The sequence below is a fragment of the Candidatus Saccharimonadales bacterium genome (genome assembly GCA_035758565.1).
Classification (GTDB): domain Bacteria; phylum Patescibacteriota; class Saccharimonadia; order Saccharimonadales; family UBA10212; genus DASTXL01.
This window is the reverse complement of sequence record DASTXL010000002.1, coordinates 171380-226648: the sequence shown is the minus strand read 5'-3', so window position 1 is coordinate 226648 and position 55269 is coordinate 171380. Positions and strand designations below refer to the sequence as shown.

The following is a 55269-nucleotide window of genomic DNA, read 5'->3' as shown; positions in this document are numbered from 1 at the left end:
ACCTCGCCCCGGCTAGAGCACGACTCTTATATAGCCAACGTCATTTACGAAGTGAAGCTCAAAGACCTCAACTTTACGCCTTCGGATGAGTGCGTTGAGCTGCGCTACTTCAGCGTCGACGAGGCCGCCAAAGAAGATTTATTTCCAAACGTACGCGAGTTTTTAAACCGCTTTGACATAAATCTTCATTTGAAATAAAAAGGAAGTATATGAGCAGCAAGACAATTTCTGGTGGTGTAGTACACGCTCTGCCATCTGATCTAGCCAAAGCCCTAGAAGCTGACGCACTGGCGCTGGAGCGCTGGGAAGATATCACGCCGCTGGCCCGCAACGAGTGGATCTGCTGGACAATAACGGTCAAGCAACAGAAGACCCGGGATGAGCACGTTAAGCGCGTGGTCTCCGAACTCAAAGACGGAATGCGCCGGCCATGCTGCTGGATTGGTTGCATCCACCGCACCGATAAGCCAATCAGTCCGTCGGTAAAGTGGGCCCTTTCTAAACAATCTAAGTCCAAATAATAAATTTGTTAATCCTTTCCTTGACTAAGAACCAGGCCTGATATATCATTCAACCATATGGTTGAATATACATTTCAATTAGACTCGGTTTTTGGCGCCTTGGCTGACCCAACTCGGCGCGATATTTTACGGCGCGTGGCCACAAAAGAACTATCGGTTGGCGAAGTCGCCGGTAATTATGAACTGTCTTTTGCCGCCATATCCAAGCACCTAAAGGTTTTAGAAAAAGCCAAAATGATTGTTAAGCGCCGCCACGGCAAGCAGCAATTTGTTGCCCTATCACCTTCCGCGCTAAAAAGTGCCGACGATTATTTAGAGTGGTATCGCAAGCTTTGGGAAGACCGGCTTGACGCGCTCGATAAGTATTTAAAAGAAGCGAAAGGATAAGCTTATGCCAAAAATAACGCCCTCTTTATGGTTCGACGACCAAGCCGAAGAAGCGGCTGAATTTTATACTTCGGTTTTTAAGAATTCTAAGATTTTAAAAACAACAAAATATACCAATGACTCTCCGTCGCATAAACCCATCGGCAGCGTACTGACTGTTTATTTTCAGCTTGACGGCCAAGATTTTGCGGCTATAAACGGCGGCCCTGAATTTAAGTTCAACGAATCAATATCATTTATGGTGCCGTGCGAAAACCAGGAAGAAATTGATTACTATTGGGAAAAGTTGTCGGCTGTTCCCGAGTCTGAAATTTGCGGCTGGTGCAAAGATAAATTCGGCGTCAGTTGGCAGATCGTGCCAAAAAATATTGCCGAGTTTTCTGAAAATCCGAAGGCTATGGCCGCTATCTTAAAGATGAAGAAGCTTGATATTAATGAACTTGAGCAAGCAGCAACAAATTAGTTTAAGAAAGGAGCCGTGATGGGAGCAGCAAAAGAAGTAGTGTTTGAACGGACTTATGACGCACCGGTTGAAAAGGTCTGGCAGGCCTGGACAAATCCGGAAGAACTCAAAAAATGGTGGGGGCCGAACAATGTGACCATACCTGAATGCGAAATAGAGCTTGAGGTCGGCGGCCGGTTTTACATAGTTATGGAAGCCGACGAGAGCATGGGCGAATACGCCGGTACCCGCTGGCCAATGGAGGCCAAGTTTACGGTCGTTGAGCCCAACTCTAAGCTGGTTTACGCTGCGAAGGCATACACCGAAGGCGACAAAGAAGCTACATTAATTGACCAAATTCAAGAACTCAGCTTCAACGAAGAAAACGGCAAAACCAAAATGACTCTAAAAGTCACCGTTAAGTCTGTTGGGCCAAAGGCTGGCGCCGCCATCGAAGGCATGAAGTACGGCTTTGCTCAGCAGTTCGACAAGTTAGAAAAATACCTGGCCGGCTAGTTTAGACCTAGCCACAACCAGCAAAAAGCCGCCTCGGGATCCGGGGCGGCTAAGGTATTCTGGCCTACTTTGGCAAGCCTTACCTAAAGTGGGGTAGAACTAGCTGGCGCGTACCTCCCGCGACATAGCTACTTGAACCTGCCTGTAAGATTTAGGACTTTTACTCAAGATTACCCCCTTTCTGTTTTTAAATTACGATTTAATTATACACCCCGCACTATCTAATTTGACTAGTCCGAAATGCCACAAAGTTATGCGTAAAATTTTAGCTGCCATGTCGTAACTTGGCTGACGGCCTTGTTGGCCGAACTCCCCTATCATTGGTAACTGTTAAGCAATGATCTAGCTTTAGACATCGAATTTTATAGGGGGAATTATGGTTTACACATTAGAAAAAGGAGTAGACAAACAAATAGGTCCTCGAGCGATTCGAGACGGCTCTCTAACTTTGCCGGTATTGTCGGCCACGGTTCTGGCCGCAGCCCTTTTAACATTTAGTATCAACAGCGCCAATGGACGTAACCCGCACATTGCCGTAGCGATGGCAGCGGCTCCGAATGCCGCAACCCTAACGCTGGGATCTAGTGCCGGAACCGGTAACCACGGCAGCTCTTCGTCAAAAAATAATAAAAATTCTGATCAGAAAGGCCCTGCAGTCCTGGCCGCCAAAACAGCGGAACGCGGTTCGGCTAATGGAAGTTTCTCAACCCAAAAGCCTAGCACCGGTACCCCGACGGATTCATCAACTTCGACAGCCAACCTAGCAAAAACCCCACCGCCCGCTGCGCCTATTCTAAGTCCTCTGCCCACTGCCGCACCGGTGCCAAAGACCAGTCTTCCGTCAGTTCCTTCTACCCCGCTCGTTACCACCAGCTTACCTCCAGAAACCACCGTTTCTACTCCAGCAATCACCGCAAATACTCCTGTGGGTTCGACGACCGTTCCGCCCGTTTCCGCTAGCACCAATCCGCCAATCGCGAGCGTACCTTCAGCAGCCGTCAAAACTCCGGTTGCCGAGATAACCACTCCGTCGGTGAATCTCAGCCCTACCGCCGGCAGGAATCAGCCGGTAGCGGCTGTAGGATCAGGCACAATTTCTACGCCCACTGTCCAAGTTACTGCGCCATCGGTCGAAGTAATACCGCCGTCGTTTAGTGCTAGCAATCCAGGAGCAAGCAGTAACGGCAGCACCCCGACAACATCTGCCACCTCGACTCCGAACACAGGCCTACCTTTGCCTGCCCCCAGCGCACAGATTGGCGGCCAAACTGTTAATGTCGGTGGCGCACTAAACTTATAGTCTCAGCACCTAAAGCTGGTATCATCTAGATAGGATGAGTAAAGAGACAAAAGTTGTCTACTTCGTACGGCACGGCCAAAGCGAAGACAATGTCGCGCCCGTATTTCAGGGGCTGGATTCGCCCCTTAGTGCCGTTGGACAAGCCCAAGCAAAAAAGATAGCGGCACGGGCAGCAAACCTGAAATTCGAAGCTATGCTAGCAAGCCCGCTCCCCCGCGCTCGACAAACTGCCGAAGCCATAGCAAGAGCTACCGGCAAGAATCCTGAATTTTCTGACCTATTCGTAGAACGAATTAAGCCAACCAGCGTCAATGGCAAGCCGTACACCGATCAGAAAGCCAATGATACCTGGCGGCAATGGACGGAAAGTCTGTATACGCCTGGCATGCGGGTTGAAGACGGCGAAAACTTTGACGATATAGTCAAGCGCGCAGATAGGGTATTGCAATTGCTAAAGCAAAGACCGGAACAAAGAATCTTAGTAGTCACCCATGGGCTCTTTTTGCGAACTTTAGTGGCGCGTGTTTTGCTCGGAGAAATTCTAGATGGGTCAAGTCTTCGGCATTTTCATAACATGACGAGCATGGACAACACGGCTTTGAGCGCCCTGCGTTACGAACCCGAATTCGAACAAGATCATGCTTGGCGGCTATGGATTTATAACGATCACGCCCACCTGGCTTAAAAACTAAAGCCGGGCGCTTAGCTCGCGGAGTTCCGGCAGCCACAAGGCCACATCGACTGCCAGCCAAATAAGGCCAATTTTGACGTGGTTGGTAGAGTCCGCCAGCCACAAGAAATTTATAACTACTAGTAAAAGTCCCGCCGCTAAAATTCGTCGTCCCATTTTACGAACCTCCTTTAAGGTTATTTTCACTATATGCCTAGACGCGCACAATTATCAAGCAGCGTAATAAATTTCATAGTGAGCTTAGATAGTTTTAGTTATGGTTATAAATGTAAACGTTGGGAGGCAAACATGGCAGACGAGAGCACAATGAAAAAGGTTGACGAGATGATTGAAAAGCAAGGCATTAGTCCAGACGCCGTCAGCAAAGAAGATAAACTGAAGCTAGCAGAAGATATTGAGGCTTAAGTAGATAGCGACCTTCCTCTAAAAGTAAAGAGCGGCTAATTCGAAAGCCGCTCTTTTGATTGTTCTTAAAGTGCAAAAGTTCCGGGCGGCTGAGCACCGCCCGGAACCGCTAGTCCTCCTTCAACTGGATCTTCTTACCACCGCTCGGCGGCAGGTAATAGATCCGTTCCTCCTGCTCCTCGAAGTTGATGCCGGGGATCGCCTCGGCTTCCTGGCGGTTGGCCTCGAGACCGAGTGCCTCGAGGTTGAGCTCCGGCTCGACCCGAAGGTACTTGCCGGCGATCTCGGGGCCGGCCTGTGCGAGCCAGGCGATCGCGGCCTTCTCGTCCTGAACCACCGGCTTGTCCGGCTGGCTGCGGAAGCTGATCTCGCCACCCGAGGGAAGCTTGGCCGTCTTGGTCGTGCCCGGGATCAGCTGCCTTCTCAGCTTCCTGGCTGAGCGCAACATGGCCGAATCGAGCCGCTTGATCTTGGCCTCAATCCGGCCGGTGGCCCGGCTGTACCGGCGCTTGACCTTCTCGAGCGCCCGCTCGAACTCCGCGATCAACGGCGCATAGAGCGCGTCGTTCTCGGCTTCCTTGCGGACCTGCTCATCGCGCTGGCGCGCATAGGCGTCCAGCTCGCCAACGGTCTTGGCCATTCTCAGGCGGGTTGCCATGCGGGATTCCTCCAATCGAGTCGAAGTGCGAAGATAGAATCTAGTAGACAAATTATGTTATTAATTCACTCCGCTAGCAAGCATGAGCGATATGAGGTGATATAGTTCGCAGAAAGTTTATCAGCCCTCAACTATGATGTAAGTCAGCTAGGAGGAGCCATGATTAGAGAACTTATTGAGCACCGACGCGAGCGCCGCGAAATTCGCAAGATTCTAAGCGAAGACAGTAAGGACTTTTGGTAAGCCGCCCGTTAGATAATTCACTGCCCGATTTACGGGTTTTGGTTAACCTTAAACTAAGAATAAAACTGCTTTATAAAGGAGGCAGTCTATGATTTATACCGCTAGTCACGGGGTGGATAAACAAATGAAGGCCCGATTATTCCGCGGCACCACCATAAGCCTGCCTTTGCTCGCCTTGTTGTTTTTGGTGATCGCAATTTTCTCGTTTAGCAGTAGGTATGGTGCCGGGCAAAACCCTTACATCCAGGCCAAACCAAAAAACTTGAGCACATCACTCAATTCCCAAAACAAGTCTGAATCAAAACCTTCGGCTAGTAATTCGAGTTCGTCTACCCCGCCGGCACCTACTGCGGCTGCGCCCACAATGAGCATTAATAGCTTGGGCTCAAACTTACCGTCATCAGATTTGAATGCCTCCCTGCCCACGGTTGGCGGTCTGGGCGGCGGCGAGGCAACCACTCCTCAAGCGCCCGTAACCAGCAGCTCACCGTCAGGCACCGGAACCGGCGTTAATATTGGAACAAGCGGTACCACGGTTTCGACTTGCGTCGATGCCTTAGGCAAACAGATCCTTTGCGCTCAACTCGATCCTTAAGATTTGTTATCATACCCTAAGTGAACGAAGAGATTGTTTTAGTCAACGACGAGGGGAAACCGATCGGGACAGCCCCCAAACTAGCAGCCCATACTGCAAATACGCCTCTGCACCTCGCTTTTTCTTGCTACTTATTTAACAAAAAGGGACAATTTTTACTTACCCAAAGAGCCTTGTCTAAAAAAGTTTGGCCTGGAGTTTGGACCAACAGCGTATGCGGCCACCCGGCACCTAACGAGGATATCAAGGCCGCCATCAGGCGGCGCGCTCAATACGAGCTCGGTCTGCCAGATGTTAAAGACTTGCGCCCGATTCTAGAAAACTACAGATACAAGACGCCTCCTTATAATGGGATTATAGAGAACGAGATTTGTCCGGTCTTTGTTGGCGCGGTGGATAGTGAACCGGCACCTAACCCGGACGAGGTCGAAGCTTACAAATGGGCAAGCTGGGATGAAGTAGATAGTCTTATAGCCAAAGATCCGGAAGCTTATTCTTACTGGTTCAAGGACCAACTGAAGCAATTGCATGGCCTGCTCGACCCCATTTACAGCCGAGTCGGCCGTTAGATTTATCACGGCCCGCAACTTGCCAAACCGGTAGTCTTAGATTCATTATAGGCTTTAGAATATGACAGATTCCGAACGTGACAGCACGCCCTTTTTAATGTTGCTCGGGATACCTAGCTTTGGGCTGACCTTTGCGGTAACGATTTTGACCGCTTTCTTACCAACCGAATTAACCGAACTAACTAGCCCGCTATTTATCGGTCTTATTATCGGCGCCGAGGGATTCTTTGGACTTTTTGCGCCGATTGTTTTTGGATTTTTATCGGACCGGGCCCGTACCGTAAGAGGCCGGTTCGAATATATGACGCCGGCCACCGCGGCTATAGCAGTGTCACTTGTCTTGATGGGCGTTTTTGAAAATCTTTGGATAATCGTACCTATGGTCGCGCTTTTTTATGTAGGATATTTTGCCTACCTTGCGCCCTACTGGGCCATTTATCCCGACCTTGTTTCCGATGAATCTGCTAGCCGATCAAGAAGTATAGAAGGTATTTTGCGCGTTGTCGGAGCTTTTATCGCCTTGCTGGCTGGCGGCTTTTTAATAACACTGTGGGAGCCGCTGCCTTTTGTTATATCGGCAGGACTAGTGGTTGCCGTTACCTTAACTTTGTTGGTCATGGTTCTTAAGCGGGCAGACCGGCCCATCCATCAACATGTCGAAACATTCGGCGAGTCAATGCGATATCTTCGCAGTTTTTTGGCGAACAATAAAGATATCAGAAATCTAGCCATTGCCAACTCTTTTTGGAATGCTACGCTGCAATCTATTCAAGCTTTTGTGGTTATTTTCTTTACCGAAGGTTTGCATCGCAGCACCCATTTTGTATCGGGCGTAATTTTTCCGGTAGCGGCCATAGGCATTCTGATCATGGCTCCTATTTCCGGCAAGATCGGCGAAAGGTTTGGCCACGTGAAATCCTTAAGTATCGCGGCAGCAATTTTCGGCTTTGGGTCACTTATTGCCGGTATTACCCAACAAAGCTGGGTGATTTTGGTAATACCGGTTGTTGCCGCAGCGGCCACTTTTACCATGATATTGCCTTACGCCACTCTAATGAAGTTGATTGGCAGCGACCGTCATGGCGCGGCCAGCGGCTTATTTGGCCTAAGCCGCGGTATAGGTTCGTTCCTTGGACCGCTGCTAACCGGCGTGGCCGTAATCAGTACGCGTGGAATTTTTAAGAGCACCAACGGCTATGCTGCGTTCTGGTGGGTGGCCGGTTTATTAACAATAGTTAGTTTATTTTTCGTAATTCGCATCCAAGAACCCCAAAAGAGTTAGTGTGGCATATACCACAGCGGTAAAAGCCCCTTGATGCCATACTTAGATTTGGCGTAAAGGAGGAGGTTATGAGCAAGCATAAATCCGCTGATGAGAAGTTGCACTCTTCTAGACCAAAACGAGCATCACTAAACTCTAGGCGGCTCACACCAACTAACCAGCAACAGCTTTCACCGGCGCCACCCAAAGGCACCAACTCTAATAACCAGTTTCGCTAGAAAGGAGGCTCTTATGATCGCAGTGGAAGAACTACCCAGCCTTGATGAGCTTCACAACTTGATTGACAGTGTTGCCAGCTATCCAGTTAATGCCGCGGCTTTAGCAGATCTAGCTACTGCCGAAGGAGCCGATCGACGGGTTATTGAATTTTACCGTAGTTTTCCACAAGACGAAGCTTTCGCGAATGCCGAGGATCTGACGGCCCGCAGTGAGCAAATCCAGATGATGAGCACCGAAGAACAAGATCAGCCTTGGGAAGTTTTACGTAGTCCGGAAGAATAAGGAGGTTTCAGTGGGCGATCTCGAAGTGCCGATTAAAAAGCGCCTATCGAGTTTGCAGCTCGACGGCTTATCGGACATTCTTAATTTCAGAAGCGATGCCGCTCCGGGGCTTATTGAAACTGAGCAGAGGGTTATAGAAACGGCCAGACAAAGCGGCCCGGATAAAGCCGAAGCCGTACTTAACACTTATAAAAAGATTGCCGAAGAGCAGCTAACCCAACAACTAGATATCTCTAGAAAGCAAGCGCCTGCACCGGTTTTGGAGCAAGAACTTAACAAAGCCCGCGGCGGCTTACTAATAAACATCGCCCGCATTTGGCGTGACGCCGGCGCGGTAGACAAGTGCATTGATGCTCTAGACCGGGCCATCGACTACGCCAAAAAGAATCGCTGGGCATCTATTGCTACTCGCCTAGAAAGCGAAAAGCATAAATTGACGCCTGCCAGCACTTAAAGCCAGCCTGTGACCTTTATTACAGCTCGTTAAATCATTTTTATTTACTCTTATATGAGTTAAAACGAAGGAGCTAAAATGGTACTAACTATAATCGCTATTTTGATAGTTTTATGGCTGCTCGGCTGGCTGGTGCTTAACCTAGGTGCCTTCATTCATATCTTACTAATTGTTGCCTTGATCGGCCTTGTTTGGCACCTAGTTACTGCAAGCCATCGAAGGGTTTAGCCCATTCTTTGGGCTTTGAGTTAAAATTTGTTCTTAACCAGAAGTTTACTTGACCCGAGGTGCAGTTTCTGCAACCACTCCTGTGGCAATATCTCCAAAAAGCAGACGGCAGCCAAGCCAATAGAAAAACCGCCAATAATATCATTGGGTGTGTGGACGCCGAGGTAGAGGCGTGAAACGCCAACAATCAAAATCCAGACTACGCTTAACCATCGCCAGCGGCGAGGCAGTACTAACCAAAGCGTCAAGGCCATTGCCGTGGTAACTGTTACGTGGCCTGACGGAAAACCGTTAAGACCATTTTCTACTGCCCTTAAGTGCAGGTTATTGCCGTGAAGTAAGGCTGCTGGGCGCGGTTCTTTAGTGACTTGTTTGGCAATTTCCATCACCACTCCAGCACCACCGATGGTTATAAAGAAACGCCAGGCCAATCGATAATATTTTAAGATGAGTGATACCAAAATACAGGCCGCAATAGCATAACCAGCGCCCAAGCCTTCGGTTATCCAGAGGGCTGGGGTCTTTAGAGAATCAGACCAATTATTAACATCATGAAATACTGTCAACTGAAAGCCGGTCAGACTATGATGCTTGGCAATCACCAGACTGGGCACAAAAATTATAAGTCCAACAATAAAGCCTATCAGATAGTTCCGCTTGTTATTCCTGTCTTTGCTGGCGGCATCCATATCGCTTAAGTATACGTTTGTCGTGCCACGCTAGCAAATGCCATCCAGGCCTATAACGCTTAAGTCTTCTCGTGTTACAATTTAAGATATTAATAAAGGACACTTAGCTAATTATGGAACCACAAACTCCTCCAACTCCACCAGCAGACGCTCCGGCGCCAACACCACCAACTCCACCAGCGGAGCCAACTCCAGGTGCACCAGCACCCGCCGGTGGTCCAACTCCACCAGCAGACGGCCCAGCCCCTAAACAACCAGCAGGTAAAAGTAACCGCACCCTGCTAGTCGTTGGTCTGGTTGTCGTAGTGGTAGTCGTAGTCGTTGCCTACTTCCTGACAAAGTAGTTGACACGAATAGTTTAGCTGCTAAAGTATTAAGTAGCTAAACTATTTTTTATGGACAAAGAAGATCAGATTCAAGAGATACTTGAAAATTCCCACCGTCTAAAGCACTTGGCCTTGGCCGAGCGCAAGACTGGTTCTTTACTTTTGTCTAGAGCTCAATTAGAGCTACTTCACCTGCTCTTCTTTCATGAAAAACTTAGCGTTAAGCAAGCTGCCGACTACTTGGGTGTAAGTTTGAGCGCCATCTCGCAACTGGCTGATCCCCTCAAAAACGATGGCTTCATTGCTCGCGAGCAAGATCAAAAAGATCGTCGCATTGTCTACTTGAGTCTGAGCATCAAGGGTAAGGAATCTGTTAAAAATCTTCGCGACGATCTTGTGAGCGGTATGCGAGCTATGATTGGAACGCTCAGCAATGAAGACATCGGCAAGCTTAATGCGATTTATAAAAAAATGGTGGCGAACGCTACAAGGCTAAAGAACCAAAAAGAAAGGCAAGAATGATAAAAAAATTAACTAAAAAACTAAGTTCGGCAACGGCCGCGCCGGCGCCCCAGGATTTGCACGGCGAGCGCAGCCATTCCGAGATCATGGTAGTCATGACCTCGCTAATGCTAGTTATGCTGTTAGCTGCTCTTGACCAGACTATCGTTTCTACGGCCTTGCCAAAGATAGCCACCGATTTAAACGGCCTCAATAAATATTCTTGGGTAGCCACTTCTTATCTACTAACTAGCGCAATCGTTACTCCAATTTACGGTAAGATCGGCGACCTCTTGGGCCGCAAAAAGATTTTCCAGACGGCTATTATTATCTTTTTGGTTGGCTCGGCCCTGTGTGGCCTAGCCCGAAACATGGACCAGCTGGTGGCTTTCCGAGCCTTGCAGGGCATCGGCGCCGGCGGACTAATGAGCCTGATTCTCGCGATTATTGGCGATGTTATTCCGCCCCGGCAACGTGGCCGTTACCAAGGTTATTTTGGCGGCGTTTTTGGTGTCGCGAGCGTCATTGGGCCGCTGCTTGGCGGCTTCTTTGCCGACGCCCACTCTATCTTTGGCGTCGCCGGATGGCGCTGGATTTTCTATATCAACTTGCCAATCGGCATAGTTGCTCTGTCGGCCGTCGCTTCTCGCTTACACTTGCCGGCCATTCGACGCGAACACAAAATTGACTACGCTGGCGCTGCCATGATGAGCATATCGGTCATTAGCTTGATATTAGTAACTGTTTGGGCAGGCGTAACTTACGCTTGGAGCAGTCCGCAAATAATCAGTTTGCTGGCTAGCACCATCGTTTTTGGAGCACTGTTCGCCTGGCACGAACGCCGAGCCGAAGAACCGTTAATACCAATGCATCTGTTCAAGAATGATATCTTCTCGGTGTCGGTAATACTATCTTTGCTTACCGGTTTGGCCATGTTCGCTGCCATTCTCTACATTCCTCAGTACCAGCAAGTTGTTCGCGGCTACTCACCAACCAAGTCCGGCCTCTACACCATTCCGCTAGTTATTGGAATGCTGACAGCGTCCATAACTTCTGGCCGTTTGATCACCAAGTTCGGTCGCTATAAGCCGTTTCCGATCTTTGGCACTTTGATGCTGGTTCTTGGCATGTGGCTGTTCAGTCACGTTAGCCTAACCACCAGCGCGCTGGCTTTATCGGCCTGGATGGTGGTTATCGGTCTTGGCCTCGGATCGTTTATGCAAGTTGCCACGCTGGCCGTTCAAAACTCGGTGGAGCGATCGCAAATGGGTACGGCAACCTCCAGTACTACCTTCTTTCGTAGTATCGGCAGTAGTTTGGGCGGTGCGATTTTTGGTACAGTTCTCATCTCCAGACTAACTCATCATCTAAGTCAAAACTTGCCCGCTGCGTCGGCCAGCCAGATTTCGACCCAGAATATCACCACGGGCGGAACGTCTCAGCTAGCCCACCTGCCTCCGCAGGTTCAGCACGACGTTTTGCAGGCCTTTGTCAGCTCTTTCCACGATATGTTCTTGATCGGTATCCCGTTTGCGCTGGCTGCATTCATCACTGCTCTGTTTTTGCGCGAAGCGCCTTTGCGCGGCAGTAACGCAGTCGAACCCAAAGAAGAAGCCCAGGACGTCCGCGCCCACACTCCTGTTGAATTTTAGAATTTGCGGGTCTATAGTGGCCTTAAATAGGAGGCCCTATGGGAAAAGGTTTAGAAGATATTTGGGGTGGGGCCAAGCAAAAAACAGCTGAATCAGAAGAAGCGGCTAGGATAGCCAGAGAAGCTGCTGATGCAGCCAGGGCCGAGTCCCGGACTGAAATTGCCGAGATGCAGCGCCAAATTATAGCCGGCGAAGGCGGCACCGGCAATCCGCTACATGACGGCATCATTGCTCTTTACGGCGAGAAGACTAATTCTAAAGTGGTAGAGCGCTATGAGCGAATAGCTAGCGAGCTTGCTGAAGTAGAGAGCGACGATTTGGTTGTCTTAATCAGACGGTTCATCGAATCCTCTGGCTGCTCCGGCTTTGGCGGCCACCTTAGCTATTCTTTAAAAACCGCTACGACGGTGGGCCAGCTTGGCAAAAAGCATGAGATAGAGTTTGACTACGAGGCAAAAACCGCCAGACTGCCGGTGGCTAAGCAGATTCAAGATAGCGACAGAGATTTCGGCGGAGAACCCCTGGTATCATCAGAGCCGATAGCAGTTGATGGTTTTGGTTATATGGAAACAATGTATGGTTTTTGTCTTGGGCAGCTGCTTGACTCACCCTTAAGACCCCACTTTGATGAGCACGTTGAGTTGCCTTTTGGAATGAGCAACCCCGTATTCGAGCTTGAGATTTTGGTCGGTCGAGAGAATATTCGTCAGTGGCTAGCCGGTACCGAAGATAATCTAGCTCGGGACTACGACTTCGGTAATTTGCGCCGTCTATCCAAAGCCTTAGGCGTGAAGACCATTGAGCCGGCGACACATTGGCAAGAGATTAACGTCAATCACGAACGCTAAGTGTCCTTTAAGCTACGTACTGGTTTTCGGTCTGTTTCTTTTTGATATCAGTTAATCGGGCTATGAATGCTTGCGCCGCTCCTTCGACGCCAAGGACCTTTAGGGCGCCTATTAATACATAAAGTTGGTCTAGTTCGCGCTCTACGATTTTTGGCGAATTCTCGACCTCTTTAAAAAACAGCTCAACTTTATCTACTAGCCATTTTTCTTCGCTGGCTTTCAGTTGCTTGGGCACTACATTGGCGTGAGTTTCGGCCGACTTAACAAGCTCTAGCGAGCGAGCCGAATGATCACGCTTAACCAAATGGCCACGGCGAATCAAGTTGTTGATATGCAGACTCACCGTAGCTACAGACGTGTAATTTAGACCGCTCATAATCTCACGGTAGCTAGGACTGTAGCCATGCTCGGCAATAAAAGCTTCGATAAAACCAAGGAGCTCTCTTTGTTTTTTGGTCGGACGAATGGTCTCAGCCATGTTAGCTCCGTGCCGTACTATGGCTGTGGGCTCGGTGGGCAAAAAAGCGAGCCAGCGTTAGTTTCAAATTAACTTTGTCTGCTTTGTCCGGGAAAACCCAGAAACGATACCAAAGATAATTCCAAACCGTAAAGAAGCCAGCACTCAAGAATTGGCCAATGTAGGGACTAATGCCAACGCGCTTTAGTCCGGCTAAAATCAGATAATTCATGCCAAAATCTACCAGTGTTATAAAAATGTAGCGGCCGGTAACCTGGCTCTGCTGTTTGTCGAGCCCTTTGTTTTTAAATACCCAGTAACGCTGCAATATGAAGTTAACCGACCAGCCAAAAACGTTGCTGACTATTGTTGACCACCATAAATTCCAGTGCAGGCCCGACCAAAAAACCGCAAAGGCAGCATAACCAGCCCAAAAATATACCCCGCCGCTAACCATGTATTCAGCGAACTGGACGAGCAAGCGGTGATTTTGGTTGGTTTTTGCCATAGTGCTTATTCTTTGATTTTAGTATAACAGGCGCGCAAGCAATCCCAGCTAGTCCCCACCAGAGCAAACTCAGGGTATCATCCGCCCAGGCGTGCGAAACCAGGTTGATAAAGCTAATTCCCACCAAGCTGGCCAGCAAAATCTTGGCTAGATTGTCGGCCCGTCTTTGCCACAATTGCCAAGCCACCAAAAGATTTATGGCCAAAAAGACAGCTAGCCCTTCCAGCCCGACCTCCTGGCCGATTTGCAAATAGTAATCTTCGGCAATACGTGCCGGGTGACCGCTATTTCTAAAGCTTGCCGGCCCAGCGGTTCCCGGCCCTCGACCTAATGGCTGGTGGTAAACATCCTTAACGCCCTGCTCTATAGCCGAGTTGCGCGCCGCATTAGAGCTTTGTTTGTGTGAGCTAGCGCTAGTGTGCAGCAAAGTATCTTGTACCGACTGAGTGTTTCTAAATATAAATAAACCAACGCCAGCAACAATGACCACGGCCAGAACGGCATAAATTAGACGCCGATCAAGTTTCTTTATCGCCAAATAGGCAAGCGTCGCCAAAGACAAAACCAAACCCACCCACGCACTACGAGAATATGTATAAAACATTGCCAAAAGTGCCGCCAACAACAGGAGAGTTTTAAGATTTCTATTTTTCTTTAAGTTAATTACTACGGCCGAAACAATTAACGCCAAATAAGCGCCGAGCGGATTAGCCCCACGCAGAGTTGACTGCACGCGCTGGTAGCTTAGGTTGGCGTCGACCGTTTGATAAGCGGGAATTGTGGACGGTCCGTAGCCAAAATGCTTCAAAAAATCGTAAGGCAAAACTAATCTTTGCAACAAGGCAAAGACAATGACTATACCGGATGGCCAAACGACCAAGCGTATCCAATTATTTTTTAGCCAGCTATTGTAGGCAGCCAGCACCAGGCAAATAAAGAAAAATCCGATAAAACGCAAGTTGATCAACAATGCGTAAATAAGACTCACTCGGTTAACCTGGTGCGTTGATAAAGACCACCAGCCGACTGTTAGATGCAGTAGTATGTAGACAGCGTACAATCTGAAGATCCACGACTTTAGGATCCAAGTCCGCAAGCTTGGCGCCCGCCAAGCCAGCCAACCTACTGGCGCCGCCATAACCGCCAACAGAATTTCTTTCCATATACGGATTAAATCCAGGTGGCCGATATTGCTGCCCAGCCAAACCGCCAAAAACTCATGAAATGGCAGCAAAACAATGATGAGGCCCGCGAGAAAACTCAACCAGCGGGCAAGTTTAGCCACTCTAAAATCAATATCCATAAGTGTTACAATCTTAGTATAACGAAATGAAAAGCAACGCCTCGCTAATTTACAGTTTGTGCCTAGTGGTGGGCGATTATCTGGCCGTATTGGCAGCTTTTGCTGCAGCCTTTTTCATTCGCGGCCACTTAAGCAAGGTGCCGGTTGCTCACCCGATTAGCGGGACTACTTATTTAGGAGCTTTTCTGGCGCTGTTGCCGTTTTGGATTCTACTATTTGGTTTACTGGGCCTCTATAGCAATAACATTTACGAGAAGCGTTTCCGCGAAATGGGACGCTTGCTAGTTGGATCCTTTGTCGGCCTACTGTTTATTATCAGCTATGGTTACGCCGTTAATCGCCAAATTTTCCCGGCCCGGTTAGTGCCGGTGTACGGTTTTGGTTTGGCATTTCTGTTCCTGATTTTCTTCCGCAATTTTGTCCGCATGCTACGCAGCATTCTTTTTGCCTATGATATTGGAATCACCAATCTGCTCATTATTGGCGACACTAAAGTTGCCCGCGAATTAGTAGGCGCTCTTGCCAACAACAAGGTTTCCGGCTACCGGATAGTGGGAGTGATTGGCAGCAAAAGCCGCACAGCCGAAAGATTCCCTCATTTAAAAACGTTTTCGTCGCTTGAGGAAGCTACCAAAGATCTAAAGGCCAACGATATTCACGCTATTTTGCAAACCGAACTTTATGCTGACAACCTTAAAAATAACGAGATTTTAGAATTTGCCCAAGTGCATCATATTGCCTTTCGTTTCGTACCTGGCAACAGTGAGTTGTTTGTCGGCAATATCGATGTTGAGCTGTTCCGTTCATCCGTGCCGGTTATTGCCGTCCACCAAACGCCGCTCATTGGGTGGGGCCGAGTGGTTAAACGCGTTTGCGATTTTATTTTTGCCTCACTGCTACTAATCGTAACTTCGCCGCTTTTCTTACTTATAACCTTACTCGAACTAGTTAGCGGCGGTGGCTCGATCTTCTTCCGCCAAGTGCGCTTGACTCGGTTTGATCAGGAGTTTAAAGTTTTTAAATTCCGCACACAATACAGAAAATATGATGGCACCACACCAGAGGAAGCTTTTGCCATGATGGGGCAACCGGAACTTGCCCGGCAGTATCGGGCCAACGGCGACTACTTGCCCAAAGATCCACGCATTACACCAATCGGTAAATGGCTGCGTGCTTCCAGTCTTGATGAGTTGCCGCAGCTTATAAATATTTTTCGCGGCGATTTAAGTTTTGTTGGTCCGCGGGCCTTAATTCCCCAGGAGCTATCGTTGTATGAGCAGCGCCACACGATCCTGGCTGTTAAGTCCGGATTGACCGGGCTCGCCCAGGTCTCGGGCCGGCGTGACATTAGCTTTGAAGAGCGTCGCAATCTGGACATTTATTACGTTCAGAATTGGAGTCTGTGGCTCGATATCAGCATTGTCATCAAAACCATCAGAGCCGTACTTTCGCGCAGCGGAGCTTTTTAAATGGCCAAGTCAAAAGTCGCGATTGTTCACGACTGGTTTGTTGGCGGCGGTGCCGAAAAGGTTGTTTTAGAAATTCACAAACTCTATCCAGAAGCACCTATCTACACATCTTACATTTCCGACGAATGGCGCAAGCGCCTAGAACCAGCACCTATAATCACTGGTTTTTTGCAAAAGTGGCCGTTCTCGAGTATGCGCAAATATCTACCAATCCTTAGAATTTGGTGGTTTAGCCGATTAGATTTTTCTGATTATGATTTAGTGATTTCTAGCTCTGGCGCCGAGGCTAAAGGCATTAAAACTAGTCAAAATACTTTACATGTTAACTATTGTCATGCGCCGACTCACTATTATTGGAGCCGCTACGACGAGTATATGCAACAACCCGGCTTTGGCCGGTTTGATCCTGTGGCCCGCCTGGGTCTCAAGCTGCTGGTTGGTCCTTTGCGCCGCTGGGACTATCAGGCCGCCCAGCGCCCAGACTATGTAATTGCCAACTCTAACTTTATTAAATCCGAAATCAAAAAATATTATGGCCGCGAGGCGTATGTCATTCACCCGCCGGTTGATGTCGAGCGCTACGGCGGCAACGTGGATGAACCCCGGCGCGGCTTTATAACGGCTGGCCGGCAAACACCATATAAGCGCATAGCTTTAGCGGTTGAAGCTTGCAGCCAGCTCAGTATGCCGCTCATTGTAACCGGCAAAGGCCCCGATAACCGACGTCTTAAAAAAATGGCCGGCAAAAGTGTTACATTCATGCAGGCCGACGACGAAAAGCTCGTTCATTTGTTTAAGACCAGCCAAGCTTTTATCTTCCCTGGATTGGATGATTTTGGAATTGTAGCCGTGGAGGCTCTGGCGGCTGGCACGCCAGTTATAGCCTACGGTCAGGGCGGCGCGCTGGATTACGTAACTAAAGATACGGGTTTATTGTTTAATGAACAGACCGCTAAATCACTAGCCAGGGCTTTAGCAAACTTTAAGCCCGATAGTTTCAACCACGAAAAAATCGCAAAGTTCGCTAGCCAATTTTCGGCCGCCGAATTCCGGACTAAATTTAGTAAGTTTATAGCCGGCTTATAAAGATCGCCAAAGCTTATCGAATAATAAGCGCTGCATAGCGGCAGCACCAGCGTCTTCGATCACCACTCCGTAAGGCGTGAAGTCGCTGGAAATCGAGATATTAGCTACTTTATCGCCATAAATAATTGCGTAGCTTGAGATCTCGCCGCCAGCTGGTTCCGGCAGCCACTTACGTTCGCTTACTTCTGCCGGGTCGCCGCCCTCACCAACAGCAATCACTTTTACGGCAATGCCCTCACGCACCCGGCGATCCGTAAATTGCGGGAACTTGCGGTATAAATACTGGCGCAGAGGCCGTGACGAATAAACGCGGTATTCCGGCTTATCTAGCTGGCCGCAAGTTTGCAACACATCCCGTAGGATTGTCACCACGCCTTCATCGTCTTCGTAATACTTAACTAGCGGCCGGCCTTTGGGCCGAGCTTTACGGGCCAAAAGCTCTGGAATTAATTTTTGGGCGTCTTGCTGGACTTGCAATAAATCCTTGCGCTTGTCGCGAATCAAATCATTAATTTTATCTGGAGATTCGGCGGTAAAGTATTCGCGCGCGCCGACTTTACGGGCCGTGACCAGGCCGGCTGCAACCAGGCTCTTAATTGCTTCGTAGGTCGTGCCTCGATTAATACCGCTAGCGGCCGCCACTTTGCGAATTGAAACGGTTTCTAGATTCATGAGCGCCCAAAATGTCTCGCCTTCGGCTTCAGAAAAGCCTAAATTCTTAAGCACTTGCTGAATTGTAGGTTTGTCACCAATCATTTTCTAACAAATTAAACAACAGTTGAATTTTTGTCAATTTTTTGTTGCCAATTTGTATTGATAGTTAAAATAACCTTTCTATAATTCATAGCTATTCCTCGCGAATTATCCCAAGCATTTTAAGAAGGAGAGTTATTTAAAACTATGTGCGGAATTGTTGGTTATATTGGTCGTAAGAACGCTATTGAACCGGTTATTTCGGGCCTAGAGGCCCTGGAATATAGAGGCTATGATTCGGCCGGAATCGCTTTTTTGGCTAATGGCCAAATAAATGTCATCAAAAAAGTCGGCCGCGTAGAGCAACTAGCCAAAGCCGCTGGTTCTACAAAATCTTTACCGACTTTAGCTATTGGCCACACCCGCTGGGCTACCCACGGCGCACCGAGCATCATCAATGCTCATCCACACGCAAGTAGCGACAAAACTATACAAGTCGTGCATAACGGCATCATCGAAAACTTTGCAGAACTTCGCGATAGGCTCGAGGCCGAGGGCTACCAGTTTGTTTCTCAAACCGACACAGAGGTAATTCCCCATCTAATCGACTACTATCTCAAGCGCGATTTTGACATGCCGTCAGCCTTTGAGCGGACACTCCAGGATTTAAGAGGCGCCTACGCAATTGCCATTATTAACGCCAGCGATCCAGACGCTATTTATGCCGCCCGGCTATCCAGTCCGTTGATTCTGGGCGTTGGCGATAACGAATATATCCTGGCTTCCGACCCGACGGCGGTAATGGAACACACTAAAAACGTTGTCTATCTGGACGACCACGAGTTGGTTGTAGTAAAACGCGATGGCTACCACATCAAAAACATCAACCGCGACAAAAAAATAAGGCGCGACGCCGAGTTGCTGGACTTTGACCTTGAGCAAGCAAGCTTGGGCGACTACCCCAACTTTATGCTTAAAGAGATTTTTGAGGCACCTCAAACTATCCGCTCGGCCACGCTTGGCCGCATTAAACCAAAAAGTTCAACCGTGAAATTAGGCGGCCTGGAGAGCATTTCCGAACAGCTTAAATATATCGAGCGGATAATAATTGTGGCCTGCGGCACATCCTATTACGCTGGCCTGGTGGGCGAGTACCTTATAGAAGAGTTAGCTGGCATTCCGGTAGAAGTTCAACTTGCTAGCGAATTCAAATATCGCGAGGAACCCTTGAGCCGCAGCACGGCTGTTTTGGCAATATCGCAATCCGGCGAAACGGCCGATACGATTGCCGCTTTGAGGAAGGTTGAGGGCTCTGGGGTCTTGAGGCTCGGGATTGTTAACGCTGTTGGTTCGACCATCGCTCGCATAACTGATGCTGGCGTTTACTGCCACGCCGGACCAGAGCGAGCCGTTGCCAGCACAAAAGCATTCATCGCCCAAGTTACAGTGCTCGCCGAAATTGCTCTGCACTTGGGTCATCAGCCAACCAACCTTTTTGAACCGTTACTTAAGGAGCTCGATGAGCTGCCGCGTAAAGCCGAGGTGGTGCTGGCTCAGGCCGACGCTATTAAAGAAATTGCCGAAAAATTTGCCGGCTATAAAAACTTCTTATACATTGGGCGGCGATATAACTACCCTTGCGCCCTGGAGGGCGCACTGAAGCTAAAAGAAATCAGCTATATTCACGCCGAGGGTTACGCTGCCGGCGAGATGAAGCACGGACCGCTGGCTATGATCGATGAAAACTTCGCCACCTTCGCTATCGCGCCGGATGGCTCTATGATGGAAAAAACGTACTCTAATATTGAGGAAATCCGCGCCAGGTCTGGACCAGTGGTCGCCCTGGCCACAAAAGGCAATAAATCAATTAAAAGAATCGCCGACGAGGTTATTTACATTCCTGACTGCCTGGAACAGGTTCAGCCAATTCTAGTAGCAATTGTATTGCAGCTGTTCTCGTATTACGTGGCGATCAGCTTGGGCAAAAATGTCGATCGTCCACGCAATTTGGCAAAGTCGGTTACGGTAGAATAATCGTGGAAATTGAACCAATAATTGATTCAATAAATTTCCACATATGAAATTAATCTTTAGAGATAAAAAGTTACTCGCAAACATTTTTTCAGTGGATAAGTTGAAAGGATAAGAGATGAACGAACTCGACAAAATTTTTAAGGCTTATGACGTCAGGGGGCTATACCCTGGTCAGGTTAATGAGCAGGTGGCCTACCTGATTGGCAGAGCCTATGCCGCTGCTCTTAAACCCAAAAAAGTCGCTGTCGGCCGCGACGTGCGGGCCTCCGGCGAAAAGCTTAAGCCGGAGCTGATTCGTGGCTTGATCGAGTCGGGTGTAGATGTTATCGACATTGGCGTCATCACCACCGACCAACTGTACTTCGCCGTCGGAAATTATGGTTACGGCGGTGGCATTTCTGTAACCGCCTCTCACAATCCCAGCGAGTATAACGGTTTTAAATTCGCCGAAGCCGGCGGTGCACCGCTTGGCAGCGAGCAGTTAGAGGCCATCAAGGATTGGGTGTTGGCCAAGCATCAAGCAACTGTAGCAAACAAACAAGGCGTTGCATCAAAAAAAGAAATTATTGAAGACTATGTTGAGCACTTACTCAGTTATGTGGACGCCGGCAAGATTAAACCCTACAACATACTAGCCAATGCGAACTTTGGTGCGGTTGGCCGAGGTGTTGATATACTAGCTGATCGCCTAGGGCTAAAGCTAGAACATCTTAACTGGGAGCAAGACGGCACATTTCCAAAGGGCCCACCAAATCCGCTGCTACCCGAAAACAGAGCAGAGATGAGCGAAGCACTGAAAAAAGGAGCTTACGACCTAGGCGTGGCCTGGGATGCCGACGCCGATCGCTGTTTTCTCTTTGCTGGCGACGGTACGTTTATACCCAGTTGCTACATAATCGCTCTGCTGTCGGAAGAAGTGCTCAAAAAGCAACCTGGCGCTAAAATTATTTACGATCTGACGACCAGCTGGCCGATAAAGCAATCGATTGAATCGGCTGGCGGAGTAGCTATCGCCAACCGCACAGGGCATACTTTCATTAAGCGCCGAATGCGTGAAGAAAGCGCCGTCTTCGCTGGTGAATCCAGCGGGCATTATTACTTTAAGAAAAGTTTTTACGCCGATAACGGCATTGTGCCGCTTTTGTTGGTAATGCAACTAATGAGTCGAGGAGATAAAAGTTTAGAAGAGCTCGTCGCTCCATTAATGCAGGAGTTTAAAGTCTCTGGCGAAATAAACTTTGAGATAGCCAATCCTCAGAAAATCATTACTGTAATTGAGCATGAACTGGGAACTGGTGCCAAAATCGACCGAACCGACGGCGTCGTAATAGAAACTAAGGATTGGCGCATGAGTGTCCGCTCGAGCAATACCGAACCGCTGATGCGCCTAAATGCCGAATCGCGCTCTCAAGACAAACTAGACCGGCTAATCGAGCGGGTGCAAGAAATTATCAGGCAGAATTCTTAGACACGACTTTCTTTGGCGTCGTCCCAGTCTTTTAGGAACCAGCTGGACGACCATTGCTTATCTTCGCCCACGCCAAAAACAACTTCGATATTATATTTTTGACAGACGTCCCATTCACGAATGGTCGACGGATCAACCGTATCTCCGCCCTTGGTATAGACGTGCGGCCGGACGGCTGCCAGCGCCTGGTTGACGCTCATGTCGGTTTCAGTTATAGCCGGTATCACATAATCTACTTCTTTTATGCCGCTGACAATCAGGCAGCGGGTTTCTAGGTTTTGGAACGGCTTGCCTTTTTTTGCTTTCAAAAAATCATCGCCGTTCACTATAACTACGACCGTATCTCCATATTTTCGGCTATCAATAATTAGACTGATATGCCCGGGGTGAATTGGGTCGTAGCCGCCGCTGGTAGCTACAATTTTGCCTAGCTTTGGTCGCAAGCGCTCAAACTCTTTAAAGTTAACTATTGGCGCTCCCCAAGATTTGCTCATTGTCTAAAAGTATATCAAAACGCTAATGTCTTTAACGAATGCTGGCCGGCACATTCGCTGGGACGCCGACCGAATAGTACGAGGGGATAGTGCCCACTGTATATTCTCTATAGAACCACTGATAGTAGGTGTTGCCTTTTGTATCTTTGCACATTTCGATAGTGTCACAGACTTCTTTGTCATTTGGGCTGTAAGCAAACCAAATGCTTTCTTTGCGTTTTATCTGAGCGGGTGCTAGGTTAACTGGAAAACTGGCAATCGGATAATCTTTATAGCCAATTAGGACGTGTGGATAACTAACGAGTTCGTTGGCATCAATCGTATAATCAGCCACAGCTAGGTGGTCAGAGTGATCACCGGCCGTGTTGCCAAACGCGATTGTGAAGTCTTGGGTACGAACAGTATCAGGATGAACTTTTTGTATGATACTGGCCAAAGTAGCCACAAGATCGGACGAAGTATAGGTAGCCGTACCGTCCGCAGCCTCAACCTGAGATATTTTGTCTTGGCGTAAGCGTTCTAACGTTTGGTTGCTATAAAGCGAGAAGCCATCTGCACCTCCGTCGCTGTTGGGTAATCTCATAAACATTAGCCGTATTTTAGGATAATTATCCAGACTGTAAGTTTCTATTGACCGGCCGTCATAAAGTCTGGTGGACTCGATCCATTTATTGGGTTCGCCACTCATAAAGGCATAGGCAGCCCGAGCACCGGCTTCACGCGATTTGATATAATCCAGGCCCAAACCGGGGTCTCCAGAAGCTACGAACACTGTTGTAACACATCGTCCATCATAAATATCTTGCTGAATATCAGGATTCATAAATAGAATATCATCGTCTTCGTGAGCAACAATATTGAGCGATACTCCTCTGAAACATAGGGGCGTCACAGGTTTTGGCGTCGTTTGGGCATCATTCTTTTTACTAGCAGACGGCTCAGTAATTATGCCCAAGGTGGCTATAGCGGCGACCGCCGCTATAGCTAAGGTAAATAAAGCTAAAGGTTTTACAAGCTTCTTCGGAGTAATTGCGTGAAAAAACCGCACTTTGGCGGTCAGCTTCTTGGTTGGCATAAGTAAACTTTAACAAAAAGATGACATAAACTCACCGACAATTTACTTGATATACTAGCTTATGAAATATGAGATTGTTAGTTACTGGCGGCGCTGGATTCATTGGGTCAAATTTTACCCGGTGCATTCTTAACCAACGTCCTGATTGGCGCATTACAGTAATTGACGCCCTGACCTACGCCGGTAACAAAGAAAACCTAGCCGGACTTGATGAGCAGCGCTTAGAGTTTATTCAGGGCAATATATGCGACGAACAGCTTATTGATAAGGCGGTGGCGGCTTGCGATGCCGTAGTGCACTTCGCGGCCGAATCACACAACGACAACTCTTTGCACTCGCCATGGCCATTTGTCGAAACTAACATGATTGGAACCTACCGAATTTTAGAAGCCGTTCGCAAACACGATAAACGTCTGCATCATATTTCGACCGACGAAGTTTTTGGCGAATTGGAGTTGGACGACCCAAATCGCTTCAACGAAGATACTCCTTATAACCCATCGAGTCCCTACTCTTCTACTAAAGCCGGTTCCGATATGTTGGTTCGCGCCTGGATTCGCAGCTTTGGCGTTAAGGCTACTATTTCAAATTGCTCTAACAACTACGGCCCATACCAGCACATCGAAAAATTTATTCCGCGGCAAATAACTAATGTTTTAAGCGATATCAAACCAAAGCTTTACGGCACCGGCGAGCAAGTTCGCGACTGGATCCATGTCGACGATCACAACGACGCCGTGCTCTTGATTTTGGAAAAAGGTAAATTGGGCGAAACTTACATAATTGGCGCCGACAACGATCACACCAACAACAAAATGGTGATTGAAATGATTTTAGAACTTATGGGCAAGTCTAAAGATTGGTACGAACACGTCAACGACAGACCCGGTCACGATATGCGTTACGCCATGGATTCATCAAAGCTCCGCCGTGAACTCGGCTGGCAGCCTAAATACACTGATAACAATGGCATGAAGGATGGCCTAATCCAAACAATTGAATGGTATAAAGCCAACCGCAATTGGTGGGAGCAAGAGAAGCAAGCAGTCGAAGCCGCTTACGCTGAGAAAGGACAATAAATGACTTTTGATCCTAAAGACTTCCAAGAATTAAAGGTTTGGGAGCTAGATATTCCTGGATTTTACGAAATAGATCTGGCCGTTTATGGTGATAATCGCGGCTGGTTTAAGGAGAATTATCAGAAAGAGAAGATGGAAGCGCTAGGCTTACCCAAATTTGAAGTTGTCCAGAATAATTTTTCCTATAACAAGCAGCGAGGGGTGACACGGGGTCTGCATGCCGAACCCTGGGAAAAGTTTATTTCTGTTGCTAACGGTCGGGTGTTCGGCGCGTGGGTTGACCTGCGAGCCGGTGATAGCTTCGGCAAAACTCTGACACTCGAGATTAATCCAGGTAGAGCTGTGTTCGTGCCGCGCGGCGTGGCCAACGGCTACCAGACCCTGGATGAAAACGTAACTTATACATATTTAGTTAACGAACACTGGTCTCCGGATGCTAAATATACTTTCGTGAACTTGTTTGACCCAGCCATTGGAATAAGCTGGCCAATTCCAAAAGACCAGGCCATTATTTCTGATAAGGATGCTGCTCACCCAATGCTAGATAATGTAATCCCGATGGAGATTTAATGGACGGTTCAAAGATTTTTATTGCCGGCGCTAATGGTCAGCTAGGCACCGCCCTACGCCAAAAATATCCAAATGCTCAATCAGCCGACATCGATCAGATGGATATCACTAATCGCGATAGCGTACTTGGCTACAATTGGTCTAACATCGATGCGATAATCAACGCTGCCGCATTTACGAATGTTGACGCGGCCGAAACACCTGAAGGCCGAGTGGCGGCTTGGAGAGTCAATGCTCAGGCGGTAGCTCATCTAGTTGAAGCTGCTCAGGTGAATAATTTGACTCTGGTTCATGTTTCAACAGAGTATGTTTTTGACGGCACCAAAGACAATCACGCCGTCAATGAGCCTTATTCGCCGCTGGGCGTTTACGCACAAACTAAAGCAGCGAGTGAAATCGTGGCCGGCCTGACACCCAAGCACTACATTTTTCGTATTTCCTGGTTAATTGGCGAGGGCCACAATTTCGTCCGTACCATGATGGGTTTGGCCGAAAAGAATGTTTCGCCGACCGTAGTAGCGGATCAAGTAGGCCGCCTGACCTTTACGCCCACGCTGGTTGATGTCATCGACCATGCACTAAGAAATCAAATTGAATTTGGAATCTATAATGTCTCAAATGATGGAGACCCGGCTTCTTGGGCCGATATCACTCGCCTAATCTTTGAGTATATGGGCCGTAAAGACCTGAAGGTTACCGACACTACAACAGCGGAGTACTTCGCCAGCAAGCCCGAAAGTTCACCTCGACCTTTAAAGAGCGCTATGGACTTAACTAAAATAAAGTCTTCCGGGGCTCAGCTCAGCGACTGGCATAGCGAACTCAAGAATTACGTCGATAAGGAAATGGAGAAAAAATAAATGAAGGGCATAATTTTAGCCGGAGGATCTGGCACCAGACTTTATCCAATTACTATGGGCGTTAGTAAACAGCTTATCCCGCTTTATGACAAACCCATGGTTTACTACCCGTTAACAACACTGATCGATGCAGGCATACGAGAAATTCTAATTATCTCTACGCCGCACGATTTGCCCCGCTTTGAACAGTTACTGGGCGATGGTAGCCGGATCGGCTGCTCCTTTAGCTATAAAGTCCAAGATGAGCCCCGTGGTTTGGCAGACGCCTTTATAGTTGGCGCCGACTTTATTGGCAATGACAAGGTGGCCATGATTTTAGGCGATAACATTTTTTACGGCAGCCAACTTAGCGACCTAAAAAGTTTAACCGACGTTGATGGTGGTTATATTTTTGGCGCTCAAGTCGCCGACCCAGAGCGTTACGGCATCGTGGAGTTCGACAAGGATATGAACGTTTTATCCATCGAAGAAAAACCAGAAAAACCAAAATCGAACTACGCCATTCCAGGATTATATTTTTACGATAACGATGTTGTTGATTACGCCAAAGATGTTAAACCATCGGCTCGTGGAGAGATTGAAATCACCGAGCTCCACAACGCCTATTTGCGAGCCGGCAAGCTCAAAGTTCAGCTACTAGACCGTGGCACCGCTTGGCTCGACACCGGCACCTTTGCCACGCTTAATCAGGCTGCCCAGTTCGTGCAAGTTATCGAAGAGCGTCAAGGTATCAAAATTGGCTGCATAGAGGAAGCTGCCTGGCGCCAGGGTTTTATCGACGACGCTAAGCTCAAAGAGTTAGCTCAGCCGCTCACTAAATCCGGGTATGGTCAGTACTTGCTGGGTCTAGTTTAAACCAATCAGGAATTATCTTTTCAATAAGTAAATCGTCAACAACCGGCACCGATTTCAAGTGATTAATCGTGTCCGAGACGACTATGTTTGAACAAAGTTTATTTATTTTTTGGTAGGCGTCGCCTATAAATAGACCGTGGCTCGCTACGCAAGAAATGTTTTTTGCTCCCTGATTTTTTAAATTATCAATGGCCTTAATAAGAGTCGAGCCGGTGCTTATCATATCGTCGACGATGACTATGTCTCCGCAAGTTATATCGAGGTGTTCGCTTTTGAGCTCGGCAATCTTACGGTAGCTGTTGCCTTTAGCAAGCTCTCCATAACCACCCCGCAGCTTTTTCATATGCCCACTACGGGTGCCGTCTAGAAGATACTTAGCGCCTTCATCAGGACCAATAATCTGCAGGTCTTCGTTGCTCAGAACGCTTCGACAGTGATCGAGCAATCTTTTGCCTGCGGAAAAATTCTTAATACTGAGTCCGGCCCGCTCGCACTGAGCGGCTCCTTTCATAAAGTGGCAATCGATCGTATAAAGCTGGTCGCAGCCGGCGTTCGCCATAAACGACAGAACAACGTCCAAACTAACAGCTTCGCCGGCGACATGTTTTTTGTCTTGACGGCTGTAGGGCAAATACGGAACAAAAACGGCCACACTAACAGCACCGGCGTCTTTAAGGGCGCTTAAAAGTAGAACTAGCTTAACGAGTTGATTGTTCTGATCGGGGTAGAGACTGTGCATAATAAGTACTGGCTTGTCGGCAACTTTGTCGCAATCCTCCACAACACAGTGACTGTCCTGATCTGGGAACTCCGAAAACAGGACACTAACTCTTTCTGCTCCAGAAGCTGTTTTGATAATAACTTCTGTGTCCATCAGGCAAACTTTTTTTCGAAAATTCGGTCGGCAACCTTAAAAAGATCTTGATCGGATTTGCCGTCGCCGTAAACATATAATTCATAATTGCCGCGGTCCGGAAAATCTTTTAGCAAGCGAACTATCTTTTCTGGCCCGTGGCAATTTTTGCCGGATAAGCTACCGGTAAGCTTGCCCTGCTTTCTTTCAAGTTTGGTGGCGATCACATCGCTTACGCCATATCGTGCCGCCCAGGGCTTAATCCAATCTTCGGCCGAGGCGCTGATAATTATTGTTTTGTGGCCTTTTTTGGCGTGCCACCGCAGACGCTCGATGGCTTCTGGATTTTTAATAATTTCTAAACGGTTGACATAAGCCTCGCAGAGTAGGCCAAATCTTTTATCGTCCATACCTTTCAAAAACAGAGTGAGTAACCGGCGCTTAGCTTCTGAGTTACTAATCCTGCCTGTCTTAAAAGCAACTAGGGTTGGGATAAACCACGCACTCTTAATTAAAAATGTTGGGGTGTTGAATGAGTATCGTAGAAAATCCAGCAGACTATCCTTAGCTATAAGCGTTTCGTCAAAATCAAAGGCAGCGAGTACCGGTTTAGCCATTATTTTATCCAGTTAAGAAATTGGCTGCCACTAAAGAAAAAGTAGGCAAACAATATGCCGGTTAGCAAGCTATAAGACAAAAAGCCTTTTTTTTCAAAAATACGTTCCGGATCTTTAACAATGGTGTTGTCTTCGAAAGCCAGCTTAAAGAACCAGATTACCCAACCGACCATAAATGGCAGGACAATAACAATATCGACGCTGTACTTAAAGCACAAGAAACCGACCATAAAATAACAGGCTGCCAGGGCGCCGATCATCGACATTAATAAATGCTCTTCATCGTAATGGGCTAGGCTGCGGCGGTATTCACCAGCGGCTTTCCTGTCACCAATCAAACGGATTTCGCCAAAGCGTTTAGAAGCCATTAAAAAGACCCCGATAAACCAATAAGCCAGCACAAAGGACGCCGGCACCCACTGGCTGCTACTGGCTATAACGTACCAACCGATCATTAAGCGGATAGCGTTATTAAGAGCTTCGGTGGTAAAGTCCACGTAAGCGCGGTCTTTTAATCTAATAGGCGGAATGTTATAAACTATGCCGCTGAGCAAAAGCAGGAATACCGAAGCGATTAGCGGCCACTTAGTGGTAAGTGCCACCACGGCCATGCCTAGTATATATAGTCCAATCGAAATCCAAACTACAAGCTTAGCCGAAATTCGGCCCGACGGAATGGCCCGATGCTTTTTCTGTGGGTGCTTAGCGTCAAACGGCGCGTCTAGCACCTCATTGATGCCGTAGTTGGCCGAAGCGATCAAACATAGCGAAACTAGAGCGGCCACAAACGTCCAACTATTAGTTCCACCAAAGGTTTGGGAAATGTCTAAATTGAGAACTTTTACAGCGATGAGCACGCCGATGATCATCATTAAATTACGGTACCAGCGCTTAGGCCGGAACACGTCCAGCAGATTTTTAACCAGCATTCTTTAAGATTAATTTATATAAGTTTTTTAGACAAGGCTACACAGCGATCCCTAAAGCAGTTAAAATGATGAGGCATGGATTTATCGAAGATTCTTGTTCGCAATTCCGACGCTCTTGTAATCCAGTTTTTCCGATATGGCTTTGTGGCGGTAGCCGCTGCCATAGTCGACACCGGTTTGCTATTTATTTTCACCCACTACCTGCACTGGTTTTACCTGCTTTCGGCCACTGCCTCGTTTTTAATATCGCTAATTTTAAACTACCTGCTGAGTACGGTCTGGGTTTTTTCGCGATCCGCTTACCGTCGCCACGTCGAAATTATTATGTTTTTGATAATCGGCATTGTTGGCCTTGGCCTTAATTTAGTTATTATTTGGTTCTTTACTTCAGCTGTTGGTCTGTTTTATTTAAAGTCCAAACTACTAGCGCTGCTCGGCGTATTCTTTTGGAGTTTTTTTGCTCGGCGACGATTGCTATCAACGCCCGACCTCCAAACTAATTAATTTTGTAGATGCTTAGCGTACCGCCGGCCCAGGCTTGGTCGCGCAGGTGATTAAAGTAATCGGTCACAAATGCATTTAACCTAGAGTCGCTGTCTTGACTATGATAGTCCAGATAATAAGTGATGTGAGAGTCTTTGATTTTTTGGTAGTATTGGTCGTCGTTCTGGCCTGCAAGATAAATGTTGCCGTAACAATGCAGCTTTAGGTAATAGCACACAAAGTAGGAAGAATATTGATCGGAGATGATGTTTGAACCTGGTGGCAAATCTGCCTTAAGGCTCGCCGCTAAATCAGATTGAGCCCTGTCAACATAACGGTTTTGATTAATGGCGTGAGCCGTAGAAATAGAGGCAAAGCCAGCCACCAAAAGACCAGTCACTATAATTTGCGCTTGGTTTAGTAGGTTACGCTTTTGCAGACTCGACAACCACAAACCGGCGCCAAGCAGCGCCAAGAAAACGGCCGCTTCAACATAACGCGCCTCTGTATAGATTAAGCAGTAGCCTAAACAAAGCAGCACGCCAACCAAGCTAAAAATCACGAATTCCCGCCGATAAGTGGTCTGTTTTAGACACCCAATCAAAGTAATCACCGTTGCAAGCACTATAAAAACGCCAAAGTCCTTGAAGAAATTCAGTGTTTTTATGCCGTTGTTCCAGACAACCGACTTCATAAAATACTTAAAGTTGCCGCTAGACGACAGAGGGCTCCAGGCACCTTTGCTTAAGTCAAAGCTGGCGCCCGGGTCCTCGCCCGGTGTCACGGCCGAGGCATTGGGCGGCGGCAGCGGCCCGGCAAACAATTCCGGATACAAATTACCCTGGTAGTAAGGTCCAAAAACCTTGTGATCTAACGAACCGGCCGTGCTGATCGTGGGCGCATTGTATTTTGCCGAAACGGCGATAATAAACGGCGCACAGATAACTAAAAAACTAGCCAGCGCGATTAGGTGCAGGCGAGCATATTTTTTAAGCTCCTTTCTGGCAAGCAGCCACTGCCAACAAACTACAGCCAGCAAACAGAACAAAAATAAGTAAAAGCCTAAGCCTTTGGCGTAGTACATCAAAGCACCGCTAGCACCCAGCAACAACGCCTTGTTGCGGGTTGGCAAACTAATGTAGCTATTGAGCAACAGAGTAAACATCAAGATCATTAAGGCCATTAGCAGATCAGGCGTGATTGGCCCTACCATACCCCAATCAAGCAACAGTGCCGCCAAAAATAGGCAGACCATTGTTGCTAAGGTTTTAGAAGAGCCGCGGCGCACCAAAAAAGCATAGACAATGGTTAAAATAATTCCACTAATAAAGATTGTCAGTATTTTGGCCGCTGCCGATAAACCAATGTGCAACCAGACTGCAGGCACTAGCAGCCAAGAAAGTAGCGGCGACCAATAGCCGTTTAGGGCGTCTTTGATGTTAAAGTGGGCGTATTTATAAGCGATGGTGAAATAGGAACTGGCATCTGGATTTAGTTGATAACGGTACCAAGTCACCGAAAACGCAATCCCGATCAACAAAAATACCGCTACTAGAACAGTAATAAACACATGGCTTCTGACGGCAGCGAACAGTCTAGGCAGCATGTTAACTCAAGAACCTGTCAAGCACTTGATAGTTAAACTGGACAGAGCAGATTATGGCAGTAGTCAGAACCAGAATCATTACGCCAAAGGCAGGCTTAGTCAGTCTTCCTTCCTTGACCCGTAAGCGATCTACATTGATAAAAGCCGGTATGAGCACCATGGCAATTGGCAAATAATACCTGCCTTGCAGGCCTTCTATTTTCTCTTCGCCGACTGGCGTCCAGTTAGTATAGAGGAGTAGGCTGACAGCTCCAGCAAAAATTACCGCAATGATGACGAAGACACTTTTTGTCCGGTGCGTAATACTAGGGAACCTTTTGTCCGGTGCTAGAGCATACCAGCTAAGTGAAAGAATGGTCAGATAGTTCACCCAAACAGGCAGCTGCAACATGCCAGCGCCTAGAACGCCCACAAATTCTCGTATAAAACCACTGCCATTGGCGGTTACGTAAGTGTTCCATAAGGTCCTGATAAAGGTAAGCGGGTGACTAAAGACAAACGATAACTGACCATTTGGGTCAATAACAACGTCGTGGCGATATGGCGCAAAGATATGCTTACTTAAGATAATCCAAGTACCGGCCACTATAATCAGTGCTCCAATAATTAAGGTTTTCTTAATTACCTCATCGCGTTTCGAAGCAAATTTCTGAGATGGCAATAGTACGCTGAGCAAACCCACCAACCAATAGGGCTGCTTGACCAAGCCCAGCAAAACCGACATTAGTACCATTAAGGCAGCTTGACGCCAGCCAATTTTCTTTTCGGGGCTGACAATTGCAGCTAAATAATACGCAACCGTTAGAGCCGCGAGGCCGTTTGATAAAGCATCGGCCGATATTGATCCCGCTAGGAACATGGACATCGGCAGAAGCAAAATGCCTGCTAGTAGGATTTTTTTAGTCGGCATAAAATATACCGCCAGACTGGCTAGAATCAGCCACACCAAAAACGTAGCAATGCGGCTAATATACAAAAGTTTCAGCGGCGATAGATCAAAGTGACTTAGGATTCTTATAGTAATGGCCTGAGGCGCGTAAGCTACTGGTGGATAAAGTGCAGTGTTTTCAAAATGGATCGGCACGGTGTCCGAAGCCTTAAGTGGCGCATTCCAATCTTTATGAAATCTAGCTGTATTTATTTTCTCGTTTTTGCCAAAATAATTTGCGCGGTAATCGGTGGCGTCTACAACAATACTCGCCGGTATTTGGCCGCCCAGCCCGCCGGGGATTTTATTGCTAACAAAATCCCCGCGAGATATTTGATACGCACGGTACATGTGCGTGTCTTCATCGTGAACATTAAACGGGGGCGTAACTATACAGAATAAAAGCCCAAACACTAAGGCAGTCCAGAAAAAATATTTTTGAACTGGGTTAGCGAAGAATTTTTTTACGCCAGCTGCCAGATACCCGTAGGCTTGGGCCATTTTAGCTTAAATCCCCCTAAGATTTAGCTCTATTTTAGCAGACCGAAAGCTGCTTTTTAAGACGCTAGTGCTTTTCTTTAAAAATAATATGTTTGTAGACAAAGAAATTCCAAACCGCAATTACGGCGATAGCGGCCACCTTGCCAATTCTTGGATCGAGTCCAGCACTTTTCAAACCGCCAACAATCAAGTTATTAACAACAAGATTAGTGACGGCCAAAGCGGCGTAAATCATTGCTTGGTGGTGGGCCGGCCGCTCAAACTCGTCTTTTTTGAACGCCCATAAACGGTTAGACATAAAACTCATTGATAAACCGACTGCAAAACTCAGGGAATTTGCTAAAAACAAGTTCCAGTTAAGGCCAACGTAAAGGATATAAAAAACCACATACTCGACGACTACTGTCATAGAACCAACAATGAGAAACCGAGCTTGTGGTGAATTCTTTAGAGTAACGGCAAGCCTAGCGTTCATTTTTTTTATTGATAGAGGCTTCAAGTAGAGCCAGACGTCGTACGATCTTAACCATTCGCCGCTGCTCCTCTTTGCTTTTAATGTAAGTGTTCAAAACCACGAAGATAAAGGCTAGCGTCAAAAGATAAAGCAACAGGTCCGCTCCTCTACCAACTCCTAGTTTGTGCGCAAACTTATTAGAAGTGTCGGGCATCCAAACCACGATCACGGCAATGATTGTTAATAAAATAATACCGATTTTCTGCCAGGCTTTAGATTGATGCGTGTTCCTATTGGCCAGAAACCAAAACATTGCCGCTAGTACAAAAGCGATGATAACAATCTTTATAATCATTTAATTATCCTGCCTAACAAAATGTCAAAACCCATGTTTACAGCATTAAAAATTGATTGGCCCTTGGCCTTAGAATAATCAGTGTACTTGATCGTGACTGGGACTTCGCAGTATTTGTAGTTACCGCGCGCGATTTTATCGATTATTTCTGAGGCATGCGAAAAATCCGGGTTTTGAATATTCAAATTCTCGGCAAAGTGGCGATTAAAAACCCTAAGTCCGTTATGAGTATCTGTTAGCTTAAGGCCTGAAGTATGGTTAGAGAACTGGATAGCCAGCTTCAAGATTACTTTTTTGAGTGGGGATAAACGCTCGGTCTTGCCCAAAAAACGCGAGCCCAAAACGATATCCACCTTTTCCTTTTGGATTACATCGAGCATGTGGCCTACGTCTTTAAGACTATGTTGTCCGTCGGCGTCATATGTCACTAAGTATTCAGCCTCTTTGTCTTTCAGGGCGTAGTCAATGCCGGTTTGAAGCGCTCCGCCCTGACCGACATTAACGGCATGCTGCACTAAAATGCCGCCTGCTTTCTTAATTTCTTCACCTGAGTTATCTCGGCTGCCGTCATCCACCCCAACGACGTTGGGATACTGCTTGCAGACTTCTTCTATTACCGACCCGACAACAGTCGCCTCGTTATAAACGGGTATGACAACATAAACACTCTTCATGATATTCAAAGACAATTATAGGTTAATCGGCTGGTTAATAGTAGCGCCCGACAATAGCAGCTACGCTTAAGCACATTAAAATCAAAATAGCCGTGGGCATTACTAACGTGTAGCGGTTAACTGCCGCCAATTTCGATCGCCACTTGTACAAAACTCCTCCAAAAACCGGCACCAATAAGGCTATATAAGGTATAAAGTAGCGCCCCTGAAGTCCGTCTATGGATCGAGAATGAAGCGGCGTGAAGGCAGCATAAAGCGATATGCTCATCATCAACACCAGTCCGGCAGCAATAATTAAGCTTCCTAGCCGTTGCGGCCACTTTAAATTAGAATTATTTTTTTCAGTCACGGCCATTAGAATGCCCAGAACTAACACTAGTATTATGAGCAGGAAGCCTGCCAGCCCAATTGAGGCCTCGCCCCAGCCCAAAATACCCACGCCGTATTTAAGTACGCCAATCATAGTGCTGTTAAAATATTCGTGCCATAAAACCACTACAAAACTAAACGGGTGACCCTCTATATATTTAACTTGCTGCTGATAATTAATAGTTTCGCCCGCCCTTTGCACCGCCGCCATATATGGTATGACGAATTTAACCAATGAATACCATAAGCCAAATAAGGCTAGGCTTAAGCCTGTTATAGATAAGTTGCTTAGTAAATATTTTTTTGAGCTTCCAAAGTTACGGATCGGAATCAACCAAAACAGCAAGGCCAGTGGCCAAAAACCCGACTTACATAACGACAGAGCGCCAGTTGCGGCCAGCGTTATTATGAGATCTTTTCTGGAAACTTCTTTTTGGGCTAGCAAATAGCAAAACAGGGCTACAACCAAGAATGTCAAACCGTTAGTCATAGCATCCGCCGAAAAAGTAGCTGCCTGGAAGAGTGATACCGGTAGTAGAGCTATAGCCACCATCAGCCAGCGGCCAACCGGCAGCAGCTTTATGGCGAAATAAACCAATGCAATCCAGGCCGCCAGGTTAAATATTCTACCTAAATAGAAGAACCACAGTATGGGCGTGTGAGCCAAGCGCCCCAACCATATGGCGACTATCTGCGGTAAGTACGAAATTGGTGAGTAAGCTCCGGCCCCCGGAAAGTAGGCCGCTTGTTTTTGATTATTGTCGACTTTTAGCCAAGCCAGGTTCTTAAAATTATTCTTCAAAACGCCAAGTTTATAGTGGGATGTATGATTAACGTCCAGCCGAACTGAGTAGAGGTATCCGTAGCCCATTTTAGCTACATTGACTGGCAAGTTGCCGCCAGGAGCCTGAGACGGTGAAATTCCCGGGCCTTCGGACACGATATCTGGTCTTAGATTAAAGGTAGACAATTGATATGCTCGGAAGAAGTGGTCCTGTTCATCGTAGGTTTGCATCGGCGGGGTTAGAACGACCATCAAAAAGCCAAATAAGGCGGCACAACTCAAAAAGAAAAGCTCGGGCCGCTTAAATCTTTTAACTAATTCAGCCATATTTGTTTTAAGTATACGGTTGGGACTTATGTTTTTACAGCTCGACTTCAAAATGCTATACTTTAAGTGTTGAAAGCCAAAATAAATATGCAACGCTTAACCGCCCGCAAGCTAAAAACTAACCAGCTTAAACGATTTTACGCCGCCGGCGCTATTGTGGCGGTGCTAATAATTGGCGGAGTGACTCTTGCGCTGCATTACCATCAGCCCAAAGCCACTAGTGGCGTTATTGCTTCAACATCTCCCAACGCCAGACCCAATACCGCCAGCGCCCACCCTGATACCACTACTGCTCAAAATTCGTATAACAGCTCTCCGAAATCCTTGCCCGTGCCGGCAAGCTCAAGCACTACTGGCTCGTTAACTGAGGGTCCGAGTGGCACATTTGTCAGCAACCATATTCCTAACCTTAGCGGCACGCCGGCACCCAGCCAGGAGCAATCTATCTGCAACACCGTTCCGGGTGCAACCTGTTATATAGAATTTACTCAGGGCAACGTAGTTAAGAAATTAGACGAGCTGACAGCCGACAGTACCGGCTCCGTAACCTGGAATTGGGATGTCAAAACAGCCGGTTTTACTACTGGAAACTGGACGGTTTCTGCTGTTGCCAGTCTCAACGGGCAAACTAAGACCACTACCGACAGTCGAGTTATGGATATTCAGCCATGAAAAAAATATTTAGCGCGCTATTAGTTTTAGTCTTAGTCGTTGGCTTGTTAGCACCGTTAACACCTCGGGTCAGCGCGGCTACGCCGTTTAATCCAAACAACTTAATGGATGACTTTACTTTTGAGAACACCGGCACAATGTCTGCCGGCAGTATTGATTCCTGGCTAAATTCTAACTTTGCCAGCGGCTGCATAACTCCTAGCACTGGCTTCACCACCGCCGACCCCCAAGGCTGGTCGGATGCCCAGAATAAATACTTATTTGGTTCGAGTGTTTCGGGCGGCCAGGCCGTCCACGACGTGGCTGTAAACTATAACATCAATCCCCAAGTAATACTGACCACTCTTCAAAAGGAGCAAAGCATTGTTACCGGCGGCGTAGGTTGCCATAGCAACAGTCCAGATCCCGCAACGGCAGCAAATAGCCCTTGTGGCACGGCTAAGACTCCTTGCACCATTGCTTGCCCCTATTCTGGCGGCTGTATGAACATTGCCATGAGCTATGGCTGTCCTAATTACTGCTCTGTGGCCGACGAAGGTTTTAGCATGCAGCTTACGCTCGGAACCTGGTTGTTAAGATTTGGTGAGCAGCGAGCGTACGGCAATCTGACCGGATATAAGGGTTACGAAACCGGTGACCAAAACTTCACCTATTCCGGCCCTATGACGCAAGGCTATAGACAAAGAGTAGCCGGCGGAAGCACCATCTACTACGACGGCTCTTACACTACTTCCGACGGCACCAGCGTCACCATAACTAATGGCACCACCGCCAGTCTCTACTATTACACTCCGTTTATTTCTGGCAACCTCAGTTTCGATAATATTTTCCAAGGTGCTATCAGTGATGGCTATCTTGGATTCGGCAGCGTTTCGGCAACCGACACCTTTACGGCACACCCCAACGGCACACTCGTAGCCAGCGGCGGCAAAGTGTATTTAATAAGCAACAATACCCGCCAGTGGATTACCAACGGTGATGTCTTCCAAAGCTACTATGGCTGGGGTGGTTGGAGTTTGATCAAACCGGCAAGTATTGGTGACGCTAACTTGCCTGCCGGTGCAAACATTTCAACTCTGGCGCCAGGCACAATCTTCAGATCTACCAACACACCGACCTACATAATGACTTATCAATCGGGCTCGCTTGTAAAACAAGAGATTTCTTTAGCCGCTTTTAACGCGCTTGGCTATAGCTGGGATCAAGTCACTTACGTTCCGCCGGGCGAAATGCCAACTGCAACGGCCAGCAATATTCTATTCGCCAGCGCCCACCCAGCCGGCACGCTAGTAGTTGACTGGTCAAACGGACGAACCTACTTACTTGATATGCAAGGTGGCCAGTTGGTAAAGCGATACGTTTATGGACCAAACGCCTTTAATACCAACCGGTTTGATTGGGGTAAAGTCAAATCCGCTACATCCGCAGACGTTGCCTTGCCTAACGGCACCAATGTTGACATTGCTCAAGGAACCATACTGTTAGCGCCCGACGGCATCTACGTAGCCGACTATGACGCCAATGGTGTAATCAAGCGGCCATTCGGCCCTTGGGAATGCTTTGCCTACCGCCTGCACTACAGCTTGAGCGATGGCTACCCGATTAGTTCAGGTGCCATGCCGACTCGCTCCGGCTCCCTTTTCACCTGCAGCTAGCTTACTTAACTGATACAATGTAGGTTGAATGAGAAGTTCAGGCCGTCCTAAAGTCTTAGTTATTTCGCATGACAAAGTTGGCGCTAGCATGGCGGGCCCTGGCATCCGCTACCACTACATGGCCGAACAGTTATCGACCCAATTTGACGTAACTGTCGGATTCTTTGACCCCTCCTACGTTCCAGAAGCTGGATTTAAACGATCTTATGATGTCGCGAGTATAGACGCACGTCTATTTGAGACTTCTTTTAAGGATTTTGGCGTAGTCATTGCGCACTGGTTAAGCGAGCCAATGATTAGCTACTGCAACCAACACCAGATTTTTATAGTTTTTGATCTATACGTTGTGGGTCCAGTCGAGAATTTAGTTTCAAGCCTTTTCAATGACCCAGAAAGCTGGTCGCAAAATGACGAACAATTTGACCAGTCGCTTGCTATGTACCGCCATTTTTTTGCTAATGGAGATCTTTTCTTATTCTCTAACCGACGCCAACTAGATTATTGGACAGGATACGTTTTTGGTGCCGATCAGGTTCATCTAGCGAACTACAGCTCCCGTCCGATTTATGACCGCTTTATAAGCGCCCCCATGGGCATCGACACCGGCGTATCAATAAAAAGTACTCGCCCGGTCATTAAGGGCGTGATGAATGGTATTTCTAAGACCGACAAAGTCTTGCTTTGGACGGGCGGCATTTGGGGACACTTTGACGCCCAAGTGTTAATTAGAGCTATGAAAAGCCTCGAAAACAAGCGGCCGGACATCAAGTTAGTATTTTTTGGCATCAAACACCCTAACCCCAGTGTCAAAGAAACCAAAGAGTCACTCGAAACTCAGCGCTTGGCTACCGAATTAGGCCTGGTCGGCAAAAATGTTTTTTTCAATAAAGGTTGGGTTAAGTATGGTGAGCGAATAGATTATTTGCTCGAAGCAGACGTGGCGGTTAATACTCATAGAGCTTCGATAGAAACCGAGTTTTCGCACCGGACTAGGGTGCTAGACCATTTGCTTGCCGACCTTCCAACTATTTCGACCGAGGGTGATTATCTATCTGACGAAATTATCGCACCTAAAAAACTGGGCTTTGTGGTGCCGCCCAATGATGAAGCGGCTCTCGAAAAAGCCATTTTAGATATCCTGGAGCCTAAGATCCTTAAAGAGGTTAAAGCTAGCATCAAGACTGAACGGCGCAATTTAGATTGGTCGGTTACACTTGCTGGTCTTAGCAATTTATTGGTTAATCGGCCCGGAAAATTGGACCGATTACAAATGGCCCCAAAGTTAAAAAAGTCCAACAAGGCAACCCAGGTAGCCAAAAAAGTTCTGCCGCTATCTGTTAAAAAGGCCTTGATAAAAACCAGGAACCACTTAAAGTAATGATCTCAAGCAAACAGCCGCTGGTCTCAATCGTTATTGTTAACTGGAATGGTATTGACGACACTATTGCCTGCCTCGAGAATACCCGCAAGCAGACTTACAAAAACATCGAGCTGGTCGTTGTGGACAACGGTTCTGCCGACGGCTCAGTTGATACTCTACGCAAAATTAACGACATTGTTTTGGTCGAAAATCCAACCAACCTAGGCTTTACCGGCGGGCACATTGCCGGCTATAACGCCGCTAGCGGGCAGTTTATTCTACTCTTAAATAACGACGCTGTCATGGATAACGAATACGTGCAAAAGGCGGTAGACTACATGATCGGGCACGATCAGGTCGGCGCTATCGGTGGCCGCGCCTACCATTGGGATGACGATAATCCGTTGTTTGGTACGACTAATAAATTTTACGCCTACCAGAACATTAACCCTACGACCGCCGATGGAATTTTCACTCAATCAGATCATGGTTATCCTCAAGAAGTGAACAACGTTTCCGGCTCCTGCGTCATGGTCCGTCGTTCAGTTGTTGAGCAGGTAGGCTACTTGCACAATCCTTTTTTTGCCTATTTCGAAGAGTCCGACTTATTCGCCCGCATGAAACGCGCCGGTTTTAAAATTATTTATCACCCCGAGCTGGCTATTTGGCATGCCAATGCCAAGAGCTCTAACCGCAAGGGTTCAACTTTCGCCTATTACATGATGATGCGCAACCGTTTTCGGTTTGCCGTTCGCAACTTTGATAGTTGGTCTCTCCGGCGGTTTCTGCTGTTTTACCTAAAGCTTGGCCTAATTTGCACCGTTAAATTACCGCTACAAGACGAAGAGCGTTACATAAGAAGAGCCTACGCCAAAGCGTTTTACTATAATGTTTTTCGGGGTTCTGCAGCTTTTTACGAACGTTGGAAACTCAAAAAAGAACTTGGCCCATCTAACTACAATCAGCTAATCGTCAGGGAGCAACAACCGCTTAGCGTTGTCGTGGCCTGCAATTCCAAATCGGGCTTAAAGAATTGTCTCGCTTACGCCTCGACTATGGAAAATAACGATGAATTGCTCTTGGTTTTGTCGGACCGTAAGCTAACTAACGAAGCTGGTCAGGCTGTTGCTAAAAATCAAAGACTTCGAATATGCAAAAATGCCGGCGTGTTTGATGTGCCGTCAGAAAATCTGGGAGTAATTTGCGCTAAGAACGAGCTTGTTGTCTCTGTCAATCAATCAAATGTTGGCACTGTGACCTCTCTCAAGAACGATCTGGCCGAAGCTGTTTATAGCATGTTCCGCGGGGGCAAGTGGCTCGCTTACTTTTCCAAAAGCGAAACAGCAGTAAACGTCAAAGAAGCTCTTTCTGTGCCATGCCTGCCGCTGATCCTATTTAGGCGCAGCCTGTTTATTGAGGCTGGAGGATTTTTCAAAGGATCTGCCTTTGCCAATAACCTGAGGTCTTTGATTTGCTATGGCTCGCTGATTGGCAAAATAGCTTCTATAAATACGCGAGTCAACAAGGCCGCCTTGCCGTCATACAGCGATTCGCTCAGATCAGATATTGAACTGTTGGGCATTCTTAACGCTCGTTATCACGAGGCTTTGGCGAGTCGCGAAAGACCTGATGTTACGCAAGCCCGCTTTAAAGAGTTCGCTCAGTTTAGGCTTTACCAGCTTCGCTTACTGATTAAGTGGTATGCTTCGCCAAAAATAACTACCTATCTCAAGCTGGCCCGTACGAAAAATCTAATTCTGTCAGTACTAACAATCAACCGGCAGAGGCTAGCCATTGAGCTAACTCATATACGGAATGAGTTAGTTGGCAGTCGTTATGCGCTCAATATGGAGAAAATTCAACAAGAACGACAGGCACGACTAAATTATCTTCGCGACCATTCCGAAGAAACCGTAATTTTTATTTTGACGCGCGATCGGCTGGAACCCCTAAAGCAATTGCTAGCTTGGCTCAACAAGCAGAGCCTAAAGAAAATTGTGCTCGTCGATAACGACTCAACCCTTCCCCCGCTCGTTGATTTCTTAAACAAAACCAACTATCAGGTACTAGAGCTCGGACGTAACGCTGGCCACCGGGCGCTCTGGACAAACGGCATTGTTAAAACGCTGCTGCCAACGGATTTTTACGTAGTCAGTGACCCGGATGTAGTACCGGCCACCAACAAGAACGTTCTGCCCCATTTATATGAGCTCCACAACCTCTATCCTAATTACCTTAAAGTGGGCTTGGGGCTCAAGATCGATGATTTGCCAGATCACTACAGATTGAAGAGCGACGTGATTGCATGGGAAAAGCAGTTTTGGACAAAACCCGTTCAAGAGGGTGTTTACGAAGCCGGAGTCGACACCACTTTTGCACTATATAAACCCGGCACCTTTATTTACTGCATCCACCCAAGCTTGAGAACCGGCGATCCCTACACGGCAAGGCACCTCCCGTGGTACACAAATAGCGACCAACTTACAGATGAAGAAATATTTTATCGGTTGCGCGCCGACCAAGCAGTTAATAGCTGGGATAAAGACCACTTGCCGGAGCGTTACAAAAAGGAGCTGGCCCGCCAGCGGTCTTAGTCTGGCGTGCTAATATAAGGATAATTATGCCCAAAAGAGATCGAGTTAACTCAGTTGGACGCGTTAAGCTCGCGTATTTATCAGATGAGCCAAACGCTAGCTATGCTGACGACGCAGAAGACCAACTGCTTGAACTCTTTATGTCTGACGACGCCAACAAACAGCGTTTTGAGATTCTGTCCAACAATCCTCCTTGGTCGCTTTATTATCATCTTTCGCCTCAGCGCGGCAATATCATTGGTTGGTATGAATTTGAGCCAGATGTAAAGGTTTTGGAAGTAGGGGCTGGCTGCGGCGCCATAACAGAAGAGCTTTTAAGGCAGGATGTTGATTTAACAGCGCTAGAGCTCACCGAAAAAAGATCGCTCATTAACGCTTACCGGAACCAAGGATCTGCCCTGAATGTTGTGGTTGGCAATCTCGAGGATTATCAGCCAGCCGAGCTTTTTGATTACGTGGTTTGTGTGGGTGTTTTAGAGTATGCCGGAAGTTTTATTACCGACAAGGGCGATCCATATGTCGAATTTCTCAAGCTGCTCAAACGATGCCTCAAGCCTTCCGGCAAAATAATCTTAGCCATCGAAAACCGGCTTGGTCTCAAATACTGGGCAGGCGCACGCGAGGATCACACTGGTAAATTTTTCGAGGGCCTGAACGGCTATCCCGGCGATAAAGCTGTGCAAACCTTCGGCAAGGCCGAGCTTGGTAGTCTTTTTGGTGCAGCCGGTTTTTCAGAACAAGATTTCTATTATCCTTTCCCAGATTATAAATTGCCGCTACTTATCTATAGCGATCAATACCTACCAGGACGAGACTGTGAATTCCCGCTTGGCTTATTACCGGTTCAGCAGCGCGATGCCTCACGCCATCAACTTTTTTCGGAACAGATGGCTATGCTTTCCCTGGAAAAAAATCAGCTATTCGACCAGTTTGCTAATTCCTTTTTGGTGGTAGCAAAATGAGCCAGCCGATTTTTTGCGTAAGCGTGAGAGATCGCAAAGATAAATTCGCTACCCAAACTATCATAAAAAGGACCGGGGGTAAGCTGGTGGCTCAGAAGCAACCACTCAATAACGCTTCCTGCGCCCATATCGCAAAATTAGCTGAAACCTATAATAGGTTAGCCGACGTCAAAAACCTGAAAAAGACGGCAACCATAGTGGAAACGTTCATTGTCGGCATCAGCGCCCATTCTTCCTATGTAAAAGGGTCAAATCCTGAGAGACTTCTGGTTGAAGCCCTTAAAGCCGGAGATCACAAAGCAGTTCTCGATCTATTCGCAAAAATAGAAACTATTATCTCATCTTTACCAAGCACTACCGCTAACCCCGCCATCAATAAAAACTACGTAAAAGTTTTTGGACCGACATACGACTCCAACCAAAAATGCGCCAGTCTCGGACTGGTGGATCTAAACTTCGACAATTTTATTATCGACGCTAGTGGCTCCTGGAATTTATTCGACTACGAGTGGTGTTTTGATTTTCCTGTACCTACCGATTTATTGATGGGCCGAGTGCTTTTTTGGAGCCTACTGCGTCGCTACCAAAACCTAGTAGTGATGTTTGCCAACAAATACGATTTGATGGAAGTTGCCGAGAACTTGTATGTTCCCGCCTTTGTTTACGAAAAATATGAGCGGATTTTCCTAAATCTCACCAATCTTATTTTAGCCGAGGCTCACTTCAACAACTATGTTCTCGAGGTTCAATCCAACGTGTCTGACCAGATGGGAATTAAACCCTTCGACACTCCAAGAAAAGTCGCCGGTAGTGAAATCTACGATAAATTCATGGCCAGCAGTCCACTTGACGCGCTAGATAAACTATCTGTCGAAGCTGCCAAGCAATATGAAGAAATTTCTCATTTAATGGCTGTCAATCAAGATTTAGAACAAAGGTTAAACGAGATTACCCACTCCAAAGCCTTTAAGTATGCCCGCAAGCTTCAGCAGACTCGCGGTCGAATCAAGGGCAGCCGCTAATCCTTAATCCCGATACCACTAATTCTTTGCAGCAAATAATTGCTCCAGAACTTGTCATCGAATTTTATTAGTCCATCCTTAGCCCAGATGAAGTCGTGATCCTTCTTAAAGTGGTCATACTGAAAGTGCCAGCCTTTTTGGCGTTCTTCTTCGAGAATTCTTGGCAAACGTTCTTTAAAAATTTTTTTACTGGCCTGATTAGTGCTCCGCAGAGGATAATGTTTGAGCACAAATTTAAGAGGATAGATTTTGCGCCCTTCGAAAGCTGCCTCGTGGCCTCCCGAGTTAGCTAAACTAATTGATGGCTGTTTTTTCCAGCCTTTTACCTGAACAAAGTGTCCCGATCGACTTCCAAACTCAAAGTATTTAAAGAATTTTTCTGGGTCGTCTTTGGCGCCAAAACCATCTTGGGTCGGCCTAAAATCCAAGACAGTGAAGTCGATGGCGTTATAGCCCAAGCTATCAACATAAGAAATTGCTCGTCGTAAAGATGTGCCTGGCCACGGCGATAACCTTATCTCGTCAGAATCATGATGGATATACCAGTCGTAGCTTGACTCAGAAGCAATTTGCTCAACGCGCGATAAAATACCTGTCCAGTCATAATTTTTTACGCGTTTTTTCGGAAACATTTCTATTTTGACTCTACCTGGGTTTCGTTTAGCCAAAGTTTGAACAATCTTATGGCTGTTGTCGTTCGACCAGTTATCGATAACATGGACGTCTACACCCTCTTCTAGCAGGTGTCTTACGGTGTGTCCAATTATGTCCGCCTCGTTATGGAGCGAAACAATAGCCAGCACAGATTTTTCGGTCTTTATTTTTGGGGGATAGGCTTGAGTGCCGGTAATGATTAACCCCTGATTTTGATTGCTTAAATAGCCGCAGTTAACGTTCTGGCAACCGGCTTCTTTTAGCTTTAAAATAATTTTCTTAAGATCGTCCGCTCTTTGGACAGAAATAACAAAGGGCTCAAGTTTAGACAGGCTGGCGAGCTTATTGATTGATGTACCCCCCCCGGTAAGCCTAACAGTGCTTGGAGCAGAGCGATGATTTATATAATTAACAAGGTCGTTAACTTGAGCAGAGTTGGCCCCGTCCCTTAGTTTCCGGATATTAAACCTAGTGAGTGCGGGTTTTTTGACCCTGATTAATTTAGCTGCCACTTACCATCCAGGTTCATTATTCCGAATTTTGATTTACTTGTATTTTTTGGCGTGGCGGCAAAGCGCACTGCATTCGGCTTACGATCTAGGTAGCCGCCCTGCTCATCATAAATAGCAACATCAATCTGATAGCCGCCTTCTAAAAACTGCTCGGCGTTTATGTTGCATTTAATAGTATGTTGCGTCTTTTTGGCGAGCTTTAGTGGTTTTTCATCTTTAGAGTTATAGTGTGCAATCAAAGTCCCGTCGTCTCTAATAATAGAAAGTCCGGCTACTACGTCGGTGTCGACAGCGGCACTCAAATCCATTTCGAGCTTTAACTCTTTCTCATTCTTGAGTATCAGATCGGTTTGTCCGTTAAGCCTGGTAGACTTAATCTTCACTTGCCTGCCATAAATCTGTTCGCTATCGCTGCCACGTTCACTGGTAGCCATGTTTAGTAAGCGATAGCTAGCGGCAATATCACGGGGACCACCGGCTTCAACCAGTTCTCCTTTGTTAATTAAAATAGCTCGGTCGCAGTATTTCTCTACGGCACCCATGTCGTGGGTAACCAAAATAACGGTTGTTTTTTCGTTCTTTAAGCGGTCAAAATGTTCAAAACATTTGCGTTGAAAAGCCGAATCGCCCACCGCCAGCACTTCATCGATAAGTAAAATATCGCTTTTGGCCCTAATGGCAATAGAGAAGGCCAATCTAACTTGCATGCCCGAAGAGTAGTTCTTGAGCTTTTGGTCCATGAACTTTCCAAGCTCAGCAAAATCAACAATATCTTTGTACATTGCCTGCATTTCCTTGCGAGAAAAACCAAGCAACGCACCGTTCAAAAAAACGTTTTCGCGGCCAGTCAGTTCGGCGTTAAAACCAACGCCAAGTTCTATAAAAGGCGTAAGTGTGCCCTCTACCTTCACCGCGCCGCTGGTCGGCGAATAAATCCCAGCCAATACCTTGAGCATTGTGCTTTTGCCGCTGCCATTGCGACCAACTATTCCAAAAAATTCGCCTTTTTTAATCTCGAATGAAACATTATTAAGCGCCTTTTGCATTTCAAAATTTTTATTGCGGCGGTAAAAATTAACTACAGCCGACTTAACCGAGGTATTCTTTTCGCGGGGCAGCTTGAAAACTTTACTAACACTATCGACCGAAATTGCCGTATCGCCGTCCACTATATATTCTCCGCGAAGTATTTAGATTCTTTGATGAAGTAGGTTAATCCTCCGGCAAAAACCATAACCACTATTACAAACGGGGTGAATTTTAGCCAACCGCCGGCGTATACACTAAAGGTCGTAGCCGTTTGATGGGTTACAACCGTGTAGCGAGCGTCCTGAATTGTCTGGGCCATAGGGTTAAGCATTATAAGTTTTTGAAAGGTTAAGTTAGTGATTCGAGCCAGTGGGTACAAGATTGGGGTAAGGTAAAAACCCGCCTGAAGAATGACTTCCCAAATGTAGCCAACGTCCCGGTATTTAACAAAGGCGGCAGACAAAAACAACGATATACCGAGCGCAAAAACATATATTTCTAGTAGGATTAGCGGGAACCACAAAGTTGTTTTCAGAATATCAACATGGTTAATAGCCATAAAAACTCCCACCACAATCAAGTTTAGGACTAAGTTAATTAAAGCCGATAAGCTGCTCGACAGAACAATAATCCATCTAGGAATCCTAATTTTGCGAATAAGATCACCGCGGGCCACAATTGAACCCTGGCTCATCACCGTCATTTCATTAAAGAAGTTCCATATAACTATGCCCAGGAGTAGATATATCGGAAAATGTGGCACCTCGGTGCCAAGTTTTAAGAATTTTACGAATACCACGTACAGAATTACAAAAATCAAAAGGGGACGAAGCAAAGACCAAGCATACCCCAAAACAGATCCTTGGTAACGCAGTTTAAAGTCTGTCCGAACCAGCTCTGATATTAAAGCTCGATTCTTCTTCGATAAAGCATGTCTAAACATAGTAGCTTAAAGTATTATAGAGGAGATGGGCCCGTTTAGTCGATTGATAAGCTACCCCTTATGAAGAACAAATCACTGGTTTCGATTGTCAACTGGAACAATTCTGCCGCTACTAATGCTTGCCTGTTTGGTATTGCCCAGCTGCCTAAGGAAGAGCAGCCCGATGTCGTAGTGGTGGACAACCACTCGCTCGTTGATCCGCTCAAATTAGATGCGGCTGTAAAAAATAAGCTTCGCTCTTTAAAAGTCATTGAAAACTCCGATAACCTTGGTTTTGCCGGTGGCCACAACCCAAATATAAAGGCGGCCAAAGAATCAGGCTATGCCTATGTTTTTGTCCTCAACCCCGACACAGAAATTATCGACAAAGAGGTTTTTAAAGAACTGGTGGCAGGACTCGAGGCCAATAAGTCAGCGCTGGCGGCTGCGCCCACAATACTCAGTAGCAACAAACCAGCCGTCATTTGGTACGGTGGTGGCCAGTTATCTACCAAGACGTCAGTTGTCAAACACTTAGGAGTCGGCAAGATAGCCAGCGCTCAACCGGGCTCGGCAAAAACAGTTAGTTTTATAACCGGTTGTTGCTTCGCTATCGCCTTAAAACGAGCTGATCTAAAGCAACTTTTATTCCAAGATGAATACTTTCTTTACTGGGAAGATGCCGACTGGTGTGCCCGGGCCCTTGGGGCAGGTTTTGAGCTTCTTTATTTGCCCAATGTCAAAATTTTGCATCACGTATCTTCTAGCTTAGGCGTTCGATCACCGGCCTATATTTACTACAATATCCGCAATCACTTTTTATTTATAAGAGATCGTGTTGGCGGCTTATATAAATTTGTCGCCTTTTTGAGATTATTGTACATAAGCCTTAAGTACGTGATTAACATCTGGTTACGTTATTCGCAAAAACACCAGGCCGCTAAAGGGCTTTTTTGGGGTTGGGCAGACGGTCTGCGCGGCAAAAGCGGCAAGCTGAAGAGGCGATTATGAAGAAGCTTTTAATTATTTCTGGCTCACTGCCGCCTATTCGATGTGGAGTTGGCTATTACACCCAGCGACTAATCGAAGAGTTTTCGACCCAAAAAATTAGCTATGAAATACTTTCGACCACTGGTGTTGATCAAATTACGGTTCCACGGTTACGAACAGTCAAAAACTGGAAGCTTACAACTTTGGTCAAAATTAACCGGCAGGTAAAGCAGTCTGGCGCCAGCATTGTTCATGTTCAGTATCCGGCCGTTGGCTATGGTCGGCAGCTCGGCATCAATCTACTGCCTTATGTTTTGAGATTAAGTGGCAAACGCGTGCTGGTAACCCTGCACGAGTATCACGAGTCCAGACTCATCGGCAAGGTTCGTGATTTTATAACCGTTCTGCCGGCGAATAAAATAATCTTGTCTAACGAACAAGACCGACTAGCCTTGCCTGGATTTTTGCGTAAAAAAACGGTTGTTATACCAATTGGTCCGAATATCAAAAGAGTGCCGGCCGATCCGAGCGTTTATTCCGGTTTAATGAAGTCCGGCGGACTGGACAACCAGAAACCAACCTTGCTTTATTTTGGCTTTGCTCAGCCCAACAAAAATCTTGAGGTGTTGCTCGACGCCATGGTCAGCGAAAAACTCGCGGACTACCAACTTTTGCTACTCACCGAACTAAGCGCCCAGGATAGTTATCAAGCCAAAATTTTGAAGCAGATAGACTCTGTTAATTCTGCTAAAAAGCGCGTGGCTGTTGCCGGGTTTTTGAGCGACGAACAAGTATCAAGGGCTCTTCAGGCTGGAAAATATTTCGTTCTACCCCAGCACCAACCCCTTTCGGCCAAATCAAGCACAGCCATCACGGCGATTACCCACGGACTGCTTTTAATCAGCAGCGGCTCAAAAAACCCAACAGAGACGCTACCCTTTATCGACCGCCAGAACAGCCGTCTGATATTAGGCCCCTCGCCAGAAAAACTAGGCGGGGCTGTAGCGGAACTGGAAAACTCCAAGGAACTCCAAGACACCATCGAGTCTGGCTCGGCAAAATTAGCCGATTATTTTTCGTGGCAAAATATTGTTAAGCAACATATGGAGATTTATGGACAAAATTAAGCATGTCGTTATAGACGCCCGGCCGATCAGCTCCTCTGGCTATGGCACCTATCTGCGGGGGTTGTTAGAAAATCTTGGTAAGATTGACACCGCCACCAGATACACAGTTTTGGTTTGGCCCGACTACGACCGCAAATCCCTGAAATTGCCTGCCAATTTCAGTCTCCAAAAAGCCAATTATCCGATTAATGGCAGCTTGAAAGAACAGTTTAATTTAGCCTGGCGGCTTTATCGCCTAAAACCAGATCTTGTTCATTTTGCCATTACCCAGCAACCGCTACTTTATTTTGGCAAGTCGATTACTACCGTCCACGACCTTACGGCTCTACGCTTTAGCAACCCCTCCGAAAACTTTTTAAAGTTTAAGTTCAAGCAGCTGATGTTCGGGTTCATGCTTTTTTGGATCGGGCATAAATCAAAGATATTAATAACCCCAAGCGACTATGTACGCCAGGATGTAGCACGCTTTGCAAAAATTAATCCTAAAAAGATCTTGGTAACTTACGAGGCAGCAACAAATTATAAAGATAAGCCCAAAAAGGTGGCAGGCCTAGTCGGCCAGAAGTTTGTTATGTATGTTGGCCGCCCAAACCCGCACAAGAACCTCGAACGTTTGATTGAGGCTATGCAAATTGTCCAAGCTAGCCATCCGGAATTAAAGCTAGTGCTAGCCGGAAAAAATGATAAGAATTACGAAAAAATAAAAAAGCTGACTCAAGAAAATAACTTAACAAGTCAAGTTATTTTTACTGATTTCGTTTCTGACGGCCAGTTGGTTTGGTTATATAAGAATGCCTTGGGTTACGTATTTCCTTCTCTGAGCGAGGGTTTCGGGCTCCCTGGCTTAGAAGCTATGAGCTATTCCCTGCCGGTTGCCTCCAGCAACGCTTCTTGCCTGCCAGAAATTTATAAGGACGCGGCTCTCTACTTTAACCCAGAAGACACTAAGGGTATCGCCAGCAAAATAATACAGCTGGCTAGCAGTCCAGGCCTGCGCAAAGACTTAATCCATAAAGGTTTAGTTCTGGCCAAAACATACTCCTGGCAAAAAACAGCCGAACAAACCTTAGATATATACAAAAAAGTTCTTGGGTAACAGTTATTCAGCGTCGGTGGTTTTGTCGCCTGGTTTTAGTACAATGTGGCGATCACGGCCAAAACCAACCGATTCGGTGATTAGTCCGTAATCGTCGGCAGCTTTATGAACAGTACGGCGATCAGCCGGATTCATAGGTGCCAGCTCCTTGGGTTGACCAGATTTTTGAACTTCTTTAAACCAAGTCTCGGCTTGTTTTGCTAGTTTCTCGGCGTGCTGCTTTTTATAGCCGGCAATATCAATGTTAACGCGGGTGTGGCTAAAGTTTTGGTTCTTAAGAGCTGAGGCAATTAGCTGCTGTAAAGAGCGCAGCGTGTCTCCCCGACTGCCAATCAAAAATCCATTTAGGTGTGTCGAGGGAACTTCCAGTTCGATTACTTCGTGGTCTTCGGTGGTAGCATAAACGTCAGTATTTAGACCAAAAAAACTAAGTAGATCCTCTAGGTATTTTTTGGCGTAAAGAATTGCTTCTTCTATGTCTTGATTCATTTTCTCCTCCTTTTTTTAGAAGAAGTTTTTTTGGTTTTTTTGTTTTTTCTGGTCGAGACTTTCGATTCTACCTTAACCCGGCTGTCGGTACCAACCGCGGCATCGGCCTTATCGGCATCTTTCTTAAGGGCGCGTGATTGCTGGACATAGGCTACAACGCTGCTAACCAGCCAATAAAGCGGCAGCGCTACCGCCAGGCGAAGGGCGATTATAAATACCATAATCGGCACCAAAAATTGGGTGCTGCGGCCAACTGCGGCATTCACCTCGCTCTGATCGGCCTGCTTTCCGGTGCCGGCCTCGGATAAGATTCGGCGCAAGCTCCTGGCCTCTGGATCTTGGGGCATTAACTGCTTGGTTTGGAAGTACTGAGCGATGGCGCTGGCAACCACGATAATCATTGCTGTCCAGTAAATTCCACTGGACTCAATAGCTGTTCTGGTTAGGTTAACCACCCCAAACAACGAATCGTCGAATTTATGAATATCGCCAGCTAAGGTTTTTAGCCATGGCAGGTTATGCATAAAAGGGTAAGAAAAGCTGATGATTTGGTGCGGGTCGTCAATAATCCGGCGCAAGCCGCTATATAGACCGATTAGGATTGGGATTTGAACAATAGCTACTAGCAAGCTGGCAAATGGATTAATTTCGCGTTCGCGGTAAAGCTCCATGGTCAGCATCGATTCTTTTTGACGATCACCTTTTGTGGCGGCTTTAATCTTTTTTATCTCGGGCGCCAGCTCGCGCATCGCTCGGGCCTGGTGAAGTTGCTTTTTGACCAACGGCCACAAAAGCAACCGGATCAGTATCGTAAATATAATGATGGCTAAGCCAAAGTTGTGCCCGGGGATAAGGGCATAGATCAAAACCAGCAGGTTAAAAATCGGTTGGACAATAATGGTTGTAAACATATAAGGATAAATCTCTCTGGTTATCTACTATAACACTACGTTTTTGGTCCGCCGATTATGTTCGCTTGAGAAAGCTGCTTTTTAACCTGAGAGGCCAATTTTTTGGGAGATTCTTCTGTTACTACGTCGTGAAAAACCGTTATCACAATGTCATAAGGCTCGGCAATTTGATCCTCTAGGCTACGAACGACTTCGTACAAACGGCGGCGAATGTGGTTTCTGACAACGGCCGATTTATTAACCTTGCGACTTACCACTACGGCTAGACGGTAGCTTTTGCGGCGCGGGTTGTGCAGACTTTTTACAGCAAATAGTGGGCCCCTAACAGTGTTGCCGTTACGATAAACATATTTTAGACTGCCGTAGCCGTGAAACCGATGCTTTCTACTAATCATATGTATAGCTTATCTAAAATATTGAGTACTGACACTAGTTCGTATGCGAACGCACAGCGAGGAGCCCTGGTGATCACGACAAAGTTGTATGCCGTAAGCATCGGCGGGTTGACGGCTCCGCCGGCAAGCGGACCGAGAGGCGGTACGAACTAGTGCGTTAAGCGAGCGCGACCTTTAGCGCGCCGGCTTTTTAGCACCTTCTTTCCCGCCCGACTAGCCATTCGCTTAAGAAAGCCGTGTTCCCTTGAGCGTTGTTTTTTCTTTGGTTGATACGTTCGCTTAGGCATTAATTTTGCTCCTAGCAGACGAGCATTTTTTATAAAAGAGTCTGCGTTAATTTAACAATGATAACCCACAAATCTTATCAGTTTTTCCACTGTTAGCCAACTTTTTTCCACAAAAAAACAGGTGTAAAGTTGTTTTGTGTATAACTATTCTCCTTATGGCTGTTTTTTAATCAGACTGTAGTGATTTTTTACAAGCCTGTGGAAAAACCACAAAGGTTTGATTATAGTTAGTGATTATTAGTTGCTTTTAACAAGCAACGGGATAGAGGGCAAAAACACTTATGCAAGACAGCGCTCTTTGGCAAGCAGTCTTAGGCGAAATAGAACTTAGCATTTCCCGCGGCAATTTTGTGACGTGGTTTAAAAACACTCAGCTTTTGCGCCACAAAGACGACATGGTTATCGTTGGAGTTCCGAATATTTTTGTCAAAAACCAATTGGAGCGTAAATTTAACGACCTGGTTTTAAATGTTTTAGAAAAAAATGGCGTTAAGCCGGAACAAATTGAATACAAGATTCACACTGCCTATGCTCAACCGCTGGTGCAAGACACCTCGGTCATTCTTAAAAATCCAGCCGATCAAAAAACACCCGTCCGTCCGCAAGCTAAGACCATTTCCAATGTCACTCACTCTTATCGCCAGGGCCTTAACGAGCGCTACAGCTTTGATAATTTTGTCGTCGGCGCCGGCAATGAGCTAGCCTATGCGGCCTGCCAGGCAATCGCCGCCAAGCCCGGCACTAAATATAATCCGCTCTTTATATACGGCGGCGTGGGCATTGGCAAAACCCACCTAATCCAAGCTGTTGGCAACGCCATCTTAGCTAACAAACCCAACGCTCGGATTGTCTATGCTTCTACCGAACAGTTTGTTCAAGAATTTGTTGATGCGCTGAGGTTTAAGAAAAATACTAGCGATTTTGCCGGATTTTATAGAAGTGCCGATGTATTAATTGTCGACGACATCCAGTTCCTAGCCGGCAAAGAAAAGATTCAAGAAGAGTTCTTTCACACCTTCAACGCCCTGCATCAAGCCAATAAGCAAATTATCATGAGTTCCGACAAGCCGCCCAAAGACATTCCAACCCTAGAAGAAAGGCTGCGTTCACGCTTCGCTTGGGGTATGACAATTGACATGCAGACGCCCGATTTCGAAACACGCTGCGCTATTTTACAAACCAAGGCTAGCGGCCACATTGAACTGCCACGCGACGTTATGGAATTTCTAGCCACTCGCGTGCAAAGCAATATCCGCGAACTCGAGGGCGCTCTAAATCAAGTTATAGCCTTTTGCGAGATGCGAAATGTTGAGCCGTCTATGCAGCTTGTTGCCAGCATGTTTGACATTAACCGCACTCGACCAAAGCATTTAAATTCGCGCAGCATTATAGAAAAGACCGCTAAGTATTTTCAGGTCCCGATCGAGGACATTCTGGGCCCTAAGCGCGATAAAGATATTGTGGTTCCCCGTCAAGTAGCTATGTATATGCTCAGGAGCGAACTGCACTTAAGCTTTCCTAAGATTGCTCACGAGCTTGGTCGCAAAGATCACACCACCGCGATTCACTCCATTGAAAAAATCCAGAAAGAGATCAGCTACGATGGCCCGGTTAAGCAGTATGTTAGCGAACTAAAGGAGAAGCTATATGCTTAAATCTTACTTTGGTTTGGCTTTTAACGCGTTTTTTGGTTGTGTAAACGGCGTGGATAAAGCCTGGAAAGCCGTGGCACAAACCTTTAACTTAATCACGCTCGTCCACAATGTTCTGTTAAAAATATCACGCATGTTCGCGGTTGTGCGCTTTTTAAACTCACTTTATTCACAAGTGTTTAGTATTTTTGCACAAGCAAAGTTAGTCAAATTACCTCTGTTTGGTGTGGTTTTTTACCCATTTTCCGCAAGATCAATAAATACTAATAAATTAAATAGAGGATTTAATTTATGAAGCTGCAAGTCACTCAAGCCAATTTAAGCAAGGCTTTAAATTCCGTCGCTCGTATAGCCAATACTCGCAATACCTTGCCAATACTCGCCAATGTTCTATTAAAAGCCGAGAATAACCGTTTAAGCATTGCGGCCACCAACCTCGATATTGCCATCACTCATTTTGTCGGATCTAAAATCGAGACAGAAGGCGCCATCACCGTGCCCGCTCGTCTGATGCAGGACTTCATAAGTAGCCTGCCGGATGAAGTAATTAATTTTGATTTAAGCGACAATAAACTTCATATAACAACCGACAAGTATCAGTCAACAATTAACGGAATTAGTGCCGATGACTTCCCTGTCATGCCGGCAATTAGTGGCGGATCGACATGGAGTATGTCAACCGACCAGCTCAAAAAATCTCTAAGCCAAGTCGTGTTTGCGGCTAGTAGCGACGATGCTCGTCCGGTTTTGACAGGAGTTTATTTTGGCAATGGCCCTAAAGGAATAAACATCGCCGCCACCGACAGCTACCGTCTAGCAGAATCGACTATAGCTAAAGCCAAAGACCAAGTTAATTTCTTATTGCCGGCTAGCGCCGCTCAAGACTTACTGCGCATAATCAATGACGCCGATAGCGAGGTGTTAATTACCCACGACGATCAGCAGGTTCGTTTTGAATCCGGCGATATTACCTTGGTCGCCAGATTGATCGAAGGCAATTATCCAGACTACAAAAAACTAATTCCGTCGAAGTTTGCCACGGTTGCCAAATTAAAGCGCGCCGAATTAGCTAACATAGCTAAGGTTTCTAGTTTATTCGCCCGCGAAAGTGCTGGCAGCATTACAATTAATGCCAGCAAAACTGGCGCCAAGGTTAGTATTAACGCCATTGCTTCTCAATTGGGCGAAAACACAGCCTCAGCCGAAGCTGAAGTTACTGCCGACGGCGAAGTAACCCTAAACTCGCGTTATTTGATCGACGCGCTAAACGCATTTTCTGGCGAGATGGTGGAATTCTGCTT

General features: G+C 46.8%; 63 protein-coding genes (2 of these 63 only partly in view). 38 read left to right on the top strand and 25 right to left on the bottom strand.

All coding sequences use genetic code 11. The features are described from left to right. The 7 genes from VFT49_03735 to VFT49_03705 form a co-directional block, all read left to right on the top strand. Positions 1–198: the 3' end of an NUDIX hydrolase gene (locus VFT49_03735; GenBank protein ID HEU5005168.1), read on the top strand. The gene continues 216 nt to the left of window position 1, outside the view; only the last 198 of its 414 coding nucleotides appear in the window; its start codon lies beyond the left edge, outside the window; its stop codon occupies positions 196–198. An 11-nt stretch (positions 199–209) separates the two neighbouring features. Next, entirely contained in the window at positions 210–521 is a 312-nt protein-coding gene (locus tag VFT49_03730; protein ID HEU5005167.1) for a YdeI/OmpD-associated family protein, read from the top strand. 57 nt (positions 522–578) lie between these two features. Next, on the top strand, positions 579–908 hold the full coding sequence (locus VFT49_03725) for a metalloregulator ArsR/SmtB family transcription factor (GenBank protein ID HEU5005166.1): 330 nt from the start codon (positions 579–581) through the stop codon (positions 906–908). Between the two features lie 4 nt (positions 909–912). After that, positions 913–1371, top strand: coding sequence for a VOC family protein (locus tag VFT49_03720; protein ID HEU5005165.1), 459 nt, complete (start codon positions 913–915; stop codon positions 1369–1371). An 18-nt stretch (positions 1372–1389) separates the two neighbouring features. Further along, the gene (locus tag VFT49_03715; protein HEU5005164.1) at positions 1390–1866 is read left to right on the top strand and encodes an SRPBCC domain-containing protein; all 477 of its coding nucleotides are present in this window, start codon (positions 1390–1392) and stop codon (positions 1864–1866) included. A 376-nt stretch (positions 1867–2242) separates the two neighbouring features. Beyond that, positions 2243–3166, top strand: coding sequence for a hypothetical protein (locus VFT49_03710; protein HEU5005163.1), 924 nt, complete (start codon positions 2243–2245; stop codon positions 3164–3166). A 34-nt stretch (positions 3167–3200) separates the two neighbouring features. Further along, the gene (locus VFT49_03705; protein ID HEU5005162.1) at positions 3201–3851 is read left to right on the top strand and encodes a histidine phosphatase family protein; all 651 of its coding nucleotides are present in this window, start codon (positions 3201–3203) and stop codon (positions 3849–3851) included. A gap of 3 nt (positions 3852–3854) precedes the next feature. Here the strand turns inward: VFT49_03705 and VFT49_03700 are convergent, their stop codons facing one another. Together VFT49_03700 and VFT49_03695 are read right to left on the bottom strand one after the other, a co-directional pair. Continuing rightward, positions 3855–4013, bottom strand: coding sequence for a hypothetical protein (locus tag VFT49_03700; GenBank protein HEU5005161.1), 159 nt, complete (start codon positions 4011–4013; stop codon positions 3855–3857). Between the two features lie 358 nt (positions 4014–4371). Further along, positions 4372–4920 (bottom strand): host-nuclease inhibitor Gam family protein, encoded by a 549-nt coding sequence (locus VFT49_03695; GenBank protein ID HEU5005160.1) that lies wholly within the window; start codon positions 4918–4920, stop codon positions 4372–4374. Between the two features lie 331 nt (positions 4921–5251). Between VFT49_03695 and VFT49_03690 the strand changes: the two genes are divergently transcribed. The 6 genes from VFT49_03690 to VFT49_03665 all read left to right on the top strand — a co-directional run bounded on the left by VFT49_03690 (position 5252) and on the right by VFT49_03665 (position 8564). Then, a complete protein-coding gene (locus tag VFT49_03690) occupies positions 5252–5758 on the top strand; it encodes a hypothetical protein (protein ID HEU5005159.1) in 507 nt (168 codons plus the stop codon). 20 nt (positions 5759–5778) lie between these two features. Continuing rightward, a complete protein-coding gene (idi, locus tag VFT49_03685) occupies positions 5779–6327 on the top strand; it encodes an isopentenyl-diphosphate Delta-isomerase (protein ID HEU5005158.1) in 549 nt (182 codons plus the stop codon). Between the two features lie 61 nt (positions 6328–6388). Continuing rightward, positions 6389–7609, top strand: coding sequence for an MFS transporter (locus VFT49_03680; GenBank protein HEU5005157.1), 1221 nt, complete (start codon positions 6389–6391; stop codon positions 7607–7609). A gap of 68 nt (positions 7610–7677) precedes the next feature. Next, positions 7678–7827, top strand: a complete 150-nt coding sequence (locus VFT49_03675; protein ID HEU5005156.1) for a hypothetical protein — start codon at positions 7678–7680, stop codon at positions 7825–7827. 13 nt (positions 7828–7840) lie between these two features. Next, a complete protein-coding gene (locus VFT49_03670) occupies positions 7841–8110 on the top strand; it encodes a hypothetical protein (protein HEU5005155.1) in 270 nt (89 codons plus the stop codon). Positions 8111–8120: 10 nt separating this feature from the next. Further along, positions 8121–8564: a hypothetical protein gene (locus VFT49_03665; protein ID HEU5005154.1), complete on the top strand. Its 444-nt coding sequence runs from the start codon at positions 8121–8123 to the stop codon at positions 8562–8564. Between the two features lie 248 nt (positions 8565–8812). On the opposite strand, the gene VFT49_03660 is transcribed toward VFT49_03665, so the two are convergent. Further along, positions 8813–9481 (bottom strand): phosphatase PAP2 family protein, encoded by a 669-nt coding sequence (locus VFT49_03660; GenBank protein ID HEU5005153.1) that lies wholly within the window; start codon positions 9479–9481, stop codon positions 8813–8815. A 113-nt stretch (positions 9482–9594) separates the two neighbouring features. Between VFT49_03660 and VFT49_03655 the strand changes: the two genes are divergently transcribed. Genes VFT49_03655 through VFT49_03640 form a run of 4 tightly spaced genes read left to right on the top strand, consistent with a single transcriptional unit; the run spans position 9595 to position 12808 of the window. Next, complete coding sequence (locus VFT49_03655) at positions 9595–9825, top strand: hypothetical protein (protein ID HEU5005152.1); 231 nt, start codon at positions 9595–9597, stop codon at positions 9823–9825. Positions 9826–9876: 51 nt separating this feature from the next. After that, positions 9877–10329 carry a MarR family transcriptional regulator gene (locus VFT49_03650; protein ID HEU5005151.1) on the top strand — a complete coding sequence of 151 codons (453 nt, stop codon included), beginning with the start codon at positions 9877–9879 and terminating at the stop codon, positions 10327–10329. After that, positions 10326–11960, top strand: coding sequence for an MDR family MFS transporter (locus VFT49_03645; protein HEU5005150.1), 1635 nt, complete (start codon positions 10326–10328; stop codon positions 11958–11960). The genes VFT49_03650 and VFT49_03645 overlap by 4 nt, the downstream gene beginning before the upstream one ends. A 38-nt stretch (positions 11961–11998) precedes the next feature. Then, positions 11999–12808 carry a hypothetical protein gene (locus VFT49_03640; protein HEU5005149.1) on the top strand — a complete coding sequence of 270 codons (810 nt, stop codon included), beginning with the start codon at positions 11999–12001 and terminating at the stop codon, positions 12806–12808. A 7-nt stretch (positions 12809–12815) separates the two neighbouring features. On the opposite strand, the gene VFT49_03635 is transcribed toward VFT49_03640, so the two are convergent. From VFT49_03635 to VFT49_03625, 3 genes are read right to left on the bottom strand one after another with little or no spacing between them, the layout of a single operon-like run. Further along, on the bottom strand, positions 12816–13286 hold the full coding sequence (locus VFT49_03635) for a hypothetical protein (protein HEU5005148.1): 471 nt from the start codon (positions 13284–13286) through the stop codon (positions 12816–12818). A gap of 1 nt (position 13287) precedes the next feature. Next, positions 13288–13773 (bottom strand): GtrA family protein, encoded by a 486-nt coding sequence (locus VFT49_03630; GenBank protein HEU5005147.1) that lies wholly within the window; start codon positions 13771–13773, stop codon positions 13288–13290. Continuing rightward, entirely contained in the window at positions 13727–15076 is a 1350-nt protein-coding gene (locus VFT49_03625) for an O-antigen ligase family protein (protein HEU5005146.1), read from the bottom strand. The genes VFT49_03630 and VFT49_03625 overlap by 47 nt, the downstream gene beginning before the upstream one ends. Positions 15077–15102: 26 nt before the next feature. Here VFT49_03625 and VFT49_03620 point away from each other — a divergent pair, with 26 nt between their 5' ends. Together VFT49_03620 and VFT49_03615 are read left to right on the top strand one after the other, a co-directional pair. Then, on the top strand, positions 15103–16545 hold the full coding sequence (locus VFT49_03620; GenBank protein ID HEU5005145.1) for a sugar transferase: 1443 nt from the start codon (positions 15103–15105) through the stop codon (positions 16543–16545). After that, on the top strand, positions 16546–17631 hold the full coding sequence (locus VFT49_03615) for a glycosyltransferase (GenBank protein HEU5005144.1): 1086 nt from the start codon (positions 16546–16548) through the stop codon (positions 17629–17631). Here the strand turns inward: VFT49_03615 and VFT49_03610 are convergent. Continuing rightward, on the bottom strand, positions 17626–18357 hold the full coding sequence (locus VFT49_03610; GenBank protein ID HEU5005143.1) for a helix-turn-helix domain-containing protein: 732 nt from the start codon (positions 18355–18357) through the stop codon (positions 17626–17628). The genes VFT49_03615 and VFT49_03610 overlap by 6 nt on opposite strands. Before the next feature lie 174 nt (positions 18358–18531). Between VFT49_03610 and glmS the strand changes: the two genes are divergently transcribed. Together glmS and VFT49_03600 are read left to right on the top strand one after the other, a co-directional pair. After that, complete coding sequence (gene glmS / locus VFT49_03605; GenBank protein HEU5005142.1) at positions 18532–20358, top strand: glutamine--fructose-6-phosphate transaminase (isomerizing); 1827 nt, start codon at positions 18532–18534, stop codon at positions 20356–20358. Positions 20359–20473: 115 nt separating this feature from the next. Next, entirely contained in the window at positions 20474–21826 is a 1353-nt protein-coding gene (locus VFT49_03600) for a phosphomannomutase/phosphoglucomutase (protein ID HEU5005141.1), read from the top strand. Here VFT49_03600 and VFT49_03595 read toward each other — a convergent pair. Further along, positions 21823–22320 carry an adenylyltransferase/cytidyltransferase family protein gene (locus tag VFT49_03595; GenBank protein HEU5005140.1) on the bottom strand — a complete coding sequence of 166 codons (498 nt, stop codon included), beginning with the start codon at positions 22318–22320 and terminating at the stop codon, positions 21823–21825. The two genes, VFT49_03600 and VFT49_03595, sit on opposite strands and share 4 nt — an antisense overlap. 31 nt (positions 22321–22351) lie before the next feature. Continuing rightward, positions 22352–23395 carry a hypothetical protein gene (locus VFT49_03590; protein ID HEU5005139.1) on the bottom strand — a complete coding sequence of 348 codons (1044 nt, stop codon included), beginning with the start codon at positions 23393–23395 and terminating at the stop codon, positions 22352–22354. A gap of 68 nt (positions 23396–23463) precedes the next feature. Here VFT49_03590 and rfbB point away from each other — a divergent pair, with 68 nt between their 5' ends. Genes rfbB through rfbA form a run of 4 tightly spaced genes read left to right on the top strand, consistent with a single transcriptional unit; the run spans position 23464 to position 26759 of the window. After that, the gene (rfbB, locus tag VFT49_03585; protein ID HEU5005138.1) at positions 23464–24474 is read left to right on the top strand and encodes a dTDP-glucose 4,6-dehydratase; all 1011 of its coding nucleotides are present in this window, start codon (positions 23464–23466) and stop codon (positions 24472–24474) included. Continuing rightward, the gene (rfbC, locus tag VFT49_03580; GenBank protein HEU5005137.1) at positions 24475–25044 is read left to right on the top strand and encodes a dTDP-4-dehydrorhamnose 3,5-epimerase; all 570 of its coding nucleotides are present in this window, start codon (positions 24475–24477) and stop codon (positions 25042–25044) included. After that, on the top strand, positions 25044–25904 hold the full coding sequence (locus VFT49_03575) for an NAD(P)-dependent oxidoreductase (protein HEU5005136.1): 861 nt from the start codon (positions 25044–25046) through the stop codon (positions 25902–25904). The genes rfbC and VFT49_03575 overlap by 1 nt, the downstream gene beginning before the upstream one ends. Next, positions 25905–26759, top strand: a complete 855-nt coding sequence (gene rfbA, locus VFT49_03570; protein ID HEU5005135.1) for a glucose-1-phosphate thymidylyltransferase RfbA — start codon at positions 25905–25907, stop codon at positions 26757–26759. Here rfbA and prs read toward each other — a convergent pair. From prs to VFT49_03555, 3 genes are read right to left on the bottom strand one after another with little or no spacing between them, the layout of a single operon-like run. Further along, positions 26719–27633, bottom strand: coding sequence for a ribose-phosphate diphosphokinase (prs, locus tag VFT49_03565; protein ID HEU5005134.1), 915 nt, complete (start codon positions 27631–27633; stop codon positions 26719–26721). The genes rfbA and prs overlap by 41 nt on opposite strands. Further along, positions 27633–28229 (bottom strand): HAD-IB family hydrolase, encoded by a 597-nt coding sequence (locus VFT49_03560; protein HEU5005133.1) that lies wholly within the window; start codon positions 28227–28229, stop codon positions 27633–27635. Before VFT49_03560 ends, prs begins: the two co-directional genes overlap by 1 nt. Continuing rightward, the gene (locus tag VFT49_03555) at positions 28229–29158 is read right to left on the bottom strand and encodes a UbiA family prenyltransferase (GenBank protein HEU5005132.1); all 930 of its coding nucleotides are present in this window, start codon (positions 29156–29158) and stop codon (positions 28229–28231) included. Before VFT49_03555 ends, VFT49_03560 begins: the two co-directional genes overlap by 1 nt. A gap of 75 nt (positions 29159–29233) precedes the next feature. Here VFT49_03555 and VFT49_03550 point away from each other — a divergent pair, with 75 nt between their 5' ends. Beyond that, the gene (locus VFT49_03550; GenBank protein ID HEU5005131.1) at positions 29234–29662 is read left to right on the top strand and encodes a GtrA family protein; all 429 of its coding nucleotides are present in this window, start codon (positions 29234–29236) and stop codon (positions 29660–29662) included. On the opposite strand, the gene VFT49_03545 is transcribed toward VFT49_03550, so the two are convergent. The 6 genes from VFT49_03545 to VFT49_03520 form a co-directional block, all read right to left on the bottom strand. Continuing rightward, positions 29655–31247 carry a hypothetical protein gene (locus VFT49_03545; GenBank protein ID HEU5005130.1) on the bottom strand — a complete coding sequence of 531 codons (1593 nt, stop codon included), beginning with the start codon at positions 31245–31247 and terminating at the stop codon, positions 29655–29657. The genes VFT49_03550 and VFT49_03545 overlap by 8 nt on opposite strands. Position 31248: 1 nt before the next feature. Next, positions 31249–32676, bottom strand: coding sequence for a DUF2142 domain-containing protein (locus VFT49_03540; GenBank protein HEU5005129.1), 1428 nt, complete (start codon positions 32674–32676; stop codon positions 31249–31251). Between the two features lie 64 nt (positions 32677–32740). Next, positions 32741–33151 carry a GtrA family protein gene (locus VFT49_03535; GenBank protein ID HEU5005128.1) on the bottom strand — a complete coding sequence of 137 codons (411 nt, stop codon included), beginning with the start codon at positions 33149–33151 and terminating at the stop codon, positions 32741–32743. Then, positions 33141–33485 (bottom strand): DUF2304 domain-containing protein, encoded by a 345-nt coding sequence (locus VFT49_03530; protein HEU5005127.1) that lies wholly within the window; start codon positions 33483–33485, stop codon positions 33141–33143. The genes VFT49_03535 and VFT49_03530 overlap by 11 nt, the downstream gene beginning before the upstream one ends. Next, a complete protein-coding gene (locus VFT49_03525; GenBank protein HEU5005126.1) occupies positions 33482–34159 on the bottom strand; it encodes a glycosyltransferase family 2 protein in 678 nt (225 codons plus the stop codon). The genes VFT49_03530 and VFT49_03525 overlap by 4 nt, the downstream gene beginning before the upstream one ends. A 34-nt stretch (positions 34160–34193) precedes the next feature. Next, on the bottom strand, positions 34194–35639 hold the full coding sequence (locus tag VFT49_03520; protein ID HEU5005125.1) for a DUF2142 domain-containing protein: 1446 nt from the start codon (positions 35637–35639) through the stop codon (positions 34194–34196). An 87-nt stretch (positions 35640–35726) separates the two neighbouring features. Between VFT49_03520 and VFT49_03515 the strand changes: the two genes are divergently transcribed. From VFT49_03515 to VFT49_03490, 6 genes are read left to right on the top strand one after another with little or no spacing between them, the layout of a single operon-like run. Continuing rightward, positions 35727–36311: a hypothetical protein gene (locus tag VFT49_03515; protein HEU5005124.1), complete on the top strand. Its 585-nt coding sequence runs from the start codon at positions 35727–35729 to the stop codon at positions 36309–36311. Next, the gene (locus VFT49_03510) at positions 36308–37966 is read left to right on the top strand and encodes a hypothetical protein (GenBank protein HEU5005123.1); all 1659 of its coding nucleotides are present in this window, start codon (positions 36308–36310) and stop codon (positions 37964–37966) included. Before VFT49_03515 ends, VFT49_03510 begins: the two co-directional genes overlap by 4 nt. A gap of 28 nt (positions 37967–37994) precedes the next feature. Further along, positions 37995–39344, top strand: coding sequence for a glycosyltransferase family 4 protein (locus tag VFT49_03505; protein ID HEU5005122.1), 1350 nt, complete (start codon positions 37995–37997; stop codon positions 39342–39344). After that, the gene (locus VFT49_03500; GenBank protein HEU5005121.1) at positions 39344–41920 is read left to right on the top strand and encodes a glycosyltransferase family 2 protein; all 2577 of its coding nucleotides are present in this window, start codon (positions 39344–39346) and stop codon (positions 41918–41920) included. Before VFT49_03505 ends, VFT49_03500 begins: the two co-directional genes overlap by 1 nt. Positions 41921–41946: 26 nt before the next feature. Next, complete coding sequence (locus VFT49_03495; protein ID HEU5005120.1) at positions 41947–42882, top strand: class I SAM-dependent methyltransferase; 936 nt, start codon at positions 41947–41949, stop codon at positions 42880–42882. Next, positions 42879–43904 carry a hypothetical protein gene (locus tag VFT49_03490; GenBank protein ID HEU5005119.1) on the top strand — a complete coding sequence of 342 codons (1026 nt, stop codon included), beginning with the start codon at positions 42879–42881 and terminating at the stop codon, positions 43902–43904. The genes VFT49_03495 and VFT49_03490 overlap by 4 nt, the downstream gene beginning before the upstream one ends. On the opposite strand, the gene VFT49_03485 is transcribed toward VFT49_03490, so the two are convergent. Genes VFT49_03485 through VFT49_03475 form a run of 3 tightly spaced genes read right to left on the bottom strand, consistent with a single transcriptional unit; the run spans position 43901 to position 47042 of the window. Continuing rightward, positions 43901–45070 carry a glycosyltransferase family 2 protein gene (locus VFT49_03485; GenBank protein HEU5005118.1) on the bottom strand — a complete coding sequence of 390 codons (1170 nt, stop codon included), beginning with the start codon at positions 45068–45070 and terminating at the stop codon, positions 43901–43903. The two genes, VFT49_03490 and VFT49_03485, sit on opposite strands and share 4 nt — an antisense overlap. Beyond that, complete coding sequence (locus VFT49_03480) at positions 45055–46239, bottom strand: ABC transporter ATP-binding protein (GenBank protein ID HEU5005117.1); 1185 nt, start codon at positions 46237–46239, stop codon at positions 45055–45057. The genes VFT49_03485 and VFT49_03480 overlap by 16 nt, the downstream gene beginning before the upstream one ends. Further along, a complete protein-coding gene (locus VFT49_03475; protein HEU5005116.1) occupies positions 46239–47042 on the bottom strand; it encodes an ABC transporter permease in 804 nt (267 codons plus the stop codon). The genes VFT49_03480 and VFT49_03475 overlap by 1 nt, the downstream gene beginning before the upstream one ends. Positions 47043–47102: 60 nt before the next feature. On the opposite strand from VFT49_03475, the gene VFT49_03470 reads away from it, so the two are divergent. From VFT49_03470 to VFT49_03460, 3 genes are read left to right on the top strand one after another with little or no spacing between them, the layout of a single operon-like run. Beyond that, entirely contained in the window at positions 47103–48032 is a 930-nt protein-coding gene (locus VFT49_03470) for a glycosyltransferase family 2 protein (protein HEU5005115.1), read from the top strand. Further along, a complete protein-coding gene (locus VFT49_03465; protein HEU5005114.1) occupies positions 48029–49138 on the top strand; it encodes a glycosyltransferase in 1110 nt (369 codons plus the stop codon). The genes VFT49_03470 and VFT49_03465 overlap by 4 nt, the downstream gene beginning before the upstream one ends. Beyond that, on the top strand, positions 49125–50234 hold the full coding sequence (locus VFT49_03460; protein HEU5005113.1) for a glycosyltransferase family 1 protein: 1110 nt from the start codon (positions 49125–49127) through the stop codon (positions 50232–50234). The genes VFT49_03465 and VFT49_03460 overlap by 14 nt, the downstream gene beginning before the upstream one ends. Before the next feature lie 3 nt (positions 50235–50237). On the opposite strand, the gene VFT49_03455 is transcribed toward VFT49_03460, so the two are convergent. From VFT49_03455 to rpmH, 4 genes are all read right to left on the bottom strand, one after another. Next, entirely contained in the window at positions 50238–50723 is a 486-nt protein-coding gene (locus VFT49_03455; protein HEU5005112.1) for a R3H domain-containing nucleic acid-binding protein, read from the bottom strand. Then, positions 50720–51634, bottom strand: coding sequence for a YidC/Oxa1 family membrane protein insertase (locus VFT49_03450; protein HEU5005111.1), 915 nt, complete (start codon positions 51632–51634; stop codon positions 50720–50722). The genes VFT49_03455 and VFT49_03450 overlap by 4 nt, the downstream gene beginning before the upstream one ends. A gap of 35 nt (positions 51635–51669) precedes the next feature. Further along, positions 51670–52029, bottom strand: a complete 360-nt coding sequence (gene rnpA, locus VFT49_03445; GenBank protein ID HEU5005110.1) for a ribonuclease P protein component — start codon at positions 52027–52029, stop codon at positions 51670–51672. A gap of 149 nt (positions 52030–52178) precedes the next feature. After that, positions 52179–52316 (bottom strand): 50S ribosomal protein L34, encoded by a 138-nt coding sequence (rpmH, locus tag VFT49_03440; GenBank protein HEU5005109.1) that lies wholly within the window; start codon positions 52314–52316, stop codon positions 52179–52181. Between the two features lie 281 nt (positions 52317–52597). Between rpmH and dnaA the strand changes: the two genes are divergently transcribed. The 3 genes in view from dnaA to dnaN are tightly spaced (each overlapping or abutting the next) and all read left to right on the top strand, a layout consistent with a single transcriptional unit that may run on beyond the window. After that, positions 52598–53971: a chromosomal replication initiator protein DnaA gene (dnaA, locus tag VFT49_03435; protein ID HEU5005108.1), complete on the top strand. Its 1374-nt coding sequence runs from the start codon at positions 52598–52600 to the stop codon at positions 53969–53971. Beyond that, positions 53964–54263: a hypothetical protein gene (locus VFT49_03430; GenBank protein HEU5005107.1), complete on the top strand. Its 300-nt coding sequence runs from the start codon at positions 53964–53966 to the stop codon at positions 54261–54263. The genes dnaA and VFT49_03430 overlap by 8 nt, the downstream gene beginning before the upstream one ends. Continuing rightward, positions 54260–55269 carry the 5' portion of a DNA polymerase III subunit beta gene (gene dnaN, locus VFT49_03425; protein ID HEU5005106.1) on the top strand. The gene runs 82 nt beyond the window's last position, so only the first 1010 of its 1092 coding nucleotides appear in the window; its start codon is at positions 54260–54262; the stop codon falls past the right edge of the window. The genes VFT49_03430 and dnaN overlap by 4 nt, the downstream gene beginning before the upstream one ends.

What these genes read in the sequence shown, in the direction of transcription:
- VFT49_03450 (HEU5005111.1), bottom strand. Translation starts at nt 51,634, where the DNA reads ATGTTTACAACCATTATTGTCCAACCGATTTTTAACCTGCTGGTTTTG.
- VFT49_03460 (HEU5005113.1), top strand. Translation starts at nt 49,125, where the DNA reads ATGGACAAAATTAAGCATGTCGTTATAGACGCCCGGCCGATCAGCTCC.
- VFT49_03680 (HEU5005157.1), top strand. Translation starts at nt 6,389, where the DNA reads ATGACAGATTCCGAACGTGACAGCACGCCCTTTTTAATGTTGCTCGGG.
- VFT49_03475 (HEU5005116.1), bottom strand. Translation starts at nt 47,042, where the DNA reads ATGTTTAGACATGCTTTATCGAAGAAGAATCGAGCTTTAATATCAGAG.
- rfbB (HEU5005138.1), top strand. Translation starts at nt 23,464, where the DNA reads ATGAGATTGTTAGTTACTGGCGGCGCTGGATTCATTGGGTCAAATTTT.
- VFT49_03575 (HEU5005136.1), top strand. Translation starts at nt 25,044, where the DNA reads ATGGACGGTTCAAAGATTTTTATTGCCGGCGCTAATGGTCAGCTAGGC.
- VFT49_03470 (HEU5005115.1), top strand. Translation starts at nt 47,103, where the DNA reads ATGAAGAACAAATCACTGGTTTCGATTGTCAACTGGAACAATTCTGCC.
- VFT49_03590 (HEU5005139.1), bottom strand. Translation starts at nt 23,395, where the DNA reads ATGCCAACCAAGAAGCTGACCGCCAAAGTGCGGTTTTTTCACGCAATT.
- VFT49_03630 (HEU5005147.1), bottom strand. Translation starts at nt 13,773, where the DNA reads ATGGCAAAAACCAACCAAAATCACCGCTTGCTCGTCCAGTTCGCTGAA.
- VFT49_03525 (HEU5005126.1), bottom strand. Translation starts at nt 34,159, where the DNA reads ATGAAGAGTGTTTATGTTGTCATACCCGTTTATAACGAGGCGACTGTT.
- VFT49_03490 (HEU5005119.1), top strand. Translation starts at nt 42,879, where the DNA reads ATGAGCCAGCCGATTTTTTGCGTAAGCGTGAGAGATCGCAAAGATAAA.
- prs (HEU5005134.1), bottom strand. Translation starts at nt 27,633, where the DNA reads ATGGACACAGAAGTTATTATCAAAACAGCTTCTGGAGCAGAAAGAGTT.
- VFT49_03700 (HEU5005161.1), bottom strand. Translation starts at nt 4,013, where the DNA reads ATGGGACGACGAATTTTAGCGGCGGGACTTTTACTAGTAGTTATAAAT.
- VFT49_03640 (HEU5005149.1), top strand. Translation starts at nt 11,999, where the DNA reads ATGGGAAAAGGTTTAGAAGATATTTGGGGTGGGGCCAAGCAAAAAACA.
- VFT49_03675 (HEU5005156.1), top strand. Translation starts at nt 7,678, where the DNA reads ATGAGCAAGCATAAATCCGCTGATGAGAAGTTGCACTCTTCTAGACCA.
- VFT49_03720 (HEU5005165.1), top strand. Translation starts at nt 913, where the DNA reads ATGCCAAAAATAACGCCCTCTTTATGGTTCGACGACCAAGCCGAAGAA.
- VFT49_03730 (HEU5005167.1), top strand. Translation starts at nt 210, where the DNA reads ATGAGCAGCAAGACAATTTCTGGTGGTGTAGTACACGCTCTGCCATCT.
- VFT49_03555 (HEU5005132.1), bottom strand. Translation starts at nt 29,158, where the DNA reads ATGCTGGTTAAAAATCTGCTGGACGTGTTCCGGCCTAAGCGCTGGTAC.
- VFT49_03465 (HEU5005114.1), top strand. Translation starts at nt 48,029, where the DNA reads ATGAAGAAGCTTTTAATTATTTCTGGCTCACTGCCGCCTATTCGATGT.
- VFT49_03550 (HEU5005131.1), top strand. Translation starts at nt 29,234, where the DNA reads ATGGATTTATCGAAGATTCTTGTTCGCAATTCCGACGCTCTTGTAATC.
- VFT49_03430 (HEU5005107.1), top strand. Translation starts at nt 53,964, where the DNA reads ATGCTTAAATCTTACTTTGGTTTGGCTTTTAACGCGTTTTTTGGTTGT.
- VFT49_03655 (HEU5005152.1), top strand. Translation starts at nt 9,595, where the DNA reads ATGGAACCACAAACTCCTCCAACTCCACCAGCAGACGCTCCGGCGCCA.
- VFT49_03645 (HEU5005150.1), top strand. Translation starts at nt 10,326, where the DNA reads ATGATAAAAAAATTAACTAAAAAACTAAGTTCGGCAACGGCCGCGCCG.
- VFT49_03560 (HEU5005133.1), bottom strand. Translation starts at nt 28,229, where the DNA reads ATGGCTAAACCGGTACTCGCTGCCTTTGATTTTGACGAAACGCTTATA.
- rpmH (HEU5005109.1), bottom strand. Translation starts at nt 52,316, where the DNA reads ATGCCTAAGCGAACGTATCAACCAAAGAAAAAACAACGCTCAAGGGAA.
- VFT49_03500 (HEU5005121.1), top strand. Translation starts at nt 39,344, where the DNA reads ATGATCTCAAGCAAACAGCCGCTGGTCTCAATCGTTATTGTTAACTGG.
- VFT49_03620 (HEU5005145.1), top strand. Translation starts at nt 15,103, where the DNA reads ATGAAAAGCAACGCCTCGCTAATTTACAGTTTGTGCCTAGTGGTGGGC.
- VFT49_03600 (HEU5005141.1), top strand. Translation starts at nt 20,474, where the DNA reads ATGAACGAACTCGACAAAATTTTTAAGGCTTATGACGTCAGGGGGCTA.
- rnpA (HEU5005110.1), bottom strand. Translation starts at nt 52,029, where the DNA reads ATGATTAGTAGAAAGCATCGGTTTCACGGCTACGGCAGTCTAAAATAT.
- VFT49_03695 (HEU5005160.1), bottom strand. Translation starts at nt 4,920, where the DNA reads ATGGCAACCCGCCTGAGAATGGCCAAGACCGTTGGCGAGCTGGACGCC.
- VFT49_03530 (HEU5005127.1), bottom strand. Translation starts at nt 33,485, where the DNA reads ATGATTATAAAGATTGTTATCATCGCTTTTGTACTAGCGGCAATGTTT.
- VFT49_03535 (HEU5005128.1), bottom strand. Translation starts at nt 33,151, where the DNA reads ATGAACGCTAGGCTTGCCGTTACTCTAAAGAATTCACCACAAGCTCGG.
- VFT49_03650 (HEU5005151.1), top strand. Translation starts at nt 9,877, where the DNA reads ATGGACAAAGAAGATCAGATTCAAGAGATACTTGAAAATTCCCACCGT.
- glmS (HEU5005142.1), top strand. Translation starts at nt 18,532, where the DNA reads ATGTGCGGAATTGTTGGTTATATTGGTCGTAAGAACGCTATTGAACCG.
- VFT49_03625 (HEU5005146.1), bottom strand. Translation starts at nt 15,076, where the DNA reads ATGGATATTGATTTTAGAGTGGCTAAACTTGCCCGCTGGTTGAGTTTT.
- VFT49_03635 (HEU5005148.1), bottom strand. Translation starts at nt 13,286, where the DNA reads ATGGCTGAGACCATTCGTCCGACCAAAAAACAAAGAGAGCTCCTTGGT.
- VFT49_03705 (HEU5005162.1), top strand. Translation starts at nt 3,201, where the DNA reads ATGAGTAAAGAGACAAAAGTTGTCTACTTCGTACGGCACGGCCAAAGC.
- VFT49_03495 (HEU5005120.1), top strand. Translation starts at nt 41,947, where the DNA reads ATGCCCAAAAGAGATCGAGTTAACTCAGTTGGACGCGTTAAGCTCGCG.
- VFT49_03510 (HEU5005123.1), top strand. Translation starts at nt 36,308, where the DNA reads ATGAAAAAAATATTTAGCGCGCTATTAGTTTTAGTCTTAGTCGTTGGC.
- VFT49_03725 (HEU5005166.1), top strand. Translation starts at nt 579, where the DNA reads ATGGTTGAATATACATTTCAATTAGACTCGGTTTTTGGCGCCTTGGCT.
- VFT49_03595 (HEU5005140.1), bottom strand. Translation starts at nt 22,320, where the DNA reads ATGAGCAAATCTTGGGGAGCGCCAATAGTTAACTTTAAAGAGTTTGAG.
- VFT49_03660 (HEU5005153.1), bottom strand. Translation starts at nt 9,481, where the DNA reads ATGGATGCCGCCAGCAAAGACAGGAATAACAAGCGGAACTATCTGATA.
- dnaA (HEU5005108.1), top strand. Translation starts at nt 52,598, where the DNA reads ATGCAAGACAGCGCTCTTTGGCAAGCAGTCTTAGGCGAAATAGAACTT.
- rfbC (HEU5005137.1), top strand. Translation starts at nt 24,475, where the DNA reads ATGACTTTTGATCCTAAAGACTTCCAAGAATTAAAGGTTTGGGAGCTA.
- VFT49_03545 (HEU5005130.1), bottom strand. Translation starts at nt 31,247, where the DNA reads ATGCTGCCTAGACTGTTCGCTGCCGTCAGAAGCCATGTGTTTATTACT.
- VFT49_03670 (HEU5005155.1), top strand. Translation starts at nt 7,841, where the DNA reads ATGATCGCAGTGGAAGAACTACCCAGCCTTGATGAGCTTCACAACTTG.
- VFT49_03710 (HEU5005163.1), top strand. Translation starts at nt 2,243, where the DNA reads ATGGTTTACACATTAGAAAAAGGAGTAGACAAACAAATAGGTCCTCGA.
- VFT49_03505 (HEU5005122.1), top strand. Translation starts at nt 37,995, where the DNA reads ATGAGAAGTTCAGGCCGTCCTAAAGTCTTAGTTATTTCGCATGACAAA.
- VFT49_03615 (HEU5005144.1), top strand. Translation starts at nt 16,546, where the DNA reads ATGGCCAAGTCAAAAGTCGCGATTGTTCACGACTGGTTTGTTGGCGGC.
- VFT49_03690 (HEU5005159.1), top strand. Translation starts at nt 5,252, where the DNA reads ATGATTTATACCGCTAGTCACGGGGTGGATAAACAAATGAAGGCCCGA.
- VFT49_03540 (HEU5005129.1), bottom strand. Translation starts at nt 32,676, where the DNA reads ATGGCCCAAGCCTACGGGTATCTGGCAGCTGGCGTAAAAAAATTCTTC.
- VFT49_03520 (HEU5005125.1), bottom strand. Translation starts at nt 35,639, where the DNA reads ATGGCTGAATTAGTTAAAAGATTTAAGCGGCCCGAGCTTTTCTTTTTG.
- rfbA (HEU5005135.1), top strand. Translation starts at nt 25,905, where the DNA reads ATGAAGGGCATAATTTTAGCCGGAGGATCTGGCACCAGACTTTATCCA.
- VFT49_03515 (HEU5005124.1), top strand. Translation starts at nt 35,727, where the DNA reads ATGCAACGCTTAACCGCCCGCAAGCTAAAAACTAACCAGCTTAAACGA.
- VFT49_03715 (HEU5005164.1), top strand. Translation starts at nt 1,390, where the DNA reads ATGGGAGCAGCAAAAGAAGTAGTGTTTGAACGGACTTATGACGCACCG.
- VFT49_03455 (HEU5005112.1), bottom strand. Translation starts at nt 50,723, where the DNA reads ATGAATCAAGACATAGAAGAAGCAATTCTTTACGCCAAAAAATACCTA.